This window comes from Escherichia sp. E.sYA108 (assembly GCF_011754335.1).
GTDB classification, from domain to species: Bacteria; Pseudomonadota; Gammaproteobacteria; order Enterobacterales; family Enterobacteriaceae; genus Escherichia; species Escherichia coli.
Genome location: NZ_JAAQVZ010000001.1, coordinates 2,931,998 through 2,987,239 on the forward strand (window position 1 = coordinate 2,931,998; position 55,242 = coordinate 2,987,239).

Below are 55,242 nucleotides of genomic sequence, written 5' to 3' on the forward strand. Positions count from 1 at the left end.
TACCTCGCCGTTGTTCTCGACCTGTTCGCAAGAAAACCAGTGGGCTGGGCCATGTCGTTCTCGCCGGACAGCAGGCTTACCATGAAAGCACTGGAAATGGCATGGGAAACCCGTGGTAAGCCCGTCGGGGTGATGTTCCACAGCGATCAAGGCAGTCATTATACGAGCAGGCAGTTCCGGCAGTTACTGTGGAGATACCGGATCAGGCAGAGTATGAGTCGGCGTGGAAACTGCTGGGATAACAGCCCAATGGAGCGCTTCTTCAGGAGTCTGAAGAACGAATGGGTGCCGGCGACGGGCTATGTAAGCTTCAGCGATGCAGCTCACGCAATAACGGACTATATCGTTGGATATTACAGCGCACTAAGACCGCACGAATATAATGGTGGGTTACCACCAAACGAATCGGAAAATCGATACTGGAAAAAACTCTAACTCGGTGGCCAGTTTTTGTTGACCACTTCAAATAGAGTTTATCCGATTTCTCGTTGTAGGGGTACACGAGAACCACCGAGCCTGATGTGGTTAAAAGACAGGCACAATCTTTACTACCGCAATCCACTATTTAAGGTGATATATGGAAGAAGAATTTGAAGAGTTCGAAGAGCATCCTCAAGATGTGATGGAACAATACCAGGACTATCCGTATGACTACGACTATTGATACAAATCAATGGTGTGGACAATTCAAACGATGCAATGGATGCAAGCTGCAATCGGAATGCATGGTTAAGCCTGAAGAAATGTTTCCTGTAATGGAAGATGGGAAATATGTCGATAAATGGGCAATACGAACGACGGCAATGATTGCCAGAGAACTTGGTAAACAGAACAACAAAGCTGCCTGATAGTGGCCTTTATTTTTGGCATAAATAACAGAATAAACACTGCACTGTGTATTCATTCCAACGAGTGAATACACGGAGCAATGTCGCTCGTAACTAAACAGGAGCCGACTTGTTCTGATTATTGGAAATCTTCTTTGCCCTCCAGTGTGAGGGCGATTTTTTATCTATGAGGATATGAATAGATGTCAAACATCAAAAAATACATCATTGATTACGACTGGAAAGCATCAATAGAAATTGAAATTGACCATGACGTAATGACAGAGGAAAAACTTCACCAGATTAATAATTTCTGGTCAGACTCTGAATACCGACTCAATAAACACGGCTCTGTATTAAATGCTGTATTAATCATGCTGGCGCAACATGCTCTGCTTATAGCAATTTCAAGCGACTTAAATGCATATGGTGTTGTGTGTGAGTTCGACTGGAATGATGGAAATGGTCAGGAAGGATGGCCTCCAATGGATGGTAGTGAAGGAATAAGAATTACCGATATCGATACATCAGGAATATTTGATTCAGATGATATGACTATCAAGGCCGCCTGAGCGCGGCGTTACCGCATACCAATTACGCTTCACTCGAGGCGTTTTTCGTTATGTATAAATAAGGAGCACACCATGCAATATGCCATTGCAGGGTGGCCTGTTGCTGGCTGCCCTTCCGAATCTTTACTTGAACGAATCACCCGTAAATTACGTGACGGATGGAAACGCCTTATCGACATACTTAATCAGCCAGGAGTCCCAAAAAATGGATCAAACAATTATGGCTATCCAGACTAAATTCACTATCGCCACTTTTATTGGCGATGAAAAGATGTTTCGTGAGGCCGTCGACGCTTATAAAAAATGGATATTAATACTGAAACTGAGATCAAGCAAAAGCATTCACTAACCCCCTTTCCTGTTTTCCTAATCAGCCTGGCATTTCGCGGGCGATATTTTCACAGCCATTTTCAGGAGTTCAGCCATGAACGCTTATTACATTCAGGATCGTCTTGAGGCTCAGAGCTGGGCGCGTCACTACCAGCAGATCGCCCGTGAAGAGAAAGAGGCAGAACTGGCAGACGACATGGAAAAAGGCCTGCCCCAGCACCTGTTTGAATCGCTATGCATCGATCATTTACAACGCCACGGGGCCAGCAAAAAAGCCATTACCCGTGCGTTTGATGACGATGTTGAGTTTCAGGAGCGCATGGCAGAACACATCCGGTACATAGTTGAAACCATTGCTCACCATCAGGCTGATATTGATTCAGAGGTATAAAACGGATGAGTACAGCACTCGCAACGCTGGCAGGGAAGCTGGCTGAACGTGTCGGCATGGATTCTGTCGACCCACAGGAACTGATCACCACTCTTCGCCAGACGGCATTTAAAGGTGATGCCAGCGATGCGCAGTTCATCGCATTGTTGATCGTCGCCAACCAGTACGGCCTTAATCCGTGGACGAAAGAAATTTACGCCTTCCCTGATAAGCAGAACGGCATTGTTCCGGTGGTGGGCGTTGATGGCTGGTCCCGCATCATCAATGAAAACCAGCAGTTTGATGGTATGGACTTTGAGCAGGACAATGAATCATGTACATGCCGGATTTACCGCAAAGACCGCAATCATCCGATCTGCGTTACCGAGTGGATGGATGAATGCCGCCGCGAACCATTCAAAACCCGCGAAGGCAGAGAAATCACGGGGCCGTGGCAGTCGCATCCCAAACGGATGTTACGGCATAAAGCCATGATTCAGTGTGCCCGTCTCGCCTTCGGATTTGCTGGTATCTATGACAAGGATGAAGCCGAGCGCATTGTCGAAAATACCGCATACACTGCAGAACGTCAGCCGGAACGCGACATCACTCCGGTTAACGATGAAACCATGCAGGAGATTAACACTCTGCTGATCGCCCTGGATAAAACATGGGATGACGACTTATTGCCGCTCTGTTCCCAGATATTTCGCCGCGACATTCGCGCATCGTCAGAACTGACACAGGCCGAAGCAGTGAAAGCTCTTGGATTCCTGAAACAGAAAGCCACTGAGCAGAAGGTGGCAGCATGACACCGGACATTATCCTGCAGCGTACCGGGATCGACGTGAGAGCTGTCGAACAGGGGGATGATGCATGGCACAAATTACGGCTCGGCGTCATCACCGCTTCAGAAGTTCACAACGTGATAGCAAAACCCCGCTCCGGAAAGAAATGGCCTGACATGAAAATGTCCTACTTCCACACCCTGCTTGCTGAGGTTTGCACCGGTGTGGCTCCGGAAGTTAACGCTAAGGCGCTGGCTTGGGGAAAACAGTACGAGAACGACGCCAGAGCCCTGTTTGAGTTTACTTCCGGCGTGAATGTTACTGAATCCCCGATCATCTATCGCGACGAAAGTATGCGCACCGCCTGCTCTCCCGATGGTTTATGCAGTGACGGCAACGGCCTTGAGCTGAAATGCCCGTTTACCTCCCGGGATTTCATGAAGTTCCGGCTCGGTGGTTTCGAGGCCATAAAATCGGCTTACATGGCCCAGGTGCAGTACAGCATGTGGGTGACGCGAAAAGATGCCTGGTACTTTGCCAACTATGACCCGCGTATGAAGCGTGAAGGACTGCATTATGTCGTGGTTGAGCGGGATGAAAAGTACATGGCGAGTTTTGACGAGATGGTGCCGGAGTTCATCGAAAAAATGGACGAGGCACTGGCTGAAATTAGTTTTGTATTTGGGGAGCAATGGCGATGACGCATCCTCACGATAATATCCGGGTAGGCGCGATCACTTTCGTCTACTCCGTTACAAAGCGAGGCTGGGTATTTCCCGGCCTTTCTGTTATCAGAAATCCACTGAAAGCACAGCGGCTGGCTGAGAAGATAAATAATAAACGGGAGGCGGTATGCACAAAGCATCTCCTGTTGAGTTAAGAACGAGTATTGAGATGGCACATAGCCTTGCTCAAATTGGAGTCAGGTTTGTGCCAATACCAGTAGAAACAGACGAAGAATTTCATACGTTAGCCACATCCCTTTCACAAAAGCTGGAAATGATGGTGGCGAAAGCAGAAGCAGATGTGAAGTGGTCAACAAAAACTGGCCACCGAGTTAGAGTTTTTTCCAGTATCGATTTTCCGATTCGTTTGGTGGTAACCCACCATTATATTCGTGCGGTCTTAGTGCGCTGTAATATCCAACGATATAGTCCGTTATTGCGTGAGCTGCATCGCTGAAGCTTACATAGCCCGTCGCCGGCACCCATTCGTTCTTCAGACTCCTGAAGAAGCGCTCCATTGGGCTGTTATCCCAGCAGTTTCCACGCCGACTCATACTCTGCCTGATCCGGTATCTCCACAGTAACTGCCGGAACTGCCTGCTCGTATAATGACTGCCTTGATCGCTGTGGAACATCACCCCGACGGGCTTACCACGGGTTTCCCATGCCATTTCCAGTGCTTTCATGGTAAGCCTGCTGTCCGGCGAGAACGACATGGCCCAGCCCACTGGTTTTCTTGCGAACAGGTCGAGAACAACGGCGAGGTACGCCCAGCGCTTACCCGTCCAGATATAGGTCACATCACCGCACCACACCTGATTTGGCTCGGTCACGGCGAACTGCCGTTCAAGGTAGTTAGGGATAGCAACATGTTCATGACCACCACGTTTATACCGGTAAGTCGGCTGCTGACAGCTGACCAGCCCCAGCTCTTTCATGAGTCTGCCAGCAAGCCAGCGCCCCATCTGGTAGCCTCTCTGGGTTGCCATTGTGGCGATGCTTCTTGCTCCGGCAGAGCCGTGGCTGATGCCATGCAGTTCAAGTACCTGGCTGCGTAATACAGCCCGTCTGCCGTCTGGCTTTTCAGGACGGTTTTTCCAGTATTTGTAGCTGCTGCGATGGACCCCGAACACATGGCAGAGAGTGGCCACAGGATAACGCGCCCTGAGTTTCCCGATTATCGAGAACTGTTCAGGGAGTCTGACATCAAGAGCGCGGTAGCCTTTTTTAATATTTCATTTTCCATTTCAATACGTTGTAGCTTTTTCCTGAGCTCACGGATTTCAATTTGTTCCGGGGTAATAGGGGAGGCTTTTGGTGTTTTTCCCTGCCGCTCATCACGTAATTGTTTCACCCATCGCGTCATTGTGGAAAGGCCGACATCCATAGCGCTGGCTGCATCTGCCACGGTGTAATTCTGGTCAACGACCAGTTGAGCGGATTCGCGTTTAAACTCTGCGCTGAAATTTCTTTTTTTCATTATGGCACCTGTGTTGTTCTGAGGTGAGCATATCACCTCTGTTCAGGTGGCCAAATTCAGTAAACCACTTCAATGAGAGAGACCAGGTATGACAACCACTGAATGCATTTTTCTGGCAGCGGGCTTCATATTCTGTGTGCTTATGCTTGCCGACATGGGGCTTGTTCAGTGACACCTCAGCAAGAAAACGCCCTTCGCAGCATTGCCCGTCAGGCTAATTCTGAAATCAAAAAAGCCAGACAGCAGTTTCCGGATAAAAACGTCGATGACATTTGCCGTAGCGTACTAAAGAAGCACCGCGAAACGGTAACGCTGATGGGATTCACACCGACTCATTTAAGCCTGGCGATCGGCATGTTAAACGGCGTCTTTAAGGAACGGTGAACATGAAAAGCAAAATCATCAGGGAGCTACAGGCTCCTTTTTTATTATTCGCATTCACCCTCAAGCGTATTAACCAACAATTCAGGGATTAATGAAAGATGGCGGACATCATTGATTCAGCATCAGAAATTGAAGAATTACAGCGCAATACAGCAATAAAAATGCGTCGTCTGAACTACCAGACTATATCCGCCACTCATTGTTGTGAGTGTGGCGATCCCATAGATGAACGAAGACGCCTGGTCGTTCAGGGTTGTCGGACTTGTGCAAGTTGCCAGGAGGATCTGGAGCTTATCAGTAAACAGAGAGGTTCGAAGTGAGCGAAATTAACTATCAGGCACTGCGTGAAGCGGCAGAAAAAGCAACGTGTGGTGAGTGGTCGCTCGAATATGGAGAGAGCCGATTTGATGGTGATTATGCGCTAATTCATCGTGAAGTTGCTGGATATATTCCCATTTGCAGAATTGAAGGAGCGCATCCAGAAAGCGGTTTCGATGAAGATTTCCAAATGGAACAGCAGGCCAATGCTGAATTCATCGCCGCAGCCAATCCGGCTACTGTGCTGGCACTGCTGGATGAACGGGAAAGAAACCAGCAATACATAAAACGCCGCGACCAGGAGAACGAGGATATTGCTCTTACTGTTGGGAAGCTGAGAGTTGAGCTTGAGGAGACAAAATCAAAACTCAACGAGCAGCGTGAGTATTACGAAGGTGTTATCTCGGATGGGGGTAAGCGTATTGCTGAACTGGAGAAAAGCGAAGAGCAACTCATTAACGAGCGTGACCATGCTGAATCTGCTTTAGCAGATATGTACTTTGCAGCAACCGGGGATGAGCCGGAGTGGAGCAACTGGTTCGGCTTTTCAGATGCTGTCGATGCCGTGGTTGACAGAATTGCTGATTTAGAAGCTAAACAGCCATCACCAGTAGTACCGGAAGGACTGGTTAAAGCAGTGCGCTTCTATGAACAGGTTAAGCGTGAAAATCCACCAGTCGAAACAGAGGCATGGAAAGACGCTATTGACTGGGTGCTCAAAGAGTCTTGTCAGGCTGTAAACATTGATACCAATGGAGATTGATATGAGCACTTTTACCGACAAAGAACTGATTAAAGAAATCAAAGAGCGTATCAGCAGTTTGGATGTGCGAGACAATGTTGAGCGCCGGGCTTATGAAATTGCTCTGGCATCGCTGGAAGAGAATCCGGTGGCATGGCTGCATTCAGACAATGGCTTAGGTATTCCGGCAATAACGAGGAGTAAAAACATTGCTGACAGTTGGTTATCAAAGGGTTGGTATGTTCAGCCGCTATATATGCCAAGCCAGTGCCAGTAGTACCTGAAGAAAAACCAATGCCTAACCCTCTTAGCATGTACGCGGTCGATGCTGTTGCCGCTATTGCAGAGGTGAGAGGCTGGAACGCCTGCCGCGCGGCTATGCTTCATGCCGGAAACTTTCGGGAAAACGCGAATTCGTCAACCAATAATTTTCGGGAAATTTCGGAAACGTCAACCAACTCTCCGGTAATTCCTGGTGAGGTGTTGTCCGCAATCCTGAAATTTGCCAGAGTTCGTGCTGATTTCGATGATTTTGACGGCGACAGGCGAGGTATCGGTGATTGTCTGGATGAGGCTGAGCAAGAGCTTATCGTTACCATTAACAAATATGCCAGTCAGTTGGCAGCAGAACCGATAGCGACTAATGACGTTCGAGAGCAGCAGACAGCCGTTCCGCCAGTTCCTGTAATACAGGCTGATGTCGCGCAAGCAATTGAAAATCTCAGGCAGAAGTTAGTGGAATGCAATCGCTATAACTACTGCGCAGATGCAGTTAAGGGCGTAGAGGATGCCTGCCACGCTGCCATGCTTCAGGGAAAAAGAGAGTGATATGGCTATTGCCGCAAGTTACACCATGCATCTCTATTGTGATTGTCGCCAGTGTACGGAAGGTGTATATCCAGTGCCAGACTTCGGTGAGTATATCGGTACGTCATGGTCTGGTTGTGCAAAAGAGGCCCGTAAAGACGGGTGGCGAATAAGCAAAGACAAAACACGTACTTTTGCGCCCGGGCATAAAGTTTTGAGGATTAACACATGACCACTATTACCAAAGAACGTATTGAATTGTTCATTAAAAATCCGCTTGAAAACGGGCTTACTCGTGGCGAACAAATGGAACTAGCACGAATTGCACTGGCATCACTGGAACGCGAACAGATTCGCCACGAGCATGCCAAATGGTCTGACTCCACATTTGGCTGCGTTGGCCCCATTGGTCCACTGAAACACCTCTCAAAAGAGGCACTGGAAGCCGCAGCCGAACCAGACGATCTTAGCGAGTGGGCTGATATGCAGTTTCTGTTGTGGGATGCACAGCGCCGTGCTGGCATCAGCGATGCTGAAATTACCGTTGCTATGGAAGATAAATTGAAGATCAACATGGAGCGCCAGTGGCCTGAGCCAAAAGATGGTGAGCCTCGCTTGCACATTAAAGAACCCGGCAACTCTCCGGTAATTCCGGATGGTTTATCCACGGTATGCGCTGAGGCTTATCAGGTTGTAGGAGTTATGGCAGATGCGCTTGGTGTATTCGGTGATGCAGCAGTACAGAAAGTTCTGGATAACCTGTCACAGCAAAAACTTGTTCACAGAGATGTGCTGCCGTTCTCGCTTCCGGTAACTCCGGATGGTTGGGTTATGGTTCCTAAACAGGTAACGCCGGAAATCAGCAACGCGATAAACGTTGTGGGTCAACGCTGTACATGCGGAAATTGCTCTCAGCGGTTGTGGGATTTATTACTCGACGCCACACAGCAAGGAGTTAACCGTGGCTAACCTGCAACTTGCCGTTAAAGGTGAATACTTCGATGCCATGATTCGCGGAGAGAAAACGGAAGAGTATCGCCTGTGTAATGACTACTGGAAAAAGCGCCTCGTTAACCGTAAGCATGACCGCCTGATTATCACAAAGGGATATCCGAAGCGCGACGATTCCAGCCGCAGAGTTGATGTTCCGTATGACGGATATGAAGTGAAGACAATCACACATCCGCACTTCGGTGATAAACCGGTAAAGGTATACGCGATAAAGGTAAATATCGGCACTGAATAACAATCCGCACAACACAAGGTCAAGAATGTTCAGAGTGATTTACCCTAACACCTGGTACGTCGACCACCACGGCACTCCCTGCAAAATCCTGCGTTCCACTCACAACAAAGTTCACTACATCCGAAAAGGCAGAACATGTATCGCCAGCATGTTCCGCTTTAATCATGACTTTGAACCTGTGAATAAAGCTGACGCAGATCGGATAGCTGAAGAGATCGAAACAGCAGAACACATTAAGAAGTTACGTGCCATACGCAGGAAATAGAAAAATTGATAAATTCAATACTGCATTTCTCAGCATTAAATTTATCTCTATGACCAGTCAAGAGATGTACCTGCCATGAGCTTAATATCATGTCAGATATATCGGTCACAAACTCCCTCAGCAGCTAAGAGGAGGACAAATGTCTCGACTAATCACTTTACAGGACTGGGCTAAAGAAGAATTTGGGGACTTAGCACCAAGTGAGCGAGTTCTGAAAAAATACGCGCAAGGGAAAATGATGGCCCCACCCGCTATAAAAGTTGGTCGCTACTGGATGATTGACCGAAATTCCCGTTTTGTAGGAACGCTTGCAGAACCGCAACTCCCAATAAACGCAAACCCAAAACTCCAACGGATAATCGCTGATGGCTGCTAGACCCCGATCTCACAAAATCTCTATACCCAATTTATATTGCAAATTAGATAAGCGAACCGGAAAGGTATATTGGCAATACAAACATCCACTATCCGGTCGTTTTCATAGCTTAGGAACTGATGAGAATGAAGCAAAACAAGTTGCTACTGAAGCAAATACCATTATTGCTGAACAACGTACCCGACAAATATTAAGCGTCAATGAGCGTCTAGAAAGAATGAAAGGCAGGCGCTCAGACATTACGGTGACAGAATGGCTTGATAAATATATTTCTATCCAGGAGGACAGGCTGCAACATAATGAACTAAGACCCAACTCCTATCGGCAAAAAGGCAAACCCATTCGTCTTTTCCGTGAGCATTGTGGAATGCAACACCTCAAGGATATTACCGCACTTGATATTGCCGAAATAATTGATGCTGTAAAGGCTGAAGGTCATAACAGGATGGCGCAAGTCGTGAGAATGGTGTTGATCGACGTCTTCAAAGAAGCACAACACGCAGGACATGTTCCGCCAGGATTTAACCCAGCGCAGGCAACAAAACAACCGCGAAATCGAGTAAACCGCCAAAGATTATCACTGCCCGAATGGCAGGCAATATTTGACAGCGTAAGCAGACGGCAGCCCTATTTAAAATGCGGGATGCTACTTGCTCTTGTCACTGGACAACGTTTAGGCGATATCTGCAATTTGAAATTCTCTGATATCTGGGACGACATGTTGCACATTACTCAGGAAAAAACCGGTTCAAAACTTGCTATTCCGCTTAACCTGAAATGCGATGCTCTGAATATTACCCTTCGTGAAGTTATATCTCAGTGCAGGGATGCTGTTGTTAGTAAATATCTGGTCCATTACCGTCACACTACCTCTCAAGCAAACAGAGGAGACCAGGTGTCTGCAAATACTCTTACAACGGCTTTTAAAAAGGCCAGGGAAAAATGTGGCATAAAATGGGAGCCAGGAACTGCGCCCACATTTCATGAGCAGCGATCTCTGTCAGAACGGTTATATCGGGAACAGGGTCTGGATACGCAAAAGTTGTTAGGTCATAAATCCAGAAAAATGACCGACCGATACAATGATGATCGTGGTAAAGACTGGATTATCGTAGATATCAAAACAGCATAGAAAATAGCCAGTTTTGGGGAAGGGTTTTGGGGAAAGTTTTGGGGAAGATTTTACATCATCATAAAACAACGGGCGTGTTATACGCCCGTTACAATATTTAACACATGTAGTGATTACATATTCTTGATGATCGCATCACCAAACTCTGAACATTTCAGCAGCTTAGCGCCTTCCATCAGACGTTCGAAGTCATAGGTTACGGTCTTCGCATTGATTGCGCCTTCCATACCTTTAACAATCAGGTCTGCGGCTTCAGTCCAGCCCATATGGCGCAGCATCATCTCAGCGGAGAGAATAATAGAGCCTGGGTTTACTTTGTCCTGTCCGGCATATTTCGGCGCAGTACCGTGGGTGGCTTCAAACAGGGCGCATTCGTCACCGATGTTTGCGCCAGGGGCGATACCGATACCACCAACCTGCGCTGCCAGGGCGTCAGAAATGTAGTCACCGTTCAGGTTCATACAGGCGATAACATCATATTCAGCCGGACGCAGCAGGATCTGTTGCAGGAATGCATCAGCAATCACGTCTTTAATGACGATCTCTTTGCCGGTATTCGGGTTTTTAACTTTCAGCCACGGGCCGCCGTCGATCAGTTCACCGCCAAATTCTTCACGCGCCAGTTGGTAGCCCCAGTCTTTAAACGCGCCTTCGGTGAACTTCATGATGTTGCCTTTGTGCACCAGGGTCACAGAGTCACGATCGTTAGCAATTGCGTATTCGATCGCTGCACGAACCAGACGTTTGGTGCCTTCTTCCGAACACGGCTTAATACCGATACCGCAATGTTCCGGGAAGCGAATTTTCTTCACGCCCATCTCTTCACGCAGGAATTTAATCACTTTCTCAGCGTCGGCAGAGTCTGCTTTCCATTCGATACCCGCATAAATGTCTTCCGAGTTTTCACGGAAGATAACCATATCGGTCAGTTCAGGGTGTTTAACCGGGCTTGGAGTGCCCTGATAGTAACGTACCGGACGCAGGCAGATGTAGAGATCCAGTTCCTGGCGCAGGGCAACGTTCAGAGAGCGAATACCGCCACCAACCGGAGTGGTCAGCGGGCCTTTAATGGCAACGCGATATTCACGAATCAGATCAAGGGTTTCAGCAGGCAACCAGACGTCCTGACCATAAACCTGTGTGGATTTTTCACCGGTGTAAATTTCCATCCAGGAGATTTTACGCTCGCCTTTATAGGCTTTCTCGACTGCAGCGTCGACCACTTTCAGCATGGCTGGGGTTACATCTACACCGATTCCATCACCTTCAATGTAAGGGATAATCGGATTTTCAGGAACGTTGAGTTTGCCGTTTTGCAGGGTGATCTTCTTGCCTTGTGCCGGAACAACTACTTTACTTTCCATTCACCTCTCCTTCGAGCGCTACTGGTTTGCTCGTCTACCACCACGTTGCATATGCGTTTGCGTCCTGCGATACGGATGCTTTAGAGCAATTTTTTGTTAATGATTTGTAATTGGCTTGTCAATACTACCCTATTGTTTGCCGTCATGAAAGATGCGCGTTATTAGGCTATAATGCGGCAATTCATAATCTCTGAAAATACCATGCAAAAAACTTCTTTTAGAAATCACCAGGTTAAGCGATTCAGCTCGCAACGTTCTACCAGGCGTAAACCTGAAAACCAGCCCACGCGTGTGATCCTGTTCAATAAACCCTACGATGTTCTTCCGCAGTTCACCGATGAAGCCGGACGCAAAACATTAAAAGAATTCATCCCGGTTCAGGGGGTGTATGCGGCAGGTCGTCTCGACCGCGACAGCGAAGGGTTACTGGTGCTGACCAATAACGGCGCGTTGCAGGCGCGTTTAACCCAGCCGGGTAAACGCACCGGAAAAATCTATTATGTGCAGGTGGAAGGTATTCCCACACAAGACGCACTTGAAGCCTTGCGCAATGGCGTAACCTTAAATGATGGCCCTACCCTGCCCGCAGGCGCGGAGCTGGTTGAAGAACCCGCGTGGTTATGGCCGCGGAATCCACCAATTCGTGAGCGCAAAAGTATTCCCACCAGCTGGCTGAAGATCACCTTATATGAAGGACGTAATCGCCAGGTGCGCCGCATGACCGCCCATGTTGGTTTCCCCACGCTGCGACTGATTCGCTATGCGATGGGGGATTACTCTTTGGATAATCTTGCCAATGGCGAATGGCGAGACGCGACAGATTAAGGATGCAAAATGTTTAAACCGCACGTTACCGTTGCCTGCGTGGTGCACGCAGAAGGCAAATTTTTAGTCGTTGAAGAGACGATTAATGGTAAAGCGTTATGGAACCAACCTGCCGGGCACCTGGAAGCCGATGAAACCTTAGTGGAAGCCGCCGCCCGTGAGCTGTGGGAAGAAACCGGCATCAGCGCGCAGCCGCAACACTTTATTCGTATGCATCAGTGGATTGCGCCGGATAAAACGCCGTTTTTGCGTTTCCTCTTTGCCATTGAGCTTGAGCAAATATGCCCGACGCAGCCTCATGACAGCGATATCGACTGCTGCCGTTGGGTCAGCGCCGAAGAAATTTTACAGGCGTCAAATCTTCGTTCGCCGCTGGTGGCGGAAAGTATTCGTTGTTATCAAAGCGGGCAACGCTATCCGCTGGAGATGATTGGCGATTTTAACTGGCCTTTTACAAAGGGTGTCATCTAAAAGGCTGCGTGATAGAATACGCCGCCTTGAAGTTCAATGTCGTGAGTGATCCAATGTCTGAAACCGCAAAAAAAGTAATCGTCGGCATGTCCGGCGGTGTCGATTCCTCCGTTTCTGCCTGGCTGTTGCAACAACAGGGATATCAGGTCGAAGGCCTGTTTATGAAGAACTGGGAAGAAGACGACGGTGAGGAATATTGCACAGCGGCAGCGGATCTGGCTGATGCCCAGGCTGTCTGCGACAAGCTCGGCATTGAACTGCACACCGTTAACTTTGCTGCCGAGTACTGGGACAACGTCTTCGAACTGTTCCTTGCCGAATATAAAGCCGGTCGCACGCCAAATCCGGATATTCTGTGCAACAAAGAGATCAAATTTAAAGCTTTCCTCGAATTTGCCGCCGAAGATTTAGGTGCCGATTATATCGCTACCGGTCATTACGTACGTCGGGCAGATGTCGATGGCAAGAGCCGCCTGCTGCGTGGCCTGGACAGCAATAAAGACCAGAGCTACTTCCTTTATACGCTCAGCCATGAGCAAATTGCGCAAAGCCTGTTCCCGGTCGGCGAACTGGAAAAACCGCAGGTGCGTAAGATTGCTGAAGATCTCGGTCTGGTCACCGCGAAGAAAAAAGACTCTACCGGTATCTGCTTTATCGGCGAGCGTAAATTCCGCAAGTTCCTGGGCCGTTATCTCCCGGCGCAACCGGGCAAAATCATTACCGTCGATGGCGATGAAATTGGTGAGCACCAGGGGCTGATGTATCACACCCTCGGTCAGCGTAAAGGTCTGGGTATCGGTGGCACCAAAGACGGCACCGAAGAACCGTGGTATGTGGTCGATAAAGACGTCGAAAACAACATTCTGATTGTTGCGCAAGGCCATGAACACCCGCGTCTGATGTCTGTCGGTCTGATTGCCCAGCAGCTGCACTGGGTCGATCGCGAGCCGTTCACCGGTACTATGCGTTGCACAGTAAAAACCCGCTATCGCCAGACCGACATCCCGTGCACCGTCAAGGCGCTGGACGCTGATCGCATTGAAGTGATTTTCGATGAGCCGGTTGCCGCCGTGACGCCGGGCCAGTCTGCCGTTTTCTATAACGGTGAAGTGTGCCTCGGTGGCGGTATTATTGAGCAGCGTCTGCCGCTGCCGGTCTGATTATTATCTTTACTTAAAACAAGGAAGCAGTGAACGTGGCAAAGAATTACTATGACATCACCCTCGCCCTTGCCGGTATTTGTCAGTCGGCACGCCTGGTGCAACAACTCGCTCACCAGGGGCATTGTGATGGCGATGCGCTACACGTCTCACTCAACAGTATTATCGATATGAACCCCAGCTCAACGCTGGCGGTTTTTGGCGGTAGCGAAGCCAACCTGCGCGTCGGGCTGGAAACCTTGCTCGGCGTACTCAATGCCAGCAGTCGCCAGGGCTTAAACGCCGAATTAACCCGCTACACACTCAGTCTGATGGTGCTTGAGCGCAAACTCTCCTCAGCGAAAGGTGCGCTCGACACTCTGGGCAACCGGATCAACGGCCTGCAACGCCAGCTCGAACACTTCGATTTACAGTCCGAAACGCTGATGAGCGCGATGGCTGCTATCTATGTTGATGTGATTAGCCCGCTTGGCCCGCGCATTCAGGTCACCGGTTCCCCTGCTGTACTGCAAAGCCCACAAGTGCAGGCGAAAGTTCGCGCTACCCTGCTGGCAGGCATTCGCGCCGCCGTGCTCTGGCACCAGGTCGGCGGCGGACGTCTGCAACTGATGTTTTCTCGTAATCGCCTGACCACTCAGGCAAAACAAATTCTTGCTCATTTAACCCCGGAGTTGTGATCTATGGAATTATCCTCACTGACCGCCGTTTCCCCTGTCGATGGACGCTACGGCGATAAAGTCAGCGCGCTGCGCGGGATTTTCAGCGAATATGGTTTGCTGAAATTCCGTGTACAAGTTGAAGTACGTTGGCTGCAAAAACTGGCCGCGCACGCAGCGATCAAGGAAGTTCCTGCTTTTGCTGCCGACGCAATCGGTTACCTTGATGCAATTGTCGCCAGTTTCAGCGAAGAAGATGCAGCACGCATCAAAACCATCGAGCGTACCACTAACCACGACGTTAAAGCGGTTGAGTATTTCCTGAAAGAAAAAGTGGCGGAGATCCCGGAACTGCATGCGGTTTCTGAATTCATCCACTTTGCCTGTACTTCGGAAGATATCAATAACCTCTCTCACGCATTAATGCTGAAAACCGCGCGTGATGAAGTGATCCTGCCGTACTGGCGTCAACTGATTGATGGTATTAAAGATCTCGCCGTTCAGTACCGCGATATCCCGCTGCTGTCCCGTACCCACGGTCAGCCAGCCACGCCGTCAACCATTGGTAAAGAGATGGCTAACGTCGCCTACCGTATGGAGCGCCAGTACCGCCAGCTTAACCAGGTGGAGATCCTCGGCAAAATCAACGGCGCTGTCGGTAACTACAACGCCCACATCGCCGCTTACCCGGAAGTTGACTGGCATCAGTTCAGCGAAGAGTTCGTCACCTCGCTGGGTATTCAGTGGAACCCGTACACCACCCAGATCGAACCGCACGACTACATTGCCGAACTGTTTGATTGCGTTGCGCGCTTCAACACCATTCTGATCGACTTTGACCGTGACGTCTGGGGTTATATCGCCCTTAACCACTTCAAACAGAAAACCATTGCTGGTGAGATTGGTTCTTCCACCATGCCGCATAAAGTTAACCCGATCGACTTCGAAAACTCCGAAGGGAACCTGGGGCTTTCCAACGCGGTATTGCAGCACCTGGCAAGCAAACTGCCAGTTTCCCGCTGGCAGCGTGACCTGACCGACTCCACCGTGCTGCGTAACCTCGGCGTGGGTATCGGTTATGCGCTGATTGCGTATCAATCCACCCTGAAAGGCGTGAGTAAACTGGAAGTGAACCGTGACCATCTACTGGATGAACTGGATCACAACTGGGAAGTGCTGGCTGAACCAATCCAGACAGTTATGCGTCGCTATGGCATCGAAAAACCGTACGAGAAGCTGAAAGAGCTGACTCGCGGTAAGCGCGTTGACGCCGAAGGCATGAAGCAGTTTATCGATGGTCTGGCGTTGCCAGAAGAAGAGAAAGCCCGCCTGAAAGCGATGACGCCGGCTAACTACATTGGTCGCGCCATCACCATGGTTGATGAGCTGAAATAAGCCTCAAAACAGTGCCGGATGGCGATGCTGTCCGGCCTGCTTATTAAGATTATCCGCTTTTTATTTTTTCACTTTACCTCCCCTCCCCCGCTGGTTTATTTAATGTTTACCCCCATAACCACATAATCGCGTTACACTATTTTAATAATTAAGACAGGGAGAAATAAAAATGCGCGTACTGGTTGTTGAAGACAATGCGTTGTTACGTCACCACCTTAAAGTTCAGATTCAGGATGCTGGTCATCAGGTCGATGATGCAGAAGATGCCAAAGAAGCCGATTATTATCTCAATGAACATTTACCGGATATTGCGATTGTCGATCTCGGTTTGCCTGACGAGGACGGTCTGTCACTGATTCGCCGCTGGCGTAGCAATGATGTTTCACTGCCGATTCTGGTATTAACCGCCCGTGAAAGCTGGCAGGACAAAGTCGAAGTATTAAGTGCCGGTGCTGATGATTACGTGACTAAACCGTTTCATATTGAAGAGGTGATGGCGCGAATGCAGGCATTAATGCGGCGTAATAGCGGTCTGGCTTCACAGGTCATTTCGCTACCCCCGTTTCAGGTTGATCTCTCCCGCCGTGAATTATCTATTAATGACGAAGTGATCAAACTGACCGCGTTCGAATACACCATTATGGAAACGTTGATACGCAATAATGGCAAAGTGGTGAGCAAAGATTCGTTAATGCTCCAACTCTATCCGGATGCGGAGCTGCGGGAAAGTCATACCATAGATGTACTGATGGGACGTCTGCGCAAAAAAATACAGGCACAATATCCGCAAGAAGTGATTACCACCGTTCGCGGCCAGGGCTATCTGTTCGAATTGCGCTGATGAAAAAATTACTGCATCTTTTTTTCCCGCTCTCGCTGCGGGTACGTTTTCTGTTAGCAACGGCAGCAGTAGTATTGGTGCTTTCGCTTGCCTACGGAATGGTTGCGCTGATCGGTTATAGCGTCAGTTTCGATAAAACCACGTTTCGGCTGTTACGTGGCGAGAGCAATCTGTTCTATACCCTTGCGAAGTGGGAAAACAATAAGTTGCATGTCGAGTTACCCGAAAATATCGACAAGCAAAGCCCCACGATGACACTAATTTATGATGAGAACGGGCAGCTTTTATGGGCGCAACGTGACGTGCCCTGGCTGATGAAGATGATCCAGCCTGACTGGCTGAAATCGAATGGTTTTCATGAAATTGAAGCGGATGTTAACGATACCAGCCTCTTGCTGAGTGGAGATCATTCGATACAGCAACAGTTGCAGGAAGTGCGGGAAGATGATGACGACGCGGAGATGACCCACTCGGTGGCGGTAAACGTCTACCCGGCAACATCGCGGATGCCAAAGTTAACCATTGTGGTGGTGGATACCATTCCGGTGGAGCTAAAAAGTTCCTATATGGTCTGGAGCTGGTTTATCTATGTGCTCTCAGCCAATCTGCTGTTAGTGATCCCGCTGCTGTGGGTCGCCGCCTGGTGGAGTTTACGCCCCATCGAAGCCCTGGCAAAAGAAGTCCGCGAACTGGAAGAACATAACCGTGAATTGCTCAATCCAGCCACAACGCGAGAACTGACCAGTCTGGTACGAAACCTGAACCGACTGTTAAAAAGTGAACGCGAACGTTACGACAAATATCGTACGACGCTCACCGACCTGACCCATAGTCTGAAAACGCCACTGGCGGTGCTGCAAAGTACGCTGCGTTCTCTGCGTAGTGAGAAGATGAGCGTCAGTGATGCTGAGCCGGTAATGCTGGAGCAAATCAGCCGCATTTCACAGCAAATTGGCTACTACCTGCATCGTGCCAGTATGCGCGGCGGGACATTGCTTAGCCGCGAGCTGCATCCGGTCGCCCCACTGTTGGACAATCTCACCTCGGCGCTGAACAAAGTGTATCAACGCAAAGGGGTCAATATCTCTCTCGATATTTCGCCAGAGATCAGCTTTGTTGGTGAGCAGAACGATTTTGTCGAGGTGATGGGTAATGTGCTGGATAATGCCTGTAAATATTGCCTCGAATTTGTCGAAATTTCTGCAAGGCAAACCGACGAGCATCTCTATATTGTGGTCGAGGATGATGGCCCCGGTATTCCATTAAGCAAGCGAGAGGTCATTTTCGACCGTGGTCAACGGGTTGATACTTTACGCCCTGGGCAAGGTGTGGGGCTGGCGGTAGCCCGCGAAATCACCGAGCAATATGAGGGTAAAATCGTCGCCGGAGAGAGCATGCTGGGCGGTGCGCGGATGGAAGTGATTTTTGGTCGCCAGCATTCTGCACCGAAAGATGAATAAATATGTCCATACTTCACGCATTACGTTAAGCATCCGTTATAATCGGTTGCAGATACCAGCCTGTGGATGCTTAACATGGAATACCAACTCACTCTTAACTGGCCCGATTTTCTTGAACGTCACTGGCAGAAACGCCCGGTGGTGTTAAAACGCGGCTTTAATAATTTTATTGACCCAATCTCTCCAGACGAGTTGGCGGGTCTGGCGATGGAAAGCGAAGTCGACAGTCGACTGGTCAGTCATCAGGATGGCAAATGGCAGGTCAGCCACGGTCCATTCGAAAGCTACGATCATCTCGGAGAAACTAACTGGTCATTGTTAGTGCAAGCAGTGAACCACTGGCATGAGCCGACCGCTGCGCTAATGCGACCGTTCCGTGAACTACCGGACTGGCGTATTGATGATCTGATGATCTCTTTTTCTGTACCGGGCGGCGGCGTCGGCCCGCATCTCGATCAGTACGACGTGTTTATCATTCAGGGTACCGGTCGTCGTCGCTGGCGAGTGGGTGAAAAGCTGCAAATGAAACAGCACTGCCCGCACCCGGATCTGTTACAGGTCGATCCGTTCGAAGCCATCATCGATGAAGAGCTGGAGCCTGGCGATATTCTTTATATTCCGCCAGGATTCCCGCATGAAGGCTACGCGCTGGAAAATGCGATGAACTATTCCGTGGGTTTTCGCGCGCCGAATACGCGGGAACTGATTAGCGGATTTGCCGATTATGTGCTGCAACGTGAACTGGGCGGCAACTACTACAGCGATCCTGATGTTCCACCTCGCGCTCATCCTGCGGACGTTCTGCCGCAAGAGATGGATAAACTGCGTGAGATGATGCTCGAATTGATCAACCAGCCGGAACACTTTAAGCAATGGTTTGGCGAGTTTATATCCCAGTCACGTCATGAACTGGATATCGCGCCGCCAGAGCCGCCTTATCAGCCGGATGAAATCTACGATGCGCTGAAACAAGGTGATGTGCTGGTGCGCCTGGGGGGTCTGCGCGTATTGCGCATTGGCGACGACGTGTATGCCAATGGTGAGAAAATCGATTCCCCGCACCGTCCGGCACTGGATGCACTCGCCAGCAACATTGCGCTGACCGCGGAGAATTTTGGCGATGCGCTGGAAGATCCGTCATTCCTCGCGATGCTCGCGGCGCTGGTCAATAGCGGATACTGGTTCTTCGAAGGGTAAGTTTGGATTTAAGCCGGATGCGGCATCACATGCCGCATCCCTTTTTGCTTACTTCCGTTGCGCCGTCAACTCGGCAATACGGACGATCACCTGCACCGCTTTTTCCATACCTTCCAGAGTCACAAACTCATGCTTACCATGATAGTTGTAACCGCCAGTGAACAGGTTCGGGCACGGTAATCCCATAAACGACAACTGCGCGCCGTCGGTACCGCCGCGGATCGGTTTCAGTTCCGGTTCAATATCGCAGTCACGCATCGCCTGCTGGGCGATATCGAGAATATGCGGATGCTCAACCACTTTCTCGCGCATATTGTAGTAACTGTCTTCAATCACCAGTTCAATGTAGCAATCAGGATGTAACCCTTTGCCCACTTTTTTAGCGATCTCCATCATTTTACGTTTACGCGCTTCAAACTGTTTACGGTCGAAATCACGGATGATGTAGTGCATATCGGCCCGTTCAACAGTGCCTTTCATGCTCGCCAGGTGATAGAAACCTTCATAGCCTTCTGTCATTTCCGGGCTTTCATCCGCCGGAACTTCCGCATGAATACGTGCCGCCAGCGACAGCGCATTTACCATTACTCCTTTCGCCGTGCCCGGGTGAACATTGTTACCGACAATTTTGATATTGACCGACGCGGCGTTGAAGTTTTCAAACTCCAGTTCGCCGACGCCACCACCATCAACGGTGTAAGCCCAGCGGGCATCGAAGGCGTCAACATCAAAATGCTTCGCCCCTTTGCCCACTTCTTCATCCGGGGTAAAGGCGACGCGAATATCACCATGCGGAATGTTTTTTTGTTGCAATACCGCCAGCGCGGTCATGATTTCTGCAATACCTGCTTTGTCATCGGCACCTAACAAGGTTTTACCATCGGTGGTAATCAGCGTCTGACCCAGTAGCTGATGCAGCACCGGGAACATAACCGGTGATAAAACTTCATCGCCGATACCCAGCGCAATATCGCCACCGCGATAGTTTTCAACAATTTGCGGATTCACATTTTTGCCGCTGCAATCCGGTGAGGTATCCACATGAGAAATAAAGCCAATCGCCGGGATATCGCCAGGGACGTTAGCCGGTAACGTCGCCATCAAAGTTCCCTTCTCACTTAAGGTCACATTGATAAGCCCCATCTCTTCGAGCTGCTCTTTCAGCAGATGCAATAACTTCCATTGGCCTTCCGTGCTGGGAACCTGTCTCACCCCTGCTTTTGATTGGGTATCCAGAGACACGTAGTTCAAAAATCGCTCAAGTAGTTTATCCATGTAGTCACCCTCACTTTTTGTGACAACATTATTAAGAAGCAACAAAAGACAAATATTGCGTCAGGTCACTTTTACCCCTGCAAGCGGGAATATTTATCAGCATTACCTTAATGAATATAAAGCTAAGCCAGTAATTCACAACAAAGATTGGCGATTCAAGCGGTTTGCCGTAGAATTACCGCCCTCATTAAGAGTCACCAAGGTGGTTAACCACAAACCCCGCATCGGTAAGCCATCCGTTGCGTTTACATGGGACAGAGTAAAAAATTGAATAAACAACCGAGTTCGCTTTCACCGCTGGTGCAATTGGCGGGAATTCGCAAATGCTTTGATGGTAAAGAGGTCATTCCCCAGCTGGATCTGACTATCAACAATGGCGAGTTCCTCACGCTGCTTGGCCCTTCTGGCTGCGGTAAAACAACCGTTCTTCGCCTGATTGCAGGTCTGGAAACTGTTGATTCCGGACGCATCATGTTGGATAACGAGGACATCACCCACGTTCCGGCGGAAAACCGCTACGTGAACACTGTTTTCCAAAGCTACGCACTTTTCCCCCACATGACCGTGTTCGAAAATGTGGCCTTTGGGTTGCGCATGCAAAAAACCCCCGCTGCTGAAATTACGCCCCGCGTGATGGAAGCCCTGCGGATGGTGCAGCTGGAAACCTTCGCTCAACGCAAACCGCATCAGCTCTCTGGTGGTCAACAGCAACGCGTCGCCATTGCCCGCGCGGTGGTTAACAAGCCTCGTCTGTTGTTGCTGGATGAGTCGCTCTCAGCGCTGGATTACAAACTGCGCAAGCAAATGCAGAACGAGCTGAAAGCGTTACAGCGTAAGCTTGGCATTACATTCGTGTTCGTAACTCACGACCAGGAAGAAGCACTTACTATGTCGGACAGGATCGTGGTGATGCGCGATGGTCGCATTGAGCAAGACGGCACGCCGCGTGAAATCTACGAAGAGCCGAAAAACCTGTTTGTTGCCGGGTTTATTGGCGAAATCAATATGTTTAACGCCACTGTCATCGAACGTCTCGACGAGCAGCGCGTACGCGCCAACGTTGAAGGCCGCGAATGTAATATCTACGTTAACTTCGCCGTTGAACCGGGGCAAAAACTGCATGTTCTGCTGCGCCCGGAAGACTTACGTGTTGAAGAGATTAACGACGACAACCACGCCGAAGGGCTGATTGGTTACGTTCGCGAGCGTAACTACAAAGGCATGACGCTGGAGTCGGTTGTTGAGCTGGAAAATGGCAAGATGGTGATGGTCAGCGAATTCTTCAATGAAGACGATCCTGACTTTGACCACTCTCTCGACCAAAAAATGGCCATTAATTGGGTAGAAAGCTGGGAGGTCGTACTGGCTGATGAAGAACACAAGTAAGTTCCAGAATGTAGTGATTGTCACTATTGTCGGTTGGCTTGTGTTGTTTGTCTTTCTGCCCAACCTGATGATCATTGGCACCAGCTTTTTGACCCGCGACGACGCCAGTTTCGTCAAAATGGTCTTTACGCTGGATAACTACACGCGTCTGCTCGATCCGCTCTATTTTGAAGTGCTATTGCACTCGCTGAATATGGCGCTGATCGCCACCCTCGCCAGCCTGGTGCTGGGCTATCCTTTTGCCTGGTTTCTGGCGAAGCTGCCACACAAGGTGCGTCCGCTGCTGCTGTTTCTGCTGATTGTTCCGTTCTGGACCAACTCATTGATTCGTATTTACGGGCTGAAAATTTTCCTCAGCACCAAAGGCTATCTCAACGAGTTTTTGCTCTGGCTGGGCGTTATCGATACACCAATTCGCATCATGTTCACGCCTAGTGCGGTGATTATCGGTCTGGTTTACATTCTGCTGCCGTTTATGGTGATGCCGCTGTACTCCAGTATCGAAAAACTGGATAAGCCGTTGCTTGAGGCGGCGCGCGATCTCGGTGCCAGCAAGTTGCAGACCTTTATCCGCATCATTATCCCACTAACGATGCCGGGAATTATTGCCGGATGTCTGCTGGTGATGCTGCCAGCGATGGGCCTGTTCTATGTGTCCGACCTGATGGGCGGTGCGAAAAACCTGCTGATCGGTAACGTCATCAAGGTACAGTTCCTCAATATTCGTGACTGGCCGTTTGGTGCAGCCACCAGCATTACGCTGACTATCGTAATGGGCCTGATGTTGCTGGTTTACTGGCGCGCTTCTCGTCTGCTGAATAAGAAGGTGAGCGAATTAGATGATTAATCCTTTATATTCAATGCATTAAGTTTGTTTTTGAGTGGTTTTGCCGTTTAAGGTAACGGCGTTATAGATCCTATCAAAATCAATCAATTCCATTCTGGTTTTGGAGAAAGATTTTTCGAGAGCTTCGGTCTTTAACTAAAACTGATTGCGTATAATCCCAATACCCCTCCCCGACTATCTGAATGGTCGGGGAGGCACTTCAAGCACAAAATATCATCCCTGCGCCGTTGATTACTCTGCAGGTGAAGTCGGCCACTCAATATCAGGTGCAGTTGATGTATCAACACGATTCAACAATACCCGATATTTATTCCATGCCTCCAGCAACGATCTTTCTTCCGCCGTTGCGATTTCCAGATCTACAGCATCCTGCAGTGGCGCAATATACTCACTGAATTCCTGGATGTGGAACTGTGTGGTGACGGTCTTCCAGTCATTCGGCTCCTGCTGTATCGAAGCATACCAGGCTATTTCAATATCGCTATGCTGCGGCAGCATTTAACCCCTTGTAATTCATCGCCATAATTGATTTAATTCACAAATAAAACTATAACATGGTGAAATCAATGAAAAAAAACACAGATGATGGGGCTAAAATTTACACACCACTTACCCTAAAGCTTTATGACTGGTGGGTTTTGGGAGTATCAAATCGGCTTGCATGGGGATGTCCTACAAAGGAACACCTTCTTCCACACTTTCTGGAACATTTAGGTAACAACCATCTGGATATTGGCGTTGGAACTGGGTTTTACCTTACTCACGTACCTGAGAGTAGTCTGATATCTTTAATGGATTTGAACGAAGCTAGCCTGAACGCGGCATCGACAAGGGCTGGGGAATCAAAAATTAAACATAAAATTAGCCATGATGTTTTTGATCCTTATCCCGCGGCGTTACATGGTCAATTTGATTCCATTTCCATGTTTTACCTTCTTCACTGCCTGCCTGGAAATATATCTACAAAAAGCTGTGTAATACGCAATGCGGCGCAGGCCTTAACTGACGATGGAACTCTATACGGAGCCACAATTCTTGGTGACGGCGTTGTGCACAATAGCTTCGGTCAAAAACTGATGCGCATTTACAATCAGAAAGGCATCTTTTCAAACACAAAAGATTCCGAAGAAGGCTTAACACATATACTCTCAGAGCATTTCGAGAATGTTAAAACCAAGGTTCAAGGTACTGTAGTAATGTTTTCCGCTTCAGGGAAAAAATAGCATCCAACCGCAGCACGTTCTTGCTTAAGACGTGCTGCGGCATAATCCCAATGATTACTCCCTGACAGGGTTCGTAGGCCACTCAATATCAGGTGCAGTTGATGTATCAACACGGTTCAGCAACACCCGATACTTTTTCCAGGCTTCCAGCAATGAGGTTTCTTCCTCCGTTGCAATTTCCAGATCTGCAGCATCCTGAAGCGGCGCAATATGCTCACTGGCTACCTGCATCAGGTTGTTTTTTGTTTCTTCCGCCTCCCGGATCCGGAACAGTTTTTCTGCTTCCGTATCCTTCACCCAGGCTGTGCCGTTCCACTTCTGAAACTCCCCTTCCGGCGATAACCAGGTAACATTTTCCGGTAACGGACCGAGTTCAGAAATAAATAACTCGTCCCCTGACGCTACGTCATAAACCGTTTTCCCCCGATGGTCTTCAACGAGATGCCACGATGCCTCATCACTGTTGAAAACAGCCACAAAGCCAGCAGGAATATCTGGTGGTGCAATATCGGTACTGTTTGCTGGCAGACCTGTATGAGGCGGAATATATGCGTCACCTTCACCAATAAATTCATTAGTTCCGGCCAGCAGATTATAAATTTTTATGGTCCGTGCTTGTTCACTCATTCTGAATGCCATTATGCAAGCCTCACAATATAGTTAAATGCGATGTTTTTGACGGTGTTTTCCGCGTTACCCGCAGCGTTAACGGTGATGGTGTGTCCATGTGAACCAATCGCAACGGAGTGCGTATGCGCACCAATACCTACAGTATGTGCATGTGCGCCAGAACTTGCTGCAGTACCAGACAGCGAGTGGGTATGAGCACCTGCTGACTGTGTCTGAATACGTTGATAATACGATCTATAGGAAGAAGTCTCCGGGCTTACTTGATACTGTGAATTCTGGACATAAGTGAACCCACCGCCATCATAAAATGCTAACGCAGAACCGCCGCCTCCTGGCCAACGAATACCATTACCATGAGTATGAACACCGGCAGACCCCGTAGAGCCACTCAGACTGTGCGTATGCGCCCCGGTGTTATTCGTGGATTTAGTGCCGTAATCAAACGACGATGTGGTTTTCGTCCCCAAATCCGTACTGGATGCGCTGGCGCTGTGGGTGTGCGATTTTATGCCGTCCTGTTCCTGAGACAATACGGCCCGGCCACTGGCGGGTTTGCCCTTGATTGTCCAGCCGCGCATATCTGGAATAACACCTGAAGGATAGGCAATAGCCAGTTTCGGATATGCTGCCTTATCAAACGTCTGCCCCTGCATGATCGCATAACCTGCAGGTGGTGTATCTGATGGCCACGGCAGCGGAACACCTGGCGGAAACGCTTCAATATTTGCCGAGCCGTCAAATTTTACGCCGTTAATTGTCCTTGCAGTTTGCAATTTGGTTGCTGTGCTTGCATTACCCGATAAAGATCCAGTGATACCACCACTCGCGTTTAATTTAGTTGCAATTGTAACATTGCCAGTATGGTTACTAATTATAAACGGCCTTAAGCTATTGTGCGTACCAAGACTGTTACCCGAATCTGTCAACATAAAATATGTGTTTGATCCATCATTTCGGATAAAGAATCCATAGTTGCCATAGGCAATACGCAGACCATTTGCTGACCTTGAAATAACCTCACCAGCAGCAGTTAAACCACCTGAAAGAGTCCCTCCAGTTAATGCCAATGCCCCAATATTTGAAGGGGTCAATGTGATATTTGCACTACCATCAAATGACACACCGTTAATCGTTCTGGCTGCCTGAAGTTTCGTGGCGGTCGCAGCATTACCTGTAGTGTTTTGATTACCGGTAGCGTTGACTCCAGGCAAGTTGATATCTGCCGATCCATCAAATGCCACGCCCCCAATCTTACGTGCTGTCTTGATCTTGGTCGCAGTATCTGCGTTTCCGGTCAAATTACCAGTAACACTACCACCAACTTTTAGTCCATTACCGATGGACACCAACCCTGATCTTAAGTTTATAGAGAATGGTCTTAATGAACCGATGTCTCCATTTTCCCCCTCCCCTTCATTAGTCGGAATAAGATGAAGATGATCTTCGGAACGCCTAAAAATAAGGCCAAAGGCTTGGTTGAATATTCGAAGAGCATTTATCGTGCTGATTTTTAACTGCCCTCCCATTGTGTCGCCAGTTTTTTGAACTGAACTATCTTTAACAGTTTTAACTGCCTTTGGCGTTGCCGCCAGCTTTTCACTGGTGCTGTTTGTTGCACTGCTGAGCTGTACTATCCCCTTTTTCGTCGTGCTCGCATCCTCCAGCGCCACGGCGGATGCAATATCCTCTGCCCGTTTTGCTGCTGTCTCGGCGCGCGTTGCCGCGGATTCAGCAGCAACTTTGCTCTGAGATGCAGCCGTCGCACTGCCTGCCGCCTCTGATGCTTTCGTTGTTGCTGTCGTGGCACTACCTTTCGCTGCTGACGCTTGTCTGGTCGCCTCATCTTTTGAAGCAGACGCAGATGATGCCGATGACGCCGCTGAACTGGCTGACGATGCGGCTGCCGCCTTAGAGGAAGCAGCATTGTCTGCTGAAGTCTTTGCATTTGTTTCAGAGGTTTTTGCTGCAGAAGCAGACCTCGCTGCTGCAGTGGCTTGCTCAGTGGCTTTGCCAGCTTTCGTTGTGGCTGTTGAAGCGGATGATGCGGCGCTTTCTGCCGATTTTCCGGCGGCGGTGGCACTGGCTGAGGCCTGCCCGGCACTTGTTGACGCGGCACTGGCAGATAATGCAGCCGCTGTTTTTGAACCTGCCGCAGCTGAGGCGCTCTGTCCCGCTGCTGTTTCAGAAGACTTAGCGTTCGTCTCGGACGTTTTTGCCGCCTTCGCGGAATTTCCTGCCGCCGTTGCCGAGGAAGCTGCACTACTGGCACTTGATGATGCATTCGTTTCTGAAGATTTCGCTGCCTCTTTTGAGGCCGCCGCACCCCGTGCCGAGGTGGCAGCTTCTGACGCCTTCGTGGTCGCTGTGGATGCAGAAGTGGCTGCCGATTTTTGTGATGCTGCGGCATTCGTTTCTGACGTTTTCGCGGCACTGGCGCTGGTAGCTGCCGCGCTTTTTGATGACTCTGCAGCAGCAGCACTTTTTGCTGCTTCACGGGCCTTTGTCGATGCCGTTCCTGCGCTGGAAGACGCTGACTGAGCCGACGACGCGGCCTGTCCGGCTGACGTGCTGGCGGCACGTGCTGAGGCTGCAGCATCGGTTGCATGAGTTGCCGCCTCGCTGGCTGATGCACTGGCATCGCTGGCTGATTTTTTCGCGGCTGCCGTATTCTGTGCAACCGCGGAGGCGTTACGTGACACCTCTTCCACCATCTGCTCAAAGCGGCGCAGTGCCTCCGGTCGGACATCATCCTCCGTCATGGCACCGAGAAAATCATTCAGCGTACCTGGTCTGGAACCTTCATAGACGGTAATGGTCCCGGCATGTGAAGGCGGAAAACCTTCAACCAGCAGGGTGACGCTGTACTGGCCATGCTCAACATCCATGCTGTAACGTCCGGCTTCATCCGGATTTTCAGAGGCCACCGTGTTCACCACCACCGTGCTGCTGGTTCGTCTGGCCTTCAGCACAATGGTGCAGTTCTGTACTGGTTTTCCTGTGCCATCTTTAAGCACGCCAGAAATTTTTACTGTCATACTTTTCCACCAATAAAAAAAGCCCGCAGCAGTGACGCCACGGGCTTCAGGACAGTGTAACTTTACGTTTCCTCAAACGCAGTTCACCCCATAAGGTGGATGAACCTGCGTATCATAACAATATTTACAGAAGATAAATCGGCGTCTGTTGTCAGAAACGGTATCCGATACCAACAATAAATGCATCCGTTCGCCAGTCGCCACTACCGGAACCTTCATAAGCAAGGTCAATGGTTACGGATTCGGTCGGGTTAAACTGCACGCCAGCCCCCCACGCCAGAGACGTGTTGCTGTGGCGACCGTCATCACTTCCGGTCAGCACATCGTGCGTTTTCCCCTTGTTGTCAGTTACGCGGAGATAATCCCCGGAGAAAGTCGACACACGGCTGTAAGCCACACCCACCATCGCATACGCGCTGAACCATTCATTCACGCGTACAGACGGCCCCGCCATCACGCTGAACCAGCGGTTACGCACGGAATCTTCATGCCAGCGGGTATCGCTGTAGTGCGTTTTTTGCTCATCCTCAGCATTGGCATAACTGAAGGACGTAATCAGCCCCAGCGCGTCCGTAAACTCATAACGGTATTTCACGTTAATCCCGTTCAGATTATCGCTGCCGGGAGCGTTCGTACGGGCATGAAGATACCCCGCGCTCAGTGTGGACTGATGTTCAGACGCCCATGCAGGCGCACCGGATACGGACAGACAGATGGCTGCGGACAAAATGGCTGCACAAACTTTACGCATAATTACCTCTCGCTTTTCTGCAATAAAAAAGGCGCCATTTCTGGCGCCCGTATTGGGGTTATAAAATTCAGCTAATCGTGATGCCTGCAGTGGCTTTCTTCATCACAACAACCAGCAAATCGCTGATACTTGCTGTGGGATACCAGCCATTTACCCACCATGCTGATACAGAAAACTCCAGCGTCATGTGGCCGCGACCAGCAGGCATATCAATAACACCACTGTAAATCAGCGTATTATCCAGCGCGGTACGGTTATAAATTTCAGCACCGTTTTTCCGTACTATCAGGCGGCATGACGAATAAGTATCGCTGTTCTCCCGCTCATGTCTGGCACCGCTGAAAGCCACCGCCGGAATAACAATCTGCCGGTTAAACGGCTGATCGTCATAAACCCTGACGGTAATGGTTCCTGATGGCCAACGCTCCGGTGCACGGGAGTCACGGGGGAAAGCCTTACCCACTGTTTTAACGAGATCGCCTTCAATCTGGTTTGCAGACAGTTTCCCTCTGATGACACAGTTCTCGTTAATGGTGACATTATTGAGCGTGCCGGTATTCGCCGTGATGGCTCCACTGATATCCGCATTGCGGGCTGTCAGCCTGCCATCCGGCGTCAGGGAAAACGTAGGAGGATTGCCGGATGACGTGATGCTCACCGCAAACAGTCGCTTCAGGAACACGTCGTTCATGAACAGCTGATTCCCCTGCGCCACAAACAGCGGCGTGGTGTTGCCGTTCTCCGGGGTAATCATCGCGATACGGTCCGCCTGCAGCAGAATACTGCTCAGCGTCTGACCATCAACATCCTCAATCCCCGCGCCAATCCCGGCCACATAGGGAATACCGTTTTTTGTTTTCTGCACCTTCAGCATATACATGGCATTCAGCTCATTGCGCGTGTCTGACTGAACCCGCTGGATTTGCTGTATGGTCACGGCCTGGTCACCCAGCTTTTTATCCGTGGTCGAGGTAATTTCACTCCCTTTTTTATCCACGTACTGGCGGACCTGTGCTATCTGTCGGGCGTTTTCTGACTGCCCCTGGCTGACAGTCTGTGAGATTTCACTGCTCACCCGGTCCACTTTCTGGCTCACCTGCGCGATGGCCAGTGTCTGGTCCTCATTCTTTTTCGCAACCAGCTGCGTGAGGCTGTTTTCCGCCTTCCCGATTTTCCGGGTCACTTCTGCGATATCCGTGTCCATCCGCTGACGGATGTCTTCTTCCAGTTGCGTGACCTCCGTACGCAGCGCTGAAGCATCAATGCGCTCTTTCAGTGCCTGGCCCAGAAGCGTCTCATCTATCAGCCCCCGGAAAATTTCCAGATACCCTTCACCATCATTGCTGGGCTGCCCGCTGGCTTCCACAAAAGCAGATTTTCCCACCAGGTTGACGCTTCGCACGTAAAACCAGAAATCCGTCCCCGGCTTAATCCGGCTCCCATGGACAGTCCACTGACTGCCGGTCCCCAGATAACGGGCAGATTTTTCCACCTGTGCTGTGTTCGTGATGCGTTTTTCTGAGAACCAGAATTCAAACTGTACCGTCGGGTCATACACCGCAAGACGCGGGACCGCCGTTATCTGAAAATACCCCGGCGTCAGCTCAATGGTGGCGGGTTTTGCAGGTGCGTTAATCCTGAACGTGGTGGTGGCCGGTTCGCCCTGCTGGCCATAACTGTTAATCGCCCTGACCGTCAGGGTGTATTCCCCCAGTGGCAGGCCGCTGAAACGGTGCTCCGTGTCTGCGGTGCTGGCGGTGCTCACCAGACGGCTGTCTTCTCCGCTTCCGCTGGTCAGACGCAGACTGAAGCGCACACCCTTCACCACCCGCGGCGTGTCCCATTTCGCCTGTGCCAGATACTGACCGTCAGCTGCACTCACCTCCACCGTCAGGTGCTGCACTGCCGGTGGGATAACGCTGTTCAGGGTGCCTGACTGCGGCTCAAAGCGGGCCCCGTTATCCACGATGGCTTCTTTTTCAGGTACGTGCTGCACCGCCGTGATGGCAAAGGTGCCGTCCGTGTTTTCCCGGATGGAGACACAGCGGAACAGGCGACGACGCAGTGACGGCAGGGAGAGTCCCCACACACCGTATGTCTCCACACCATCCGGCAGGGTGCTGACCTGTATCCGGTCAGGCGCGGGGTGTGCGGTGATGGCCACGCTCGCCGGCTTACCGCTGCCGTTAATCAGATTAACAGTGGCCGTGCCGGTCTCCGGCAGTGTCACCTCCCGGTCCAGCGTCAGGGTACGGCTGGCGGCATCGATGGACAGGACACGTCCGCCGGTCATGGTCCCGGCATAGTCGTTATCACAGATTTCAATGATGTCACCGGGTGTGTGACGCAGCCCCTGTGACCCGAGCGTGAAATCCACCGTCTGCGTTTCCAGCAGTTCGGTCTTTATCACCCACAGCCCGGCACGGTGGGCCTGACCGCGGCTGGTACAGCCGAACGCGTCCATCTTCAGCAGGTTGCGTCCGTAGCGCAGTATGGCTTCCGGGTCTTCCACCAGTTCCGTGGAGGTCTGCCAGCCGTTCTGCGGGTCGGTGTAATTCACCTCCACCGCCGTGTGCCGGTCCTTCAGGGCACTGAAGCTGTAGCGGAAACCCACGCCGTTATCATCCACCACCACATCGCTGCTGGTGTACGGCCACACCACATCCGACGGGCGGTCCTGAACGAACGTCAGCGTCTGACCGTTCCATACCGGCATACAGCGCATCGCAGAGCAGAAATCACTGAGAACGTCCCACGCCTTACGCTGTTGTGCCAGGTACGCATTAAAGGTCATCCGCGGCTCGGTCCCCCCGAAACCATCCGGGACCGTCTGGTCGCAGTACTGCCCGATGGCATACAGCGCCCACTTGTCCACATCCGCCGCCCCCAGACGTTTTCCCATGCCGTAGCGCGGGTGAGTCAGCATGTCCCACAGGCACCAGGCCGGGTTGTTGCTGTATGCCGGTTTCAGACTGCCGTCCCAGATACCACTGTACGTGCGTTTTTCCGGGTCATAGTTTGACGGCACCTGGATGATGCGACCGCGGATATGGTAGTTCACCGTCATCTGCTGGCCGCCGAACTGCTCCGCATCCACCTGCAGCCCCACAATGGCCGTGTTCGGGTAGCACTGTTTCACATCGATGATTTCGGTGTATGACGACCACAGCGTCTTATTCTGCAGCTGGTCCGTGGTGCTGTCCGCTGTCTCCCGGACCATCCGGATGTTAAAAGGACGGGGAGGCAGATTATCCAGAATCACCGACGCCAGAAACTGCGAGGTGGTCTTGCCGTTAATGGTGACATCCTTTTCTGTCACCCAGTTACCGTTACGCTGTAACTGAATCAGCAGGCGGACGGATGTCGGGTTTCGGTCACCCTTTGACGTGGTCTGCACCAGTGACTGCACCCCGAAGGTAACCCGCAGGCGGTCAATGTTCGCGGACGTAATGGTGCGCGTCACCGGTTTTGCCTTCGTCACTTCCACGCCCAGTCCGGTTTCAGCACCGGAGGACTCAAAGCCTTCCGGTGGTGTCTGCTCCTGCTCCCCGGCGCGCCAGACCGCCGTCACACCGTGTATCACGGGATTACCGTCCGTGTCCGTCAGCGGGGTTTTGTTCACCAGGATACTCTGCAGTCCCTTCACCGGACCTTCTATCGGTCCCTCACCAATCGCATCAATCACGCTCATCATCTGCGTGGATTTGAGATTATCCTTCGCCTCACGAGGCGTGTGTGCCTTACCGCCACCTTTTCCCATACAGCCTTCCCCTGAATAAATTAACCGCCACTTGCCATTCCGTACAGAAGTCGGATATCCTTCGCCCGAAAAGCATGAAACACATTTCTGCCATGCTAAAGAGAAACCCCGGTATCAGCAGATACCGGGGTTTTCTTTCATGCCCACCGATAATCCTGTTGGTTAAAACCGGTAATGGCATAAAAATTCTGAATATCTTCACATTTTCACAAACTGACTGTGGCGCGTATAATTTCTCTGCGTTAATTTTTTTGTCGTGATATAAGAATAATTCCTTACACTTAATCTTCGTAACTCTCCCGCAGTTCCTGTCCGCGATCACTGCGGGATTTTTTTATTCTTTTTACCCCTGCCGCCCGATAACCACGACCTTTCCGCCCCCGCCTTCATCACGGGTGCTGATGTCCTGGGATATACGGCGGGAGCCAACCAGCATTTCCCCGTAAGGCACCGGCATCGGGTTCCCCTGGGCAATCATGTTATCCAGTGAGGAAAAGTACGTGTTCTGTCTGCCGTTATCCGTTGCGCGGTAATCCGGTGTTTTTGCCTTCGGGGCCAGCATCTGGGCCACACCGCCCAGAATCATGCTGGCTCCAAGTGAAAACAGCATCGTGGTGGCAGAAAAACCACCGGCTGCCAGGGCTGAACCCCATAACGCCATTGATGCCCCGGCAGTGAAGAAAGAGCCCACGATGGCTGCCGCCCCCAGCACAATCTGCAGTCCACCCTTTCCGGCCCCGGCCAGTCGCGGCACAATGTGGATGACCGTTCCCTCACCCAGCTGTTCGTGAAGACGGGCGTACACCGCCTCCGGTGCCGTGTCATCACCGGCAATACGTATCTGGTACCAGCCTTCGTTCATCTGACGGCGAAAGCCCGGCATCTGCATCGACAGGGCGCGAATGGCTTCCGCTGCCGTGTTCACATACAGGCTGAGGCGGCGGCCAAATCGTTGTAAATCCCCGTGAAGGCAGATGCGTGCCAGTGGCGGTGACGCCAGACTGAATGCGTTCGTCGTTGCCATTTTTCGGAATACCTCTCCCGTTTACTCAGTTGTTCAGGCAGATGGTGAAGCAGCTCACCGTTGCCGCAGTAAATGGCGGCATGGTTCGGTACCGAAGCACCAAAGCAGCACAGCAGAATATCGCCCGCCTGTGCAGAGGACAGGGGCACCCGGTAAAAGCCGGTGACCGCCATATTGTCCAGGTAAAGGTTCTGACCGTTGCGCCACCAGTCATCCTCGCGATGAAAATCCGGCATTTCAGTCCCCGCCAGATGATAAGCATCCCGGAACAGCGTGTAACAGTCCGTCACCCCGTGCTCAAAGCGCCGTCCTGTCAGATGTGGCACACAGCGGAATTTGTGAATGTCACCCCGGCAGACCAGCCACCAGGGCAGTGCGCTTTTTATCTGCAGCCGCCGGTCAGCCTCGCTCAGCCAGGGCAGCCCACCGGGATGACTGTGGACCAGTGCCACAATCTCCCCCTGCATCTCTGCCCGCAGCCAGTCTTCCGGTGCGATACGAAAATACGCCTCCGGCTCTGCGGAAATATTCACACAAGGGATATACCGCTCCCCCTCCGGCGTGCTTATCACGAAGCCGCACGACTCCGCAGGCGCACACCGCCGGGCATGTGCCAGAATCGCTGATTCAGTCTGTGTCATAAACCGGGATTTACTGCGAAAGTTTATTAATGGAAAGGAAACCGCCAAAATTGCCGACATTCCTGCGCAGTTCACACCCGCGCATGCACTTGCTGCATCTGTCCTTACGGATATCCGTGGTGGGTTTATCGAACTCATCCGCCACAGCCCCGCCCGTGTAACCACACTCATCAGAGCGGTAGGTCCACATACAGGTGTTCGCCAGCATGATACGACCGGGAAACAGCGCCCCGTCCGTCTCGGTCGGTGTGGCCAGCACAAACGAGGCCGTCATGGCTGTCAGCTGCGACATCTGCTCCACCACCCAGCGGTCACTCAGCTCCTGCTCCGGGTCCGCCTCCGGATTGCCCGCAACGAAATTCACCGCATCCAGAAAACGGGCATACACCCGGCGGCGGACCACCGTGGCCCCCACCAGACTCTGCAGGTCTTCCGCCATCCCGGTGACCAGACCAAACAGATTGGACACCGTCAGCGATGGTCTGGCACTGCTGCCCTTCCCGTTCATCTCAAAGCCACTCCCCTCAATCGGGTACGCCTGATATTCACGCCCCTGCCAGGTCACCGGCTCCCCTTTTTCATTCAGCTCATTGCAGAAAAAATACCGCTCACCGCCCTGCACCGTCAGGTCGATTTCCCAGAGTACCACCCGCGGTGACTGCTCTGACTTAACCGACTCGTTCAGACTTTCTTCGTGAATATCCTGCATCAGTTCACCACCTGCTTAAACTCCGCGCTGAACTCAACGCGCAACATCCCGACCCGCGCAGACCACCCGGCACAGGTCACCTTTATCTGCCGGTATGCATAGGGTGGCTTCCACAAAAATGCCTTCCAGCCACCGTGCTCTGCCAGGAACGCTTCCAGATGCCGGGCCTCCTCCCGGGTCACGGAAAGCGTCACCCTGTATGTTTTCAGGTCAGCATTCAGCCCTGCCGCCATACGCTGTGAGTACCCGTCACCAAAACGCACTTCACGCACCGATGGCTGCGAGTTCACCTCCATATCCGGCTTCACTTTCCAGCGAAATGTTTTCATCGCCCGCTCCCCGATAACAGACCGCCATCACGCAACTGCAGCCGGAGCTCATCCTGCGCACCTTTACGGGCCATCTCATACACCGCTTTCATCAGCTGCGGCCCGGCCTGTCCGTTGATACCGTCGTTCTGAATCACCACGTGATTGTTCTGATTAAAATTAATGCCTTCGGCCCGCCGCATCTGCGCCGGACTTCCGGCAGCACCCACATACCCCCCTTCCGCATAGCCCCGCATCAGGCGGTACAGGTTCCCGACACCAATCCGGCTGGTTGCCTCCTTCGTGAAGACAAACTCCCCGCGGTGGACAATCCCCGCTGGCTCATATTTGCCGCCGGTTCCCGTAAATCCTCCGGTCGCAAAATGGAATTTCGCCGCAGCTGCCTGAATGGCTGTACCGCCTGACGCGGATGCGCCACCACCAACAGCCCCGCCAATAGCGCTGCCGATACTCCCGACAATCCCCACCATTGCCTGCTTAAGCAGAATTTCTGTCATCATGGACAGCACGGAGCGGGTGAAGCTGCGCCAGTTCTGCTCACTGCCGGTCAGCATCGCCGCCATATTCTGTGCAATACCATCAAAGGTCTGCGTGGCAGCACTTTTTACCTGCGACATACTGTCCGTGGCACTCTCTTCCCACTCACTCCAGCCGGACCTGAGGCCTGCCATCCAGTTCCCGCGAAGCAGGTCTTCAGCCGCCCAGGTCTTTTTCTGCTCTGACATGACGTTATTCAGCGCCAGCGGATTATCGCCATACTGTTCCTTCAGGCGCTGTTCCGTGGCTTCCCGTTCTGCCTGCCGGTCAGTCAGCCCCCGGCTTTTCGCATCAATGGCGGCCCGTTTTGCCCGTTGCTGCTGTGCGAATTTATCCGCCTGCTGCGCCAGCGCGTTCAGGCGCTCCTGATACGTAACCTTGTCGCCAAGTGCAGCCAGCTGGCGTTTGTACTCCAGCGTCTCATCTTTATGCGCCAGCAGGGATTTCTCCTGTGCAGACAGCTGGCGACGTTGCGCCGCCTCCTCCAGTACCGCGAACTGACTCTCCGCCTTCCACAAATCCCGGCGCTGCTGGCTGATTTTCTCATTTGCTCCGGCATGCTTCTCCAGCGTCCGGAGTTCAGCCTGAAGCGTCAGCAGGGCAGCATGAGCACTGTCTTCCTGACGATCGCCCGCAGACACCTTCACGCCGGACTGTTTCGGCTTTTTCAGCGTCGCTTCATAATCCTTTTTCGCCGCCGCCATCAGCGTGTTGTAATCCGCCTGCAGGATTTTCCCGTCTTTCAGTGCCTTGTTCAGTTCTTCCTGACGGGCGGTATATTTCTCCAGCGGCGTCTGCAGCCGTTCGTAAGCCTTCTGCGCCTCTTCGGTATATTTCAGCCGTGACGCTTCGGTATCGCTCTGCTGCTGCGCATTTTTGTCCTGTTGAGTCTGCTGCTCAGCCTTCTTTCGGGCGGCTTCAAGCGCAAGACGGGCCTTTTCACGATCATCCCAGTAACGCGCCCGCGCTTCATCGTTAACAAAATAATCATCCTTGCGCAGATTCCAGATGTCGTCTGCTTTCTTAAACGCAGCCTCTGCCTTAATCAGCATCTCCTGCGCGGTATCAGGACGACCAATATCCAGCACCGCATCCCACATGGATTTGAATGCCCGCGCTGTCCTGTCTGCCCAGGTCTCCAGCGTGCCCATGTTCTCTTTCAGGCGGCGGGTCTGGTCATCAAACCCTTTCGTTGCGGCCTCGTTCGCCGCCTGCAATGCCCCGGTTTCATCGCCGGAACGCTGCAACTGAGCAACATACGCAATCTGCTCCGCCGTCACGTTATGGAACTGCTTCGCCATCGCAATCAGCCCCGACGTCGGGTCAGTGGTCAGTTTTCCGAAAGCCTCTGCAACCTTGTCCACCTCCACACCGGATGCAGAAGCAAAACGCGCGACACTCTGGTTGATGGCATCAAACTGTTCACCACCACGCACACCGGCATTCACCATGGCTGCCAGTGACTCACTCGCCTGGTTAAACGTCAGCCCTGCGGCCTGTCCGGCTCTGGAGAGCGTCAGCATGCGATCGGCAGTCAGTCCGGACTGATTACCGGAAAGAACCAGGGTTTTATTAAACGCTGAAAGCGTGGAATCTCCCTGGTACCAGGCGTACACCAGCGCACCTGTCGCCACCGCCAGCGAGGTGACCCCGACCATCGGCAGGGTGATCGCACCGGCAAGCCCCCTGAACATGGGGATCATCCCGCCGAAGGAGTCCTTCACCTGACCGCCCTGTTGCAGCAGGATCAGCCAGGGATTCTGACCACCGGCAAGCTGCGTGGCGATATCCGTAAACTGTGCGGGCAGGGTTCGCATGGCCGCTTTATACTGCCCGACGGAAATCCCTGCTTTTTGTGCAGCCAGCGCCTGGCGGCTCAGCCCCTGCTCAACGACAGTTGCGGTTTTTCTGGCGTCAGTATCCAGACCTGAAAAATGACGCCTTACCCGGCTCATCTGCTCATCGAAACGGACCGCATCCAGACTCAGGTCAATAACAAGATCACCAACCGGCTGGGACATATCTCACACCTCCCGGAATCCCCGCTGAAGCCATCATTAATGCGGCATCATCCACCATGACATCCGCCACATCCGCAGACGATAAAATATCGCCCCCTCCGTCCCCACCGAACCGGACGCCTCCGGCAAGTCCTGCCGCTTTCTGCATCAGCATTTTGTCCTCATCCGGCCTCTCCACCTGCTCTTCCTCATGCCGGGGGACAAGCAGACTGAAATCAGAGGGATGCATATCCGGATCGCAAAAAAACAGGCTGAGTACAGCGTACGTCAGCCCGGAAAAATGCATATCCAGCTGGGTATCCTGAAAATAATGCGTGCGGTAAAAACGGTGCCAGTCGGCATATTCGGTGGATGTCATCCTGGCAAGCATGGCGCGCCAGTCGGGTCTCCCCATCTCACGCGCCAGTCTGAGGGCAAAGTTCAGCTCACCGTCGAAGACTTTCCCGCAGAAAAATCATCATCAGTCAGCGTGTTATTTTTCGCCACTTCAGTAATATCAGTATCCGGACGAACAGCTTCGATCATCCCGGACAGACGCAACACCACGTCTTCCGCCCGGGCAATGGCATCAGCAGGCCAGGTGGTGAGCACTTCCTGCTCTATCTTCATCACGGCCTCATTCATTGACGGTGACTGCGTTTTCTGTGGATGGTTATGCCACAGGGACATCGCCACCAGAAACGCGCCGGTTCTGACAAGATCTTCCACACTCACCTGCAGGTTGCCGCTGGCTTCAGCCTCTTCTGCCCGCCGTTTCAGGAGGGCAAGATGCTCAATACGCTGCAGCGCAGACAGCTCAGAAAGCGTGACGGATACACCGTTATATTCAAATTGTTCTGTTTTCAGGAACATCGCTTATCTCTCAGCTCTTTAGCCACCCGGCACATTATTAACGGTAATTTCAGCCACCGCAGCAAACTGACCATTACCGGAAATCACAGGGATGCTGACTTTTCCATCCTTAACCCCCGTCACAGTAATCGTCATATCTTTCACGCTAATGGTGGCTTTTGATGGATCGGCGGAAATCGCCCTGAATGTCTTATCCGTTGCATTTTCCGGTTCCACAGTAACGGTCAGGGTGGTTGTTTTCCCTTTTGCCACCGTACCGGATGTCGGCGTCACCTTAATCGCACTGACCGGCGTAATTTTGCTGCGTTCTTCCGCTACAGAAGGTTTACCCACGTTAGTGACTTTCACCGTGCGGGTGATCACTTCTTTCGCCGTCACGGCCTTACCGATACTGCTGACCCAGCCACGAAACACATCCACCGTGCCATTCGGAAAACGGATTTTATAGGCCCGGACATCGCCGCTTTCAAACCAGCCTATAAGCCCTTTCTGACCTTCCTCTCCCGGTTTCCAGGCCAGCGTAAAACTGGTATCACCTGCAGATTTCTGCCCCTGCCCGGTCGCGGTCCAGTCTGCGTCTTCATCATCCAGGTAGTTATCATCGTAGGATTCTGCCGTCATCTCGCCCGGCGTCAGATCCTTCACCTTAGCCAGTCGCTGCCAGTCAGCGTCTGACAACGGGTTTGCATAAGCATCACCCTTGCCGTTGTAAACCCACAGAGTGGTACCGGCACCTTTTACCGGCTCCAGGGGATTTGGTGTTGCCATATCGTCCTCACATCTCGTATGTAATGGAATAAGTCAGATCCGCAGAGCTCCATAACGCCATATCGTCATCACGACGATACTCATAGCCCTGCGTAACCATCGTGGTAATCAGTCCTGCCAGTGCCGGGATCGCAGTCATCGCCGGATAAATCCGGCTTTCCATCCACTGATCAAGCTCTGAATCCGGTACCTGTGCCGGTAAAAACACCTCAATATGCAGTGTGGCCCGCCAGGTATCTGCATCCAGCTCTTCACCGGTATACTCTGCATCCGTCAGATAAACCGCGATCGCAGGAAAATCCTCTTCGTCAAAAACAACGGGGCGACCATCAAACAGCGTCGCCCCGTGTTCATGCTGCTCGAGTGCATCCAGCACTGCAGCACGGATATCAGTGTGTTTCATCGTTTTATCGCAATCCTCAGTTGTTGTTTCAGCGCGGATGCCAGTTCTCCGGGCAGGCGTTCACGCCGGATACGGTCAACATTCTCATCAAACGCCTGTTTCAGTGGGGCCGCCATCGGGATTTTCACCACATCAATAGGGTAACGGTTTTTCCCGGCCACACGCTGCATGACATGCCAGCGACCGTTTTTTAATCGCTGAATGAATGCCCGCTGATACCGATGCTGACCGGCTTTAAGTATGCTGTTCGGACGACGGCCCAGCATCCTGATCCCCAGCTTAATCACTGGAAGATCACCGCGGTTAACGATAATTTTTGCGTTCGGATTTCTGACCGTCGCCCTTTTCAGTCTGGACCGTTCCTTAACCAGTTTCCGGCGTACCTTTGTCTCCCGGGCAACCTGTGATGAAGACTGATTAATCGCCGTTGTGGCCACGCGGTTAATCGTCATTGCTGAAGCCGCCGGAATGGCGTTTTTACGAACCCGGCTCAGATTATCAATCGCCTGATCAAGCCCTTTTATCGCCATAATTTCCCCCTGCGTTTATCGTCGCCGGTTAACAGCGGGTGGTTGCCCACGGTTGAGCCAGAGATAACAGCTTCCCCCGTCATCCGGAGAAACACGATCCACCCAGAACATCTCGCCGTTAATGGTCAGCGTGTCACCACGCCGCACGGCACGCACCGTATCCGTCCGCACAAATAATGACGGGCTGCTTCCTTCAATACGGACCCCGCCACCGGCAAAACCCAGCGACTCCGGATCGTCAAAAACCCCCTGAACTTCGCCGCCACGTTGTGCTCCGGAGGTGAACTGCGCACGGATCCCCATCACTTCAACAATCGTACTGTCCACCCCGGCAAGGGCGGCATCAAAGGCATTCTGAAAATCACGCATAAACAGCCATTCCACCATCAACGTGTGTTTTTGCATCTGAGGACATAATCAGAATCACCCGACCAACATCCGCAAGCTCAACGGATTCCCCCGTTTCACCATCAACGCCACAGAGATGGAGGCAGGTCAGAACTCTGATGCGCGTTAACGCGCCGGATGTTTCCTCACGAACATCATGAGCCGCGGTTTCCCGCTCCCGGATATCCATATTCATAACCTGTACATCATCGCCGGATGACTGCATTTCCTCTTCCCATTCTGCCACCCGCTGCGCTATCTCTGCGGCACTCCCGGATATATCCGGCTCACGCCCCAGAATCAGGGCCAGTTCATCAAGCCGTTTCAGATTTTGCTCTTTCGTTGCCATATCAGCCCCCTGTGAAAAAAGACACGGGGGCATTTCGCCCCCGCTCACGGATTATTTCACCTGTACCACCACAAACTCATCCGGGTCCGGCAACACCATCAGCGGCGCGGACTGCGTCATGGTAAATTCACGGGCGGGATCCCCTACCGTCAGCCAGTGTTTCGGATAACGGGAAGAGGCCACCACACCTTCGGACAACGCCTGAGCATCCTGAATGGCACCGTAACAACGGATCCCATCTGCAGCAGTATTCCCCAGAACCAGCATGCCATCTGGAAGATAACGTTTTTCGATACCGTCTTCTGCTATATAAGACGTTTTCGCCACCACAATGGCCAGATCGCCGTAATACCCCTTGAAGGACACCACTGCGCCCAGATCTTTCACTGCCGTTTCGAGTTGAGAATTTGAACCGCGACGGGTATCCAGTTTTTCGCGGAACAGCTTAAAACCATTCAGAAGACGCCAGACGGTACCGTCCATAATGGCAATATTCACAAGACCGCTGGCCAGGTCGCAGTAGAGGTCAATATCATGTGTAGGATCGAACGTGTCACGATCCTGTTTTGACCACTCCTTACCACTACCCTGAGTGATGTTATTCTTCGTCGACCTGCCAAAATCGACCTCAATTTTCTCGAACTGGTCTCCTTCCATGGTGTATTTGCCATACAACACAGCATTTACCGCCTGCATTTCTTCCACCTGGACAATGGCGTGCTCTTCCTGTTTGAGGTTATCGGTAATGATACGCAGACGGCGGTAAGCCGGATCATTCAGTTGAGATGGATCTTCACCAGGAAGGCGCTCAACCGCCTGCTGGTAATTAAATTCGTGTTTCGGCTTGACGTAGCCCGGACGCAACACGCGGGTTTCACCACCACGATGGCGCAGCACTTTTCCTTCAACGATCGGGGAGACATAGGCCGCCACCGGCGTTTTTCCGGTAATTTTGTCCAGCATCACCTCTTCGGTGTGGAAATTCACCGTACGGCGGAAAAACAGCTCCAGAAATAGCGCACGGAATTTAACTTTTTGTTCGGTATAACCGAGTAACTGGCGGGTCGTAAACAATCCCATAAATCAGTTCCTTTCATTCAGAAATCAGTCAGGCCACCATGGTGGCCTGATAACGTGTTACGGCAGAGCCGCGTGACTCAGGGCTGTGCCGGCAAAGGCATTTGCCTTTTTGTGTTCATCCACACTTTCAGGCCAGTGGATTGCCTCCGTCGCAAAGGTTCCCGACTTGTAATACGTCAGCGCTGTCTCTGTGCCTTCAAGCGGCAGTACCAGTATGCCAACCGCACTACCGGCTTTCTGTCCATCCCAGACCACCAGTTTCCCGGTGGCTTCATCCAGCATCAGGGGCGTCAGAGCCGGTGTTGCAGAAGAAATCCCGCTGCTGCCTGTGGCGGTATGAGCCGGATCATTACCGGCAAAAATACGTACTTCCGCACGCTGTTCAGTGATGGTTTTCGTCACCATTTTGTTAAAACCTCATATTGATGGTCAGCACTGACTTCATGGCATGGCCATGAGCATTTTCACGTCCGCATCACCGTCTGCTGACGTCTGTGACACGCCACCCCGCACCGCTGCCGGTGAATGATTCGCCATGAAATGTTCAAACAGGGCGGTTGTGGATGCAGAGACCGGTTCGGCCTTACCTGATCCCGCAGCCAGCACAGCCCGGGCGTTCTCCACGGTCATTCCCGGGCAGGCCGCCAGTTTTTCAGCCTGCGCTTCTGCCCCTTTTGCCTCATCCAGGGCCATGATCTGATCACGAAGTGAGGGCCCGGCATCCGCCAGTGGTGCAGCCGCCAGGATCGGGCGGGCTTTTTCCACCGTCATCTCCGGCATCGCCGCCAGCGTTGCCGCCAGTTGTTCACGACCGTTCGCTTCTTCACACGCCATAATGCGATCGGCTTCACTCTGCGCGGATGCCACCGGCTGCTGCGGTGCCGCCGCGGCCAGAATCGCCCGGGCCTGTTCAACGCTCATGCCCTGTTGCCCTGCCAGCATCGTGGCAAGCTGTTCACGTCCTTTCGCTTCCTGGCATGTCAGGATCCCCATCACTCGCTGGTTCTCCTGCACGGCGGCTTCCGTTGCAGTTAATTGCGGCATAGTGCCTCCTCTGACATTACTGTTCAGCGCCGTGGCCATCACACTGATGGCATCCGACGCATTGATTAATTCATCCGCCAGCCCGGCCTCAATGCCGGACTGACCTTCAAAAACGGCGGCCTCTGTTCCCGTGACCGCATCCACAGACAACCCGGTATACATCGCCACTTTTTCGGCAAACATCCGGTGCGCCGCATCAATCCGCTGCTGCATGTCCTGGCGAACCTCTGCCGGCAACGCTTCAAACTGATTGCCATCCACCTTGTGCGCCCCGGCATAAATCAGCGTGATATCCACACCGGCCTGCGCCAGATGACCGGCATAGCTGACATGGCTCATCATCACGCCAATGGAGCCGATACGGGATGTCTGGGTAACCAGCCGTCGGGAGCAGGCCGACGCCAGCAGCATGGCTGCAGAACAGGCAGTGTCATTGCACAGTGCCCAGACCGGCTTCTGCTGACGGAGGCGGTAAATCATGTCAGCGCAGTCAAACGCGCCGGCGGCCTGCCCGCCCGGACTGTCAATGTCCAGCAGTACGCCCCGCACCTGGCTATCCGCCATTGCCTGCTGAAGACAGGCGACAATGCCGTCATAGCCTGTCATTCCGGAAAATGGCCGCATACCGCCCAGCCGGTGCACCAGCGTGCCGGTCACCGGCAGTACAGCAATACCGTTCACCACCCGGTAAACACGGGCCGGTCGTTTACCTCCGGCCATGTACTCGTCCGTTTCAGCCAGCATTCCGGGAGCATCAAGCTGTACCTGTTGTTGTGGTACCGAAAGACTTGCTGCCCCCATCTCGCGCCCGAGCGCGCAAAAGAAAACCCGCGCATAGGCGGGCTCCAGAAGCAGCGGTTCATTGAATGCTGCGGCAATAATGTGTGAAAGATTACGTCTCACGTGGTGTTGTCTCCTCTTCCGGCCTGCGACTCTCCGCTATCTGCTGCTGATACGCCTGCGCTATCCACACCGGACGTGAGAGTCCGGCTTTTTCCCGCTCTGCAGATTCCCTGACCTGCTGGCGGAAAATGTCCTGATAATCCTCGCCCATCAGCGCCAGCTCTTTCTCATACGTGCTCAGTCCGGCCTCAATGCGCATCACTGATTCCTGAACCTCCTTGAGCCCGTCAATGGCCATTCTTCCGGCTCCAATCCACTCAGCCCGTGACCAGGCTGATCGCGCCTGATAAAAATCAAAACGTGCCCGTGGCGGACGAATAATCCCCCGAAGAAGTGCCTCTTCCAGCCAGCAGGAAAACATCTGCGTGGCCAGCCGGGACGCAATAAATTTTCGCCGCCCCATAAAATAGCGCCACGACTCATTGGCGGATGCGCGGGCACTTGAATAACTGACCTTCGAGTAATCACGGGACAACTGTTCGTAGGAAACGCCAAGACCGGCGGCGATATACCGCAGCAGCGCCTGTTCAAGCGCCGAAAATCCATTGTCTGAATCCTGCGCGGTCTGAAGTTTCAGATCATCACCGGGGAAAAGGTGCGGAATTTTGACACCGCCCAGCGTCACGCTATTCGTGTCATACCAGGTGGAGAACTTATCCAGAATATTAATAAGCGGATTATCCTTCTGCCCCTGCGGCGCACCGGCGATATATTCAAAGGCCTTTTCGGTATCAAGGTCACTTTCAATCGTCGCTGCATACATCGCCTTCACTATGGCCGACTGAAGCTGTGTTGCCTGCAGGGAATCGAGCATCTTCAGCCGTTCCATAACGCTGTAAAACTGATTGGCTCCACGGGTCTGCCCGTCCTCCACCGGCTCGAAAATATGCAGCATGGCCGGACGCCCGGTGGGAAGTTCACGCGGGATCCGTTCCCATCGTCCACTCCCGGAGAACGGAAAATCATCCTCACAGATATGGTACGCAACGGCACGACCATATCGATCGACCTCCACCCCGGCCCGCAGAAAACGGTTCCCGATACCATGTCCTGGCGTGTCCACCCGTTTCGGACTCACGGCTTTAAAACGCGTACGAAACAGTTGCGTGCTCTCCGGATCCCAGACCGGCTGCACAAAGATTTCGCCGTTAAACGCATGAACGCCCACACCTTCACGAATAAATTCTGTAAACGTGCGTTTCCCTTCCACGTCGATCTCGCCAAACACCCCTTCTGCGTATTCTGACCAGGCCGCCTCCACCTCATCGACAAAACTTTTTGTCGCGGTCTCCCGCATCCCCAACCAGCGCCAGTTCGGGCGGTAGCTGATAAGAAACATATGCCCGACAATGTGATCCTTATGCAGGGCCACCGCATTGGCCGCTATCCCGTTATTGCGCACCAGATCATCTGCCCGGGCATTCCCCAGACGCAACGCGGGCAGCAGGGCCGCATCGGCACTCTGCGCCGGTGGCAACCACTCCGCCATTTGCCCGCCAAATCCTGCGCCGCCCCCGTTGTAGCTGAGGCTCTCCCGAAGCGGAACGCCGTTCACATCAATCAGGACAGGCGTTCGTTTCATAACCTCACTCCCAGCGGACGACGGCGACGGCGGGTTGTCCCCAGTACCAACTCAGCATCATTGATCGCACGGTTAAGCTCATCCAGAGAGGCCGCCGTATATTCAATTCTTCGTCCATCTTTCTGGACAGACACCACCCGTTTACCGGTTAATAAATCAAGGCGCGCCTGACGCAGCGCCTGCAGTTCAGCGACTGTAACCATTCACTCCTCCGGACAGCTTCGCTGCCAGTTCTTTAAGGGTTGGCCGGGTCGTCTCTTCTTCCCGGGATTTTGCCAGTACAGCCAGATCAAGCTGCCAGCGTTGCACGGACACACGTAATGCCGCGTAGGCATACACCAGGCAGTCCAGCGCTTCGTTACGCCGCTTTTTGTTATCCCACAGCAGACGCATCTTTCCTTTTTCCCACTTCTCCACAAGCTCTTCCGCGACCAGTTGCTGCGCCTCTGTCTGCGAAAAAATCTCCGGATCATCAGGAAAACGGATGGCATACGACGTGGCTTCATCCGCAGGCGTGGGCTCGGCTTTCATACGGGCATAGAGAATTTCTTTTGCGGTGTCCGTCCCCACTTCACACAGATAAACGCCCCGCTGATTGCGGGTTTTCGGCATGGTGATCACCGGCTTGCCATAGACAGACGCGCCTTTTACCGGCAGCACACGGAAAACACCGTGTTTTTTTGACCTCTGGTAGACGATTTCACCATCGATCCCCCCGGTGTCCCAGCAGACACGGGAAATGGTCATTTCGGTGCCATCCGCATGGCGGTATTTTTTGTTGATCGCCGCATCCACACGTAACAGCGTCTCTTCCTCATCAGGACGCCCCATAATGATGATTTTATCCACCAGAAAAGCTTCCTCTCCCGGTGCCCATCCCCAGACATACATCTCAAAACGGTTTCGCTGCGAGTCAATGCCCGCCGTCAGATAAACCACCCGGGCAGGCACCGCCGCCGTGTAACGCACAACCTTATCCATCAGCACCTGGTGATCGAGTTTTTCGCCCACGGCCTCTTCCCAGGTCTCGCCCAGCGTGGTGTTCACAAAGGTTTTCAGGCCGTTGGGATCTTTCAGTGCATCCAGCCAGTCATAGACTATCTGTACCCAGGTGGTGAACGGACTGTACGCTGTCCAGATATGGAACGTGATGGAGCGCGGCGGCGGAATTTCATTATCCGCGGCGCTGAAAAACGTCAGACCGTCACGGGTCCACATCCCCGTGTTTTCACAGATCCACCGCCCGTTGCTCTGGTCAAGCTCAGACTGATGGATCACGCAGCCATGATGTTCACAGAGGTAGAAAACGCTTTCGGGGCTGTCCTTCTCCCATTTAAGGCCAAAAGGCGTGGATTCATCGCCAAATTTCAGATACTGCTCCTCCCCACAGTGTGGGCAGGGCACATAAAAACGCATGAAATGCGCCGACTCGTTGGCCGCTTTTTCGATCTGGCAGGTGCCTTTGATTTTAGGCGTCGAGCCGCGAATGGATTTGGGCCATACAGAGCCCTCAATACGTTTATCCCCAAGCAGGGTTGGCGAACCCTCTTTTTCGACATCCGGTTCGAACGAGGAAAGTTCGTCATAGCAGACCACGTCCACGGATTTTTCACGGTAGTTTTTGGCGGCAGCGCCGCCCAGGCACCAGAAACCCACACCCGATGAAAAGCGTTTCAGCGTGAGGGTATTGTCACGATGTTTACGCCCCAGCCATGGAAAAAGGTCTTTCAGACATGGCACATCCCGAATCGTCGCCTCCACGTGAGACTTCATAAAATCTTCAGCGGCAGAATCCGTGGGCTGAAAAAGCAGACTGTTTCGGGATTTATGCTCAATAAAATACCCGACCACCCCCAGCAACATCTTTGTATAGCCAACACGGGCAGATTTAATCAGATTAACAGTCCGGATCTGATCATTCCCCATGCTGTTCATGATGGCGATCTGGAACGGCAGCGTTTTCCATTCTCCCTCACCATATGAAGATTCTTTAGGCAGATAATAATTTTGATCAGCCCATTCAACTGGCGTCACCGGCAATGCCCTTATCAGGGGCTGTAATGCTGTTGTGACAGCACTCATCATATTATTCAGTTGTTGCTCTGATATATTCATCGAGTAAATCCGGTAATTTATCCCCCGCCCGCGCACACTGATTTGCCCCCTTCGCAATAAGGGTTTTCAGATGGTCAAGATGGCGCGGTGTTAAATCAGGAAACTGTCGCTGCATGGATAAAGGGATGGAATCAAGCGTACTGGATAACGCCATTGCCAGCTTGCTGAGGGCAAAAATACAGAACCCGGTATCAATAAGTTTTCCTTTTGACACCTCATTTTTTAACTGCTGTGTAACAGCCTGTTCTGCTGTCAGTTCCCATCTGGCAATAAGCAATTTCTCCTCATAGTCGTCTTCGCTATCGCCATCAGGCACATCGTTTTTACTTCTTCTCAGATACGATATGTAAAAATCGCGCCAGGCATCCAGATCCAGTTGCCCTCGCTTATTCGATATCGGGGCACCCGGCAATTTCTGCAATCTGCGAAGCTGGCGATCGGTCAGACTTAAATGCCTGGCAACTTCAGTCTGCGTAGCCACTCCTCACCTCGCAAAAACTCTCACTTCACAATCACAACAAAACCGGTCATGTCCGGCTTACATGTCTATTTTTTGTGCATGTCCGGTTCACAGAAGACCTCTTTTTTTATTTTTCATATAGTTAACTTGAAGAGAAACCGGACATGGTTCCCGGAAAATTTTCATAAATAGCGAAAACCCGCGAGGTCGCCGCCCCGTAACCTGTTGGATCGACGGAAAGGACCCGAAAACGAGAATAATTATCACTTACAGCAAGAATCGAATCTGATCTATTATGGTGCTTGCTATTATGTGCCGGCACAAGTGCGTCGTTTACCGTCATTTCACACAGAGGCATCATCAAATGAAAATCAGAAATATTCTCGCTATCTCCCTTGCGACATCATCCTTCAGTTGCCTGGCATTTAAATCCTCGCCCAATGTGCTACCAGGACCAACGAATCAACTAACTGCGGTAGAAAGTAAAATTATCGGACATTTTTATGCCCCACACAGTACATTACCCGGAACAACCATCACAGGGACATGTGACGCCTCCCCCGTCCCGGGATGCACCTGTCCGTTTTGTACTATGCTGCGTAGCCAAAACCGATAACATCCGCATTTACCTGGTATTCCATGATGAGTTCACGCAGCGACTGATAGAGGAAGGAAAGATGGTTAGTAAAAGCAAGGCGCATTGCCGCCGCATGCTGCAGGCATTGCAACAGACGAGAGCAGGTATTTTTGACCAGTTGGAAAACTGCCAGCATACTTTGCCCGAGTATATCGCCATCTCATCGGAAACCAGTGCAACTCTTATTCATCGGGTTCCACCAGAGAAAAAGAAGAAATGAACAGTGAGGCGTTGTGTGGCATACAACGCCTTCTTCCATCATTCCTCGTCAGCCATGACAAAAATATAACCGCTGGCTCTTTCATTTTTCTCCTGCTTCCAGCCCCTCTCTACCTGGAAGCATCAAGGACGTGACGGCGTAAAGATAAATTGTCTCTTCACTCCCTGACAGGGGCGATTCTTTTCAAATCGCCATTTCGCCATGGCCTTCACCACTTCATCACGAAACAAATTATGAGGCTCTGAGCGGAGAAAAACGATCCGTGTCACAGTCCCATCAGCACCAATATCGAACTTAACCTCAACCAGCCCCTTGATATAATTTGCTGCAGCATATTCCGGATATCGTGGATACACCGTCACTAATTGCCGGGGCTCATCAGCTTTTTGCTGCGAGCATCCCACTGCCAGGACAGATAACAGAAAAAGTAGTAAAAGGCGTCTTTTCATTTTTATTCCTACGGGTCTTATTCTGACAATATATCCTGTGTTCCAGACTGCCACATCACCACATCCTGTGCCATTATCTGACTCACATTACATACATCGCATCGGGATACAGTAGTAGCACTTTCTGTAATACAGCTTCCTGTTTCTTCCACCATCGCACCGGGATAAACCCGCGAATCATTAACGCGGTAAAAACCCGGTGTGCATCGTTTTTAATTATCCCCGCACACTCGCGCAGAGGAGTCTCCCTGTCGGGCTGCGGTCTCTGTTAATGAGGGAATATAGCGACGATACGGCGCATCAACAAAACTTATTTCAGGCACTGAGTGCGGATATAGTCCTGTGCCCCTTCCAGTTGCTTGTGCATCGTCATCAGCCGCTCTCTGAGGGTGAAATAATCCCGTGTAACGGTGTCTGCCAGTTGGGGGCCAGTTGCATTATCCACGCCGGAGGTGGTGGGGGCTTCACGCACGGAGCCTGGACAGGTGGCGTTGATCCGCAGGCGCTTACGACCAGCGGCAACGTCAGCGCGAAGAGTTTCATTTTCAGCTCTCGCATCGGCTAATTCCCTCGAGTATTTTGCATCGAGCGCAGCAACATCGCGCTGGCGCACCTGCATATCAGTAATGGTTGCGTTCGCCAGCTTCAGTTCACTGGCTTTGTTATCGCGCTGCGCTTTGTAGGTAATCGCGTTATCACGGTAATGGTCTGTTGCCATCCACAGCGCACCACAGGCCACCAGCAGAATAACGATAAACGCGGAAAGCATTCGGTTTATGTTCACCCCAGCAACCCCGACGAAGACAACATCATCCAGGCCATGGAAAGAAAAAGAGCAACCAGCATTAGTGAAAATGAAATGCCGACAATTACACAGAGGATCTTCGCCAGCGTTATGAGTTTGTCTGACATGCTTAATCCTCCCTTCACGATTTCAACGCAATGACCAGTTTTGCCAGCCCATACAGCATCGGGGACACAGCAACACCGACCGCCACCCACTTAATGGCAAAAGCCAGTGCTCTGCTGATGTCATCAGTTACAGGCGCTTTCAGTTCAAGGCCATTTTTCATAGTCAACCTCAACAGAATTCGTTTACACTTCGCCATGTTCTCCCTTGCCTTACTCAAGGTCAGAAACACAAAACCTCGCTTGGTGCCAACAAACGGGGTTTTTACTTTTATTCACTTACGTTTCGCCAGTTCGCAGGATTTCGTGTTATCCGCCCGCGTGAGCAAACCGCATTTTTCAGCAAAATATTCTGCTTATCTGTCAATTCCCCAGCACGCCAGCGCACTCTCCTGGTCGCGACGGGATACCTGACCGTAACAGTTGTTTGAACGAATACGGCAGTCTCTGCCACCGTCCTTAATCCACCAGCGAATCGCTTCGCAGGCACCTTTTCGATCACCTGCATTAATTCGTCTGTAAAACGTCGACGGGAAACACTTACCGGGACCAATGTTGTACGGACAGAATGACGCGATCCCCGCTTTCTGGGGTTCGGTCAGCGGCACTCTGATGTTTTTCTCCACCCACGCCAGCGCTTTATCACGCTCAATGGCGTTAACCTGGTCGCATTTTTCCTTCGACAACTTCATGCCCGGAACGACAGGTTTGCCATCCACCATGATGGCACCACGGCAGATGGTCCAGATACCTGCACCATCACGGTATGCTGTGGTGTGGTTGCCTTCCTTTTCATCCAGAAACTGGTCGAGAATGTCAGGCGCAGGCGCACCAGCGGCAATCAGCGCCAGAACGGCAGCCGACAGGCCGTATTTGATTTTGGTGTTCATGGATATATTAAATATTCAGCCGCTGTCCCTGGCCCACTAAATACGCACTTTAAGATAAGTCAGCCCCGGATGAAGCCAGTAAGCCGGCACTTTTTTAAAGGGTGGAGTATTAAAATCACGAAGAAGAGCCTCCCGCACAATTGCATCCTTATCAGCACCACTGGCCAGCGCTTCAATCTCAGCGGCTACCTGAAGATATCCCATGCAACGGCCAACGCGCTTCATCAGCCCCTGCTTTTTATTGTTCTTCAGGTAATCAATGGCAAATTCAATGAGCTCCTCACTGTGCTGGTGCGATGGAGGTGTTACTTTCCCATTTTCTGAGATGGTTATTTTCCCAGCATCACCGGATACAACAAAGGATGGCCGGTTACACTCCCATTCCAGCTCACTGAAATTATCATTATGAATACTGAAACACTCTGCGAGATTTCTGCTCATCACTTTCCGACAATAATCGTCAAACGCAGCAAACTGCTTTTCATCGCCAGAAGGCACCAATATCGACCATTTCTTATTCAGCTCAACGACGTAGCTCTCCAGTTTTTCAATACGTGATTCAACATCATCTTTTTCTGACCGCAGTGTTGACGGCGGCATCTTCAGAGAACAAGTAATTCTTCCCGGTAGCTTTCCTTTGTAGGTTATCAACACATCCTGCGCCTCTAAAATTACGGGGCGCTTTTCCGGCAACGGTTCGTTCCATTCACATAACCCGGCAGCAACATCCATGAAAAACTGCTTCGCCTGCTTTTTCGCCTCAGCTTCGTAAAACTCCAGCGTGGCACCTTCAGTACGGTCAAGACTAATCGCCACATCTGGCAACAACAGCGACGCTTGCCCGTCACCTTCCGGCTTCACAGTAACAGTAACCTTATCCCCGTAATTATTTATCCCCTTAACAACCAGTTCATATTTTTTATTCATCACTTTACTCTCCCCGCGCCGCCTTACGCCGGTCCTCTTTGATTTTGAAATACAGGTTAGTCAGGTACGTCAGCAGCCCAAACAGCAGACTCCCCAGCACGCCTATTGCCGCCCACTGAGACGGGGAAACCCTGTCCAGCAACTGCAGGAACCAGTAGCCCGTTCCCACCGCTGACGTGGTGTATGACACACCTGTTGTGATTTTTTCCATCTGGTACATACCCCGTCTCCCGTTATCCGGAAGCTCACAACAATATAAAGACCACCGGCACACACCGATGGTCCCTTGCGCAGGCTTACATCATCATGTCGCTGTCAGGTGTGGGTTCACCGCCATCTGAAGCACTCCCGTCACCCGCGATACCTTCCGGCTCCGGAACCGCTGGTACGCCCAGCAGCTCATCCAGAATGGCATCCACTTCTGCATCAAGACGCGCCTCAAGGTTCTGGCGGAGTTTCTGTTTCAGTACGCTCAGGACTTCTTCAGAGCGCAGGACTTCCTTCACTGCCTCAGCAGTGACCAGGGATGTGATTTCTGACATGGGATTTTCTCGTTGAAAGGTGTTGTCAAGAAAGTGACTACGGAATGAGCGGATCTTCGGGTTTGCTTCCGGCTGACTGACTGGCGCTGATTCTCTCAGCGGCCCTTTTATCAATCTGCCTGCGCCAGAAATCGCGCACTGCCCTGTACCCACCCGAAAGAAGATACATAACACAGACTGCCGTACAGAAGTACAGCATCACCTGATGAATAAATGTCATAATTTCTTACCGTTATGGTTGACAATGAGAACTGTTTTCATTTAAAAAACCGATATACGAAAGCATCTTTTCTTTACATTCTCCATTGGGATTACCTCCGCCAGCTTCCATTCCTGCCGCTGGCGGCCTTTTTTTATCATGCCGCGGCATCCGCGTTGTTCACTTCCACCTTCACACTGTCAATCAGCAGCGTATATGTCGCCGCCTTTGATATGCCTGTCAGTTGCAGTTTGTCCGCCGCCCCTGATGCCGGAGATTTCACCAGTGTGAACGGCGTCCCCCGTTTCTCATCCAGTACCGGCGTCACCTGAATGCTGTTGTTTCCGGCAAACTCAAAAGCCAGTGTGTGCCATCCGTTATCAAAGACCCCGAACGTATCCAGCTTCGCATTCGGCTTCTTGTGGTGCATCGCGTTCAGGTTCGTCGCATCCGTCTGCAGGAAGAAGGACATCAGCATGTCGTTGCCTTCCTCTGCCAGCGTCACTCCCTCCGGCAGGGACGACAACTGCCAGTAAATGCCCAGGGCAAACTGATTCGGCACCAGTGAACCCGGCAACTTAAACCGTACGCTCACACGTCCCCCCCTTCTTCAGTAACTCCACTCCCTGTCCGGCTGCATCATGCTCCAGAAACCAGATGTGGTTTTCCGGTTTATTCAGTTGCAGGGCCTTACCTCCCGTAGCCCCCGCATCACTGACCACCGCTTCAGCAATGTTTTTGTTAACATTGTCTCCGCTCGCCGGTTTGTGATAATAGCGCCAGCCCTGTGATGCCAGGTCTTCGCCGGACGCCAGCAGACTCATCAGGGTTCGGTTACTGACCGGGGCTTCCGGCTCTCTCTCCGTACCTTCACCGGAAGGTCCGGTGGGCTTCACCGTATCAGGCTGTTTTCCGGTAATGAATTCAGCGTTTCTCCCGGCATGCACAAGAATCGCCGTTGCCAGACGGTCGGAAATAATCCCACGACGTGCCCATGATCCAAAATGCGTTTTACGGTCGGCCGTCGTCCAGGTTTTGGCGTCCGTTCGACCACCGGCTCCGTAATACCCAATATCCGCAACATCCGGATCTTCTGACGGCTCGTTGGTACCCACATTTCGCCCGTTTTCATCCGTCATAAACGGCACAAAGAAGATTTTTTTTGCGGATTTCGTCTTGTATGCACCATACACCACATCGTATTGCGAAGAATAAGTCTGCTTCCAGTAGTAGGTCGTGTCGCCACAAATCCAGGGAACCGATGACGGAGAGCCCCCGAGACACTGACCTCCGAATTCCGACAGGTCAGAACGATATTTTTCCACCATGGAATCAAACAGCCCCGGCTGAGTGGCGTATGCACCCTGTTTCAAATCAAACTCGCCCTGCATCCAGACCACTGCAAGCAGAATATTTTTAGGGTTGGCCTTCAGTGCGGCCTGAGTACGGGTAAGCAGGTCCTTGTACAGTGGCTTATCAACACCCCAGCGTGCCGAGGTCTCGCTTGCGCCGGTGGATTCGCTGAAGGTACCTTCATCGCCAGCCAAAAATGCAGAACCACCACGGCAGCACGGAACCAGAAGAATACCGGCATTCGCCGGAATAAACGGCAACAATTTCTTCGCGATATGTAATCCCTGCCCCACGCATCCATACTGAGCTGCGCTGGCTTTCGGGTGTGAAAACTTACTCAAATCCTGAACATCATGCAGGCAGTGGTCCGCAGGAATAATGTCATTGTAGTTACAGGACGCACCACCCGGCGTGACAGTGCTGCGACGCGCCAGCTGTTTAATACGCGGGTCCGGACGGTCATATGTCTCCGGCAGCGGAAGCCCTTCACCATACGCCATACCGTTTGACTGCCCGGCCAGGGCAACAACAAAGTAATACTCCGGGTTGCTGGTGGTGCTGATAACTGCGCCTTCTCCATCCGACGGCTTCACCACCACAGGTGTGGTGACATCACCTTCCGCCGCAATGGCCTGCATCAGGGTATAAGGCGTGATGGCCACCGGACTGCCAAATGGCTGCCACCCCTCCTTCAGTTTTTGTGTCAGTCGTTTCGCAAGGTCTGACGGCGATGCCGCCCTGACA

The 55,242-nt window shown here is 51.9% G+C and carries 63 protein-coding genes and 8 pseudogenes (2 of these 71 only partly in view); 32 read left to right on the forward strand and 39 right to left on the reverse strand.

Features of this window, described 5'->3' with window-relative positions; translation table 11 throughout:
• The 10 genes and pseudogenes from HBM92_RS13980 to HBM92_RS14025 all read left to right on the forward strand — a co-directional run.
• Positions 1-457, forward strand: a pseudogene (locus tag HBM92_RS13980) (IS3-like element ISEc52 family transposase) (it extends 713 nt beyond the left edge of the window).
• 190 nt (positions 458-647) lie between these two features.
• Entirely contained in the window at positions 648-848 is a 201-nt protein-coding gene (locus HBM92_RS13985; protein WP_000213979.1) for an antirestriction Ral family protein, read from the forward strand.
• A gap of 182 nt (positions 849-1,030) precedes the next feature.
• Positions 1,031-1,399: a DUF2528 family protein gene (locus HBM92_RS13990; RefSeq protein WP_000065374.1), complete on the forward strand. Its 369-nt coding sequence runs from the start codon at positions 1,031-1,033 to the stop codon at positions 1,397-1,399.
• A 72-nt stretch (positions 1,400-1,471) separates the two neighbouring features.
• Entirely contained in the window at positions 1,472-1,636 is a 165-nt protein-coding gene (locus HBM92_RS13995) for a protease FtsH-inhibitory lysogeny factor CIII (protein ID WP_001198860.1), read from the forward strand.
• Positions 1,605-1,748, forward strand: coding sequence for a host cell division inhibitory peptide Kil (gene kil, locus HBM92_RS14000; RefSeq protein ID WP_000372923.1), 144 nt, complete (start codon positions 1,605-1,607; stop codon positions 1,746-1,748). The genes HBM92_RS13995 and kil overlap by 32 nt, the downstream gene beginning before the upstream one ends.
• Before the next feature lie 75 nt (positions 1,749-1,823).
• A complete protein-coding gene (locus tag HBM92_RS14005; RefSeq protein WP_000995434.1) occupies positions 1,824-2,120 on the forward strand; it encodes a host-nuclease inhibitor Gam family protein in 297 nt (98 codons plus the stop codon).
• Positions 2,121-2,125: 5 nt separating this feature from the next.
• Positions 2,126-2,911, forward strand: a complete 786-nt coding sequence (gene bet, locus HBM92_RS14010) for a phage recombination protein Bet (RefSeq protein ID WP_000100847.1) — start codon at positions 2,126-2,128, stop codon at positions 2,909-2,911.
• Complete coding sequence (locus HBM92_RS14015) at positions 2,908-3,588, forward strand: lambda exonuclease family protein (protein WP_000186790.1); 681 nt, start codon at positions 2,908-2,910, stop codon at positions 3,586-3,588. Before bet ends, HBM92_RS14015 begins: the two co-directional genes overlap by 4 nt.
• The gene (locus tag HBM92_RS14020) at positions 3,585-3,767 is read left to right on the forward strand and encodes a DUF1317 domain-containing protein (protein WP_000149544.1); all 183 of its coding nucleotides are present in this window, start codon (positions 3,585-3,587) and stop codon (positions 3,765-3,767) included. Before HBM92_RS14015 ends, HBM92_RS14020 begins: the two co-directional genes overlap by 4 nt.
• A pseudogene (locus tag HBM92_RS14025) lies at positions 3,740-3,913 on the forward strand (DUF1382 family protein); the annotation flags it as partial. The gene HBM92_RS14020 and the pseudogene HBM92_RS14025, both read left to right, overlap by 28 nt.
• Positions 3,914-3,922: 9 nt before the next feature.
• Here the strand turns inward: HBM92_RS14025 and HBM92_RS14030 are convergent.
• Positions 3,923-5,092, reverse strand: a pseudogene (locus HBM92_RS14030) (IS3-like element ISEc52 family transposase).
• Between the two features lie 168 nt (positions 5,093-5,260).
• On the opposite strand from HBM92_RS14030, the gene HBM92_RS14035 reads away from it, so the two are divergent.
• The 11 genes and pseudogenes from HBM92_RS14035 to HBM92_RS14085 all read left to right on the forward strand — a co-directional run bounded on the left by HBM92_RS14035 (position 5,261) and on the right by HBM92_RS14085 (position 10,362).
• The gene (locus HBM92_RS14035) at positions 5,261-5,476 is read left to right on the forward strand and encodes a hypothetical protein (RefSeq protein ID WP_000188870.1); all 216 of its coding nucleotides are present in this window, start codon (positions 5,261-5,263) and stop codon (positions 5,474-5,476) included.
• 98 nt (positions 5,477-5,574) lie between these two features.
• Complete coding sequence (locus tag HBM92_RS14040; protein WP_000763378.1) at positions 5,575-5,796, forward strand: TraR/DksA family transcriptional regulator; 222 nt, start codon at positions 5,575-5,577, stop codon at positions 5,794-5,796.
• Positions 5,793-6,557: an ead/Ea22-like family protein gene (locus HBM92_RS14045; protein WP_001289890.1), complete on the forward strand. Its 765-nt coding sequence runs from the start codon at positions 5,793-5,795 to the stop codon at positions 6,555-6,557. The genes HBM92_RS14040 and HBM92_RS14045 overlap by 4 nt, the downstream gene beginning before the upstream one ends.
• A gap of 1 nt (position 6,558) precedes the next feature.
• A pseudogene (locus tag HBM92_RS25850) lies at positions 6,559-7,010 on the forward strand (hypothetical protein); the annotation flags it as partial.
• 355 nt (positions 7,011-7,365) lie between these two features.
• Positions 7,366-7,575 carry a hypothetical protein gene (locus HBM92_RS14060; RefSeq protein WP_000951713.1) on the forward strand — a complete coding sequence of 70 codons (210 nt, stop codon included), beginning with the start codon at positions 7,366-7,368 and terminating at the stop codon, positions 7,573-7,575.
• A pseudogene (locus tag HBM92_RS25380) lies at positions 7,572-7,697 on the forward strand (DUF550 domain-containing protein); the annotation flags it as partial. The gene HBM92_RS14060 and the pseudogene HBM92_RS25380, both read left to right, overlap by 4 nt.
• Positions 7,695-8,312 carry a DUF550 domain-containing protein gene (locus tag HBM92_RS14065; protein WP_129774151.1) on the forward strand — a complete coding sequence of 206 codons (618 nt, stop codon included), beginning with the start codon at positions 7,695-7,697 and terminating at the stop codon, positions 8,310-8,312. The pseudogene HBM92_RS25380 and the gene HBM92_RS14065, both read left to right, overlap by 3 nt.
• Positions 8,305-8,589, forward strand: coding sequence for an ASCH domain-containing protein (locus HBM92_RS14070; protein ID WP_001304460.1), 285 nt, complete (start codon positions 8,305-8,307; stop codon positions 8,587-8,589). The genes HBM92_RS14065 and HBM92_RS14070 overlap by 8 nt, the downstream gene beginning before the upstream one ends.
• 25 nt (positions 8,590-8,614) lie before the next feature.
• The gene (locus HBM92_RS14075) at positions 8,615-8,854 is read left to right on the forward strand and encodes a DUF4222 domain-containing protein (protein ID WP_000490215.1); all 240 of its coding nucleotides are present in this window, start codon (positions 8,615-8,617) and stop codon (positions 8,852-8,854) included.
• A 139-nt stretch (positions 8,855-8,993) separates the two neighbouring features.
• Positions 8,994-9,230 carry an excisionase gene (locus HBM92_RS14080; protein ID WP_000088653.1) on the forward strand — a complete coding sequence of 79 codons (237 nt, stop codon included), beginning with the start codon at positions 8,994-8,996 and terminating at the stop codon, positions 9,228-9,230.
• Positions 9,220-10,362 carry a site-specific integrase gene (locus tag HBM92_RS14085; RefSeq protein ID WP_000741334.1) on the forward strand — a complete coding sequence of 381 codons (1,143 nt, stop codon included), beginning with the start codon at positions 9,220-9,222 and terminating at the stop codon, positions 10,360-10,362. The genes HBM92_RS14080 and HBM92_RS14085 overlap by 11 nt, the downstream gene beginning before the upstream one ends.
• Before the next feature lie 113 nt (positions 10,363-10,475).
• Here HBM92_RS14085 and icd read toward each other — a convergent pair whose 3' ends face one another.
• Positions 10,476-11,726 carry an NADP-dependent isocitrate dehydrogenase gene (gene icd / locus HBM92_RS14090; RefSeq protein ID WP_000444487.1) on the reverse strand — a complete coding sequence of 417 codons (1,251 nt, stop codon included), beginning with the start codon at positions 11,724-11,726 and terminating at the stop codon, positions 10,476-10,478.
• Positions 11,727-11,897: 171 nt separating this feature from the next.
• Between icd and rluE the strand changes: the two genes are divergently transcribed.
• The 8 genes from rluE to roxA all read left to right on the forward strand — a co-directional run bounded on the left by rluE (position 11,898) and on the right by roxA (position 19,731).
• Entirely contained in the window at positions 11,898-12,551 is a 654-nt protein-coding gene (gene rluE, locus HBM92_RS14095) for a 23S rRNA pseudouridine(2457) synthase RluE (RefSeq protein WP_001248695.1), read from the forward strand.
• Between the two features lie 9 nt (positions 12,552-12,560).
• A complete protein-coding gene (gene nudJ / locus HBM92_RS14100) occupies positions 12,561-13,022 on the forward strand; it encodes a phosphatase NudJ (protein ID WP_000476093.1) in 462 nt (153 codons plus the stop codon).
• A 53-nt stretch (positions 13,023-13,075) separates the two neighbouring features.
• On the forward strand, positions 13,076-14,182 hold the full coding sequence (gene mnmA, locus HBM92_RS14105; RefSeq protein WP_001443105.1) for a tRNA 2-thiouridine(34) synthase MnmA: 1,107 nt from the start codon (positions 13,076-13,078) through the stop codon (positions 14,180-14,182).
• Positions 14,183-14,217: 35 nt separating this feature from the next.
• Positions 14,218-14,859, forward strand: a complete 642-nt coding sequence (hflD, locus tag HBM92_RS14110) for a high frequency lysogenization protein HflD (protein ID WP_001295971.1) — start codon at positions 14,218-14,220, stop codon at positions 14,857-14,859.
• 3 nt (positions 14,860-14,862) lie between these two features.
• Positions 14,863-16,233 (forward strand): adenylosuccinate lyase, encoded by a 1,371-nt coding sequence (gene purB / locus HBM92_RS14115; RefSeq protein ID WP_000423742.1) that lies wholly within the window; start codon positions 14,863-14,865, stop codon positions 16,231-16,233.
• A gap of 169 nt (positions 16,234-16,402) precedes the next feature.
• Positions 16,403-17,074: a two-component system response regulator PhoP gene (phoP, locus tag HBM92_RS14120; protein WP_001265481.1), complete on the forward strand. Its 672-nt coding sequence runs from the start codon at positions 16,403-16,405 to the stop codon at positions 17,072-17,074.
• Complete coding sequence (gene phoQ, locus HBM92_RS14125) at positions 17,074-18,534, forward strand: two-component system sensor histidine kinase PhoQ (RefSeq protein WP_000734671.1); 1,461 nt, start codon at positions 17,074-17,076, stop codon at positions 18,532-18,534. The genes phoP and phoQ overlap by 1 nt, the downstream gene beginning before the upstream one ends.
• A gap of 75 nt (positions 18,535-18,609) precedes the next feature.
• On the forward strand, positions 18,610-19,731 hold the full coding sequence (gene roxA, locus HBM92_RS14130; RefSeq protein ID WP_001295435.1) for a [50S ribosomal protein L16]-arginine 3-hydroxylase: 1,122 nt from the start codon (positions 18,610-18,612) through the stop codon (positions 19,729-19,731).
• Between the two features lie 48 nt (positions 19,732-19,779).
• Here the strand turns inward: roxA and pepT are convergent, their stop codons facing one another.
• Positions 19,780-21,006 carry a peptidase T gene (gene pepT, locus HBM92_RS14135; protein WP_000359446.1) on the reverse strand — a complete coding sequence of 409 codons (1,227 nt, stop codon included), beginning with the start codon at positions 21,004-21,006 and terminating at the stop codon, positions 19,780-19,782.
• A 249-nt stretch (positions 21,007-21,255) separates the two neighbouring features.
• On the opposite strand from pepT, the gene potA reads away from it, so the two are divergent.
• Together potA and potB are read left to right on the forward strand one after the other, a co-directional pair.
• On the forward strand, positions 21,256-22,392 hold the full coding sequence (gene potA / locus HBM92_RS14140; RefSeq protein WP_000531594.1) for a spermidine/putrescine ABC transporter ATP-binding protein PotA: 1,137 nt from the start codon (positions 21,256-21,258) through the stop codon (positions 22,390-22,392).
• Positions 22,376-23,239: a spermidine/putrescine ABC transporter permease PotB gene (gene potB, locus HBM92_RS14145; protein ID WP_000799413.1), complete on the forward strand. Its 864-nt coding sequence runs from the start codon at positions 22,376-22,378 to the stop codon at positions 23,237-23,239. The genes potA and potB overlap by 17 nt, the downstream gene beginning before the upstream one ends.
• A 231-nt stretch (positions 23,240-23,470) precedes the next feature.
• On the opposite strand, the pseudogene HBM92_RS14150 reads toward potB, so the two are convergent.
• Positions 23,471-23,644, reverse strand: a pseudogene (locus HBM92_RS14150) (tail fiber assembly protein); the annotation flags it as partial.
• Positions 23,645-23,793: 149 nt separating this feature from the next.
• On the opposite strand from HBM92_RS14150, the gene HBM92_RS14155 reads away from it, so the two are divergent.
• On the forward strand, positions 23,794-24,462 hold the full coding sequence (locus tag HBM92_RS14155) for a class I SAM-dependent methyltransferase (protein WP_000240997.1): 669 nt from the start codon (positions 23,794-23,796) through the stop codon (positions 24,460-24,462).
• Here the strand turns inward: HBM92_RS14155 and HBM92_RS25685 are convergent.
• The 35 genes and pseudogenes from HBM92_RS25685 to HBM92_RS14325 all read right to left on the reverse strand — a co-directional run.
• Positions 24,407-24,544 carry a hypothetical protein gene (locus tag HBM92_RS25685; protein ID WP_001309429.1) on the reverse strand — a complete coding sequence of 46 codons (138 nt, stop codon included), beginning with the start codon at positions 24,542-24,544 and terminating at the stop codon, positions 24,407-24,409. The genes HBM92_RS14155 and HBM92_RS25685 overlap by 56 nt on opposite strands.
• The gene (locus HBM92_RS14160; protein ID WP_000885577.1) at positions 24,517-25,101 is read right to left on the reverse strand and encodes a tail fiber assembly protein; all 585 of its coding nucleotides are present in this window, start codon (positions 25,099-25,101) and stop codon (positions 24,517-24,519) included. The genes HBM92_RS25685 and HBM92_RS14160 overlap by 28 nt, the downstream gene beginning before the upstream one ends.
• Positions 25,101-28,127 carry a prophage tail fiber N-terminal domain-containing protein gene (locus tag HBM92_RS14165; RefSeq protein ID WP_000216487.1) on the reverse strand — a complete coding sequence of 1,009 codons (3,027 nt, stop codon included), beginning with the start codon at positions 28,125-28,127 and terminating at the stop codon, positions 25,101-25,103. The genes HBM92_RS14160 and HBM92_RS14165 overlap by 1 nt, the downstream gene beginning before the upstream one ends.
• Before the next feature lie 151 nt (positions 28,128-28,278).
• A complete protein-coding gene (locus tag HBM92_RS14170) occupies positions 28,279-28,878 on the reverse strand; it encodes an Ail/Lom family outer membrane beta-barrel protein (RefSeq protein WP_001233154.1) in 600 nt (199 codons plus the stop codon).
• A 67-nt stretch (positions 28,879-28,945) separates the two neighbouring features.
• Positions 28,946-32,638: a phage tail tip protein gene (locus tag HBM92_RS14175; RefSeq protein WP_016265923.1), complete on the reverse strand. Its 3,693-nt coding sequence runs from the start codon at positions 32,636-32,638 to the stop codon at positions 28,946-28,948.
• Positions 32,639-32,981: 343 nt separating this feature from the next.
• Entirely contained in the window at positions 32,982-33,563 is a 582-nt protein-coding gene (locus HBM92_RS14180) for a tail assembly protein (RefSeq protein WP_001090032.1), read from the reverse strand.
• On the reverse strand, positions 33,560-34,303 hold the full coding sequence (locus HBM92_RS14185) for a C40 family peptidase (protein ID WP_000194711.1): 744 nt from the start codon (positions 34,301-34,303) through the stop codon (positions 33,560-33,562). Before HBM92_RS14185 ends, HBM92_RS14180 begins: the two co-directional genes overlap by 4 nt.
• Positions 34,304-34,313: 10 nt before the next feature.
• Entirely contained in the window at positions 34,314-35,012 is a 699-nt protein-coding gene (locus HBM92_RS14190) for a phage minor tail protein L (RefSeq protein ID WP_001348269.1), read from the reverse strand.
• Positions 35,012-35,341 (reverse strand): phage tail protein, encoded by a 330-nt coding sequence (locus HBM92_RS14195; RefSeq protein WP_000847298.1) that lies wholly within the window; start codon positions 35,339-35,341, stop codon positions 35,012-35,014. The genes HBM92_RS14190 and HBM92_RS14195 overlap by 1 nt, the downstream gene beginning before the upstream one ends.
• Positions 35,338-37,899, reverse strand: a complete 2,562-nt coding sequence (locus HBM92_RS14200; RefSeq protein WP_001556919.1) for a phage tail tape measure protein — start codon at positions 37,897-37,899, stop codon at positions 35,338-35,340. The genes HBM92_RS14195 and HBM92_RS14200 overlap by 4 nt, the downstream gene beginning before the upstream one ends.
• Positions 37,880-38,293: a phage tail assembly protein T gene (locus tag HBM92_RS14205; RefSeq protein WP_000533453.1), complete on the reverse strand. Its 414-nt coding sequence runs from the start codon at positions 38,291-38,293 to the stop codon at positions 37,880-37,882. Before HBM92_RS14205 ends, HBM92_RS14200 begins: the two co-directional genes overlap by 20 nt.
• Before the next feature lie 26 nt (positions 38,294-38,319).
• A complete protein-coding gene (gene gpG / locus HBM92_RS14210; protein WP_001309426.1) occupies positions 38,320-38,751 on the reverse strand; it encodes a phage tail assembly chaperone G in 432 nt (143 codons plus the stop codon).
• A gap of 18 nt (positions 38,752-38,769) precedes the next feature.
• The gene (locus tag HBM92_RS14215) at positions 38,770-39,519 is read right to left on the reverse strand and encodes a phage tail protein (protein ID WP_000235047.1); all 750 of its coding nucleotides are present in this window, start codon (positions 39,517-39,519) and stop codon (positions 38,770-38,772) included.
• A gap of 7 nt (positions 39,520-39,526) precedes the next feature.
• Complete coding sequence (locus HBM92_RS14220) at positions 39,527-39,922, reverse strand: phage minor tail U family protein (protein ID WP_000683079.1); 396 nt, start codon at positions 39,920-39,922, stop codon at positions 39,527-39,529.
• Positions 39,919-40,452, reverse strand: a complete 534-nt coding sequence (locus HBM92_RS14225) for a phage tail protein (protein WP_000974996.1) — start codon at positions 40,450-40,452, stop codon at positions 39,919-39,921. Before HBM92_RS14225 ends, HBM92_RS14220 begins: the two co-directional genes overlap by 4 nt.
• A 15-nt stretch (positions 40,453-40,467) precedes the next feature.
• The gene (locus HBM92_RS14230) at positions 40,468-40,821 is read right to left on the reverse strand and encodes a head-tail joining protein (RefSeq protein ID WP_001204533.1); all 354 of its coding nucleotides are present in this window, start codon (positions 40,819-40,821) and stop codon (positions 40,468-40,470) included.
• Positions 40,814-41,188 carry a DNA-packaging protein FI gene (gene gpFI / locus HBM92_RS14235; protein WP_000201530.1) on the reverse strand — a complete coding sequence of 125 codons (375 nt, stop codon included), beginning with the start codon at positions 41,186-41,188 and terminating at the stop codon, positions 40,814-40,816. The genes HBM92_RS14230 and gpFI overlap by 8 nt, the downstream gene beginning before the upstream one ends.
• Positions 41,189-41,239: 51 nt before the next feature.
• On the reverse strand, positions 41,240-42,268 hold the full coding sequence (locus HBM92_RS14240; RefSeq protein ID WP_016265960.1) for a major capsid protein: 1,029 nt from the start codon (positions 42,266-42,268) through the stop codon (positions 41,240-41,242).
• A 57-nt stretch (positions 42,269-42,325) separates the two neighbouring features.
• Complete coding sequence (locus HBM92_RS14245; RefSeq protein ID WP_000256814.1) at positions 42,326-42,673, reverse strand: head decoration protein; 348 nt, start codon at positions 42,671-42,673, stop codon at positions 42,326-42,328.
• 36 nt (positions 42,674-42,709) lie between these two features.
• Positions 42,710-44,215, reverse strand: a complete 1,506-nt coding sequence (locus tag HBM92_RS14250) for a S49 family peptidase (protein WP_001556921.1) — start codon at positions 44,213-44,215, stop codon at positions 42,710-42,712.
• A complete protein-coding gene (locus HBM92_RS14255; RefSeq protein ID WP_001322425.1) occupies positions 44,205-45,797 on the reverse strand; it encodes a phage portal protein in 1,593 nt (530 codons plus the stop codon). Before HBM92_RS14255 ends, HBM92_RS14250 begins: the two co-directional genes overlap by 11 nt.
• A complete protein-coding gene (locus HBM92_RS14260) occupies positions 45,794-46,000 on the reverse strand; it encodes a phage head-tail joining protein (RefSeq protein ID WP_000258993.1) in 207 nt (68 codons plus the stop codon). The genes HBM92_RS14255 and HBM92_RS14260 overlap by 4 nt, the downstream gene beginning before the upstream one ends.
• The gene (locus tag HBM92_RS14265; RefSeq protein ID WP_001309424.1) at positions 45,984-47,912 is read right to left on the reverse strand and encodes a phage terminase large subunit family protein; all 1,929 of its coding nucleotides are present in this window, start codon (positions 47,910-47,912) and stop codon (positions 45,984-45,986) included. Before HBM92_RS14265 ends, HBM92_RS14260 begins: the two co-directional genes overlap by 17 nt.
• Positions 47,884-48,393 carry a terminase small subunit gene (locus HBM92_RS14270; RefSeq protein WP_000235436.1) on the reverse strand — a complete coding sequence of 170 codons (510 nt, stop codon included), beginning with the start codon at positions 48,391-48,393 and terminating at the stop codon, positions 47,884-47,886. The genes HBM92_RS14265 and HBM92_RS14270 overlap by 29 nt, the downstream gene beginning before the upstream one ends.
• Before the next feature lie 569 nt (positions 48,394-48,962).
• A complete protein-coding gene (locus HBM92_RS14275) occupies positions 48,963-49,145 on the reverse strand; it encodes a hypothetical protein (RefSeq protein WP_000881610.1) in 183 nt (60 codons plus the stop codon).
• Positions 49,146-49,351: 206 nt separating this feature from the next.
• Complete coding sequence (locus HBM92_RS14280) at positions 49,352-49,678, reverse strand: TonB family protein (RefSeq protein ID WP_000830178.1); 327 nt, start codon at positions 49,676-49,678, stop codon at positions 49,352-49,354.
• A 310-nt stretch (positions 49,679-49,988) separates the two neighbouring features.
• A complete protein-coding gene (locus HBM92_RS14285) occupies positions 49,989-50,447 on the reverse strand; it encodes a lysis protein (RefSeq protein ID WP_000947131.1) in 459 nt (152 codons plus the stop codon).
• Between the two features lie 11 nt (positions 50,448-50,458).
• Positions 50,459-50,590 (reverse strand): hypothetical protein, encoded by a 132-nt coding sequence (locus HBM92_RS14290; protein WP_001280932.1) that lies wholly within the window; start codon positions 50,588-50,590, stop codon positions 50,459-50,461.
• A gap of 14 nt (positions 50,591-50,604) precedes the next feature.
• Complete coding sequence (locus HBM92_RS14295) at positions 50,605-50,787, reverse strand: hypothetical protein (RefSeq protein ID WP_001446668.1); 183 nt, start codon at positions 50,785-50,787, stop codon at positions 50,605-50,607.
• A gap of 156 nt (positions 50,788-50,943) precedes the next feature.
• A complete protein-coding gene (locus tag HBM92_RS14300; RefSeq protein WP_001092866.1) occupies positions 50,944-51,477 on the reverse strand; it encodes a lysozyme in 534 nt (177 codons plus the stop codon).
• A 591-nt stretch (positions 51,478-52,068) separates the two neighbouring features.
• A pseudogene (locus tag HBM92_RS25385) lies at positions 52,069-52,404 on the reverse strand (YdfR family protein); the annotation flags it as partial.
• Positions 52,405-52,408: 4 nt separating this feature from the next.
• On the reverse strand, positions 52,409-52,624 hold the full coding sequence (locus tag HBM92_RS14310) for a class II holin family protein (RefSeq protein ID WP_000284506.1): 216 nt from the start codon (positions 52,622-52,624) through the stop codon (positions 52,409-52,411).
• Between the two features lie 76 nt (positions 52,625-52,700).
• Positions 52,701-52,946 (reverse strand): DUF826 domain-containing protein, encoded by a 246-nt coding sequence (locus tag HBM92_RS14315; RefSeq protein WP_001556910.1) that lies wholly within the window; start codon positions 52,944-52,946, stop codon positions 52,701-52,703.
• Between the two features lie 37 nt (positions 52,947-52,983).
• A complete protein-coding gene (locus HBM92_RS14320; RefSeq protein WP_001304601.1) occupies positions 52,984-53,166 on the reverse strand; it encodes a DUF1378 family protein in 183 nt (60 codons plus the stop codon).
• 136 nt (positions 53,167-53,302) lie between these two features.
• A pseudogene (locus HBM92_RS14325) lies at positions 53,303-55,242 on the reverse strand (DUF6645 domain-containing protein) (it continues 23 nt past the right edge of the window).

What these genes read in the sequence shown, in the direction of transcription:
- HBM92_RS14075 (WP_000490215.1), top strand. Translation starts at nt 8,615, where the DNA reads ATGTTCAGAGTGATTTACCCTAACACCTGGTACGTCGACCACCACGGC.
- bet (WP_000100847.1), top strand. Translation starts at nt 2,126, where the DNA reads ATGAGTACAGCACTCGCAACGCTGGCAGGGAAGCTGGCTGAACGTGTC.
- icd (WP_000444487.1), bottom strand. Translation starts at nt 11,726, where the DNA reads ATGGAAAGTAAAGTAGTTGTTCCGGCACAAGGCAAGAAGATCACCCTG.
- HBM92_RS14225 (WP_000974996.1), bottom strand. Translation starts at nt 40,452, where the DNA reads ATGGCGATAAAAGGGCTTGATCAGGCGATTGATAATCTGAGCCGGGTT.
- HBM92_RS13995 (WP_001198860.1), top strand. Translation starts at nt 1,472, where the DNA reads ATGCAATATGCCATTGCAGGGTGGCCTGTTGCTGGCTGCCCTTCCGAA.
- HBM92_RS14170 (WP_001233154.1), bottom strand. Translation starts at nt 28,878, where the DNA reads ATGCGTAAAGTTTGTGCAGCCATTTTGTCCGCAGCCATCTGTCTGTCC.
- HBM92_RS14040 (WP_000763378.1), top strand. Translation starts at nt 5,575, where the DNA reads ATGGCGGACATCATTGATTCAGCATCAGAAATTGAAGAATTACAGCGC.
- potB (WP_000799413.1), top strand. Translation starts at nt 22,376, where the DNA reads ATGAAGAACACAAGTAAGTTCCAGAATGTAGTGATTGTCACTATTGTC.
- HBM92_RS14245 (WP_000256814.1), bottom strand. Translation starts at nt 42,673, where the DNA reads ATGGTGACGAAAACCATCACTGAACAGCGTGCGGAAGTACGTATTTTT.
- purB (WP_000423742.1), top strand. Translation starts at nt 14,863, where the DNA reads ATGGAATTATCCTCACTGACCGCCGTTTCCCCTGTCGATGGACGCTAC.
- nudJ (WP_000476093.1), top strand. Translation starts at nt 12,561, where the DNA reads ATGTTTAAACCGCACGTTACCGTTGCCTGCGTGGTGCACGCAGAAGGC.
- HBM92_RS13985 (WP_000213979.1), top strand. Translation starts at nt 648, where the DNA reads ATGACTACGACTATTGATACAAATCAATGGTGTGGACAATTCAAACGA.
- HBM92_RS14205 (WP_000533453.1), bottom strand. Translation starts at nt 38,293, where the DNA reads ATGGGGAGACCCGACTGGCGCGCCATGCTTGCCAGGATGACATCCACC.
- HBM92_RS14155 (WP_000240997.1), top strand. Translation starts at nt 23,794, where the DNA reads ATGGTGAAATCAATGAAAAAAAACACAGATGATGGGGCTAAAATTTAC.
- HBM92_RS14080 (WP_000088653.1), top strand. Translation starts at nt 8,994, where the DNA reads ATGTCTCGACTAATCACTTTACAGGACTGGGCTAAAGAAGAATTTGGG.
- HBM92_RS14300 (WP_001092866.1), bottom strand. Translation starts at nt 51,477, where the DNA reads ATGAACACCAAAATCAAATACGGCCTGTCGGCTGCCGTTCTGGCGCTG.
- gpFI (WP_000201530.1), bottom strand. Translation starts at nt 41,188, where the DNA reads ATGGCAACGAAAGAGCAAAATCTGAAACGGCTTGATGAACTGGCCCTG.
- HBM92_RS14190 (WP_001348269.1), bottom strand. Translation starts at nt 35,012, where the DNA reads ATGCAGGATATTCACGAAGAAAGTCTGAACGAGTCGGTTAAGTCAGAG.
- HBM92_RS14200 (WP_001556919.1), bottom strand. Translation starts at nt 37,899, where the DNA reads ATGTCCCAGCCGGTTGGTGATCTTGTTATTGACCTGAGTCTGGATGCG.
- HBM92_RS14260 (WP_000258993.1), bottom strand. Translation starts at nt 46,000, where the DNA reads ATGGTTACAGTCGCTGAACTGCAGGCGCTGCGTCAGGCGCGCCTTGAT.
- HBM92_RS14165 (WP_000216487.1), bottom strand. Translation starts at nt 28,127, where the DNA reads ATGACAGTAAAAATTTCTGGCGTGCTTAAAGATGGCACAGGAAAACCA.
- HBM92_RS14295 (WP_001446668.1), bottom strand. Translation starts at nt 50,787, where the DNA reads ATGGCGAAGTGTAAACGAATTCTGTTGAGGTTGACTATGAAAAATGGC.
- HBM92_RS14195 (WP_000847298.1), bottom strand. Translation starts at nt 35,341, where the DNA reads ATGAAAACATTTCGCTGGAAAGTGAAGCCGGATATGGAGGTGAACTCG.
- HBM92_RS14185 (WP_000194711.1), bottom strand. Translation starts at nt 34,303, where the DNA reads ATGACACAGACTGAATCAGCGATTCTGGCACATGCCCGGCGGTGTGCG.
- phoP (WP_001265481.1), top strand. Translation starts at nt 16,403, where the DNA reads ATGCGCGTACTGGTTGTTGAAGACAATGCGTTGTTACGTCACCACCTT.
- potA (WP_000531594.1), top strand. Translation starts at nt 21,256, where the DNA reads ATGGGACAGAGTAAAAAATTGAATAAACAACCGAGTTCGCTTTCACCG.
- HBM92_RS13990 (WP_000065374.1), top strand. Translation starts at nt 1,031, where the DNA reads ATGTCAAACATCAAAAAATACATCATTGATTACGACTGGAAAGCATCA.
- HBM92_RS14285 (WP_000947131.1), bottom strand. Translation starts at nt 50,447, where the DNA reads ATGCTTTCCGCGTTTATCGTTATTCTGCTGGTGGCCTGTGGTGCGCTG.
- HBM92_RS14310 (WP_000284506.1), bottom strand. Translation starts at nt 52,624, where the DNA reads ATGTACCAGATGGAAAAAATCACAACAGGTGTGTCATACACCACGTCA.
- HBM92_RS14160 (WP_000885577.1), bottom strand. Translation starts at nt 25,101, where the DNA reads ATGGCATTCAGAATGAGTGAACAAGCACGGACCATAAAAATTTATAAT.
- gpG (WP_001309426.1), bottom strand. Translation starts at nt 38,751, where the DNA reads ATGTTCCTGAAAACAGAACAATTTGAATATAACGGTGTATCCGTCACG.
- HBM92_RS14005 (WP_000995434.1), top strand. Translation starts at nt 1,824, where the DNA reads ATGAACGCTTATTACATTCAGGATCGTCTTGAGGCTCAGAGCTGGGCG.
- HBM92_RS14240 (WP_016265960.1), bottom strand. Translation starts at nt 42,268, where the DNA reads ATGGGATTGTTTACGACCCGCCAGTTACTCGGTTATACCGAACAAAAA.
- phoQ (WP_000734671.1), top strand. Translation starts at nt 17,074, where the DNA reads ATGAAAAAATTACTGCATCTTTTTTTCCCGCTCTCGCTGCGGGTACGT.
- rluE (WP_001248695.1), top strand. Translation starts at nt 11,898, where the DNA reads ATGCGGCAATTCATAATCTCTGAAAATACCATGCAAAAAACTTCTTTT.
- mnmA (WP_001443105.1), top strand. Translation starts at nt 13,076, where the DNA reads ATGTCTGAAACCGCAAAAAAAGTAATCGTCGGCATGTCCGGCGGTGTC.
- HBM92_RS14220 (WP_000683079.1), bottom strand. Translation starts at nt 39,922, where the DNA reads ATGAAACACACTGATATCCGTGCTGCAGTGCTGGATGCACTCGAGCAG.
- HBM92_RS14215 (WP_000235047.1), bottom strand. Translation starts at nt 39,519, where the DNA reads ATGGCAACACCAAATCCCCTGGAGCCGGTAAAAGGTGCCGGTACCACT.
- HBM92_RS14315 (WP_001556910.1), bottom strand. Translation starts at nt 52,946, where the DNA reads ATGTCAGAAATCACATCCCTGGTCACTGCTGAGGCAGTGAAGGAAGTC.
- HBM92_RS14230 (WP_001204533.1), bottom strand. Translation starts at nt 40,821, where the DNA reads ATGCGTGATTTTCAGAATGCCTTTGATGCCGCCCTTGCCGGGGTGGAC.
- HBM92_RS14020 (WP_000149544.1), top strand. Translation starts at nt 3,585, where the DNA reads ATGACGCATCCTCACGATAATATCCGGGTAGGCGCGATCACTTTCGTC.
- pepT (WP_000359446.1), bottom strand. Translation starts at nt 21,006, where the DNA reads ATGGATAAACTACTTGAGCGATTTTTGAACTACGTGTCTCTGGATACC.
- HBM92_RS14255 (WP_001322425.1), bottom strand. Translation starts at nt 45,797, where the DNA reads ATGAAACGAACGCCTGTCCTGATTGATGTGAACGGCGTTCCGCTTCGG.
- HBM92_RS14175 (WP_016265923.1), bottom strand. Translation starts at nt 32,638, where the DNA reads ATGGGAAAAGGTGGCGGTAAGGCACACACGCCTCGTGAGGCGAAGGAT.
- HBM92_RS14280 (WP_000830178.1), bottom strand. Translation starts at nt 49,678, where the DNA reads ATGAAAAGACGCCTTTTACTACTTTTTCTGTTATCTGTCCTGGCAGTG.
- kil (WP_000372923.1), top strand. Translation starts at nt 1,605, where the DNA reads ATGGATCAAACAATTATGGCTATCCAGACTAAATTCACTATCGCCACT.
- HBM92_RS14290 (WP_001280932.1), bottom strand. Translation starts at nt 50,590, where the DNA reads ATGTCAGACAAACTCATAACGCTGGCGAAGATCCTCTGTGTAATTGTC.
- roxA (WP_001295435.1), top strand. Translation starts at nt 18,610, where the DNA reads ATGGAATACCAACTCACTCTTAACTGGCCCGATTTTCTTGAACGTCAC.
- HBM92_RS14085 (WP_000741334.1), top strand. Translation starts at nt 9,220, where the DNA reads ATGGCTGCTAGACCCCGATCTCACAAAATCTCTATACCCAATTTATAT.
- HBM92_RS14275 (WP_000881610.1), bottom strand. Translation starts at nt 49,145, where the DNA reads ATGCTGGCAGTTTTCCAACTGGTCAAAAATACCTGCTCTCGTCTGTTG.
- HBM92_RS14060 (WP_000951713.1), top strand. Translation starts at nt 7,366, where the DNA reads ATGGCTATTGCCGCAAGTTACACCATGCATCTCTATTGTGATTGTCGC.
- HBM92_RS14265 (WP_001309424.1), bottom strand. Translation starts at nt 47,912, where the DNA reads ATGAATATATCAGAGCAACAACTGAATAATATGATGAGTGCTGTCACA.
- HBM92_RS14015 (WP_000186790.1), top strand. Translation starts at nt 2,908, where the DNA reads ATGACACCGGACATTATCCTGCAGCGTACCGGGATCGACGTGAGAGCT.
- HBM92_RS14320 (WP_001304601.1), bottom strand. Translation starts at nt 53,166, where the DNA reads ATGACATTTATTCATCAGGTGATGCTGTACTTCTGTACGGCAGTCTGT.